50 protein-coding genes and 2 pseudogenes (1 of these 52 running past the window's edge) are annotated in these 57,671 nt (G+C 42.0%); 4 read left to right on the forward strand and 48 right to left on the reverse strand.

From position 1 onward, the window contains the following. The 41 genes and pseudogenes from A3I5_RS11550 to A3I5_RS0103515 all read right to left on the reverse strand — a co-directional run. The coding region (locus tag A3I5_RS11550) for a GAG-binding domain-containing protein (protein WP_156809064.1) at nt 1-2,693 on the reverse strand (2,693 nt) is incomplete at its 3' end. Between the two features lie 318 nt (nt 2,694-3,011). Further along, nucleotides 3,012-4,622 (reverse strand): C69 family dipeptidase, encoded by a 1,611-nt coding sequence (locus A3I5_RS0103325; RefSeq protein WP_018373210.1) that lies wholly within the window; start codon nt 4,620-4,622, stop codon nt 3,012-3,014. A 103-nt stretch (nt 4,623-4,725) separates the two neighbouring features. After that, the gene (locus A3I5_RS0103330) at nt 4,726-5,898 is read right to left on the reverse strand and encodes an MFS transporter (protein WP_018373211.1); all 1,173 of its coding nucleotides are present in this window, start codon (nt 5,896-5,898) and stop codon (nt 4,726-4,728) included. Between the two features lie 81 nt (nt 5,899-5,979). Next, nucleotides 5,980-6,849 carry an Rgg/GadR/MutR family transcriptional regulator gene (locus tag A3I5_RS0103335; protein WP_018373212.1) on the reverse strand — a complete coding sequence of 290 codons (870 nt, stop codon included), beginning with the start codon at nt 6,847-6,849 and terminating at the stop codon, nt 5,980-5,982. 37 nt (nt 6,850-6,886) lie between these two features. Next, nucleotides 6,887-8,806: an ABC-F family ATP-binding cassette domain-containing protein gene (locus A3I5_RS0103340; RefSeq protein ID WP_018373213.1), complete on the reverse strand. Its 1,920-nt coding sequence runs from the start codon at nt 8,804-8,806 to the stop codon at nt 6,887-6,889. Between the two features lie 558 nt (nt 8,807-9,364). After that, nucleotides 9,365-10,045, reverse strand: coding sequence for a helix-turn-helix transcriptional regulator (locus A3I5_RS0103345; protein WP_018373214.1), 681 nt, complete (start codon nt 10,043-10,045; stop codon nt 9,365-9,367). Between the two features lie 215 nt (nt 10,046-10,260). Continuing rightward, nucleotides 10,261-11,652, reverse strand: a complete 1,392-nt coding sequence (pepV, locus tag A3I5_RS0103350; RefSeq protein WP_018373215.1) for a dipeptidase PepV — start codon at nt 11,650-11,652, stop codon at nt 10,261-10,263. 114 nt (nt 11,653-11,766) lie between these two features. Then, entirely contained in the window at nt 11,767-12,906 is a 1,140-nt protein-coding gene (locus tag A3I5_RS0103355; protein WP_018373216.1) for a trans-sulfuration enzyme family protein, read from the reverse strand. After that, nucleotides 12,906-13,286 carry a RidA family protein gene (locus A3I5_RS0103360; protein WP_018373217.1) on the reverse strand — a complete coding sequence of 127 codons (381 nt, stop codon included), beginning with the start codon at nt 13,284-13,286 and terminating at the stop codon, nt 12,906-12,908. The genes A3I5_RS0103355 and A3I5_RS0103360 overlap by 1 nt, the downstream gene beginning before the upstream one ends. Before the next feature lie 35 nt (nt 13,287-13,321). After that, nucleotides 13,322-14,722: an APC family permease gene (locus A3I5_RS0103365; RefSeq protein WP_018373218.1), complete on the reverse strand. Its 1,401-nt coding sequence runs from the start codon at nt 14,720-14,722 to the stop codon at nt 13,322-13,324. 18 nt (nt 14,723-14,740) lie between these two features. Next, the gene (locus A3I5_RS0103370) at nt 14,741-15,517 is read right to left on the reverse strand and encodes a gamma-glutamyl-gamma-aminobutyrate hydrolase family protein (protein ID WP_018373219.1); all 777 of its coding nucleotides are present in this window, start codon (nt 15,515-15,517) and stop codon (nt 14,741-14,743) included. 828 nt (nt 15,518-16,345) lie between these two features. After that, complete coding sequence (locus A3I5_RS0103375; protein ID WP_018373220.1) at nt 16,346-16,702, reverse strand: hypothetical protein; 357 nt, start codon at nt 16,700-16,702, stop codon at nt 16,346-16,348. 33 nt (nt 16,703-16,735) lie between these two features. Continuing rightward, nucleotides 16,736-17,440 carry a M57 family metalloprotease gene (locus A3I5_RS0103380; protein ID WP_018373221.1) on the reverse strand — a complete coding sequence of 235 codons (705 nt, stop codon included), beginning with the start codon at nt 17,438-17,440 and terminating at the stop codon, nt 16,736-16,738. A 213-nt stretch (nt 17,441-17,653) separates the two neighbouring features. Then, a complete protein-coding gene (locus A3I5_RS0103385) occupies nt 17,654-18,427 on the reverse strand; it encodes an alpha/beta hydrolase (RefSeq protein ID WP_018373222.1) in 774 nt (257 codons plus the stop codon). Between the two features lie 288 nt (nt 18,428-18,715). Beyond that, nucleotides 18,716-20,377 (reverse strand): ribonuclease J, encoded by a 1,662-nt coding sequence (locus A3I5_RS0103390; protein WP_018373223.1) that lies wholly within the window; start codon nt 20,375-20,377, stop codon nt 18,716-18,718. 528 nt (nt 20,378-20,905) lie between these two features. After that, nucleotides 20,906-22,273: a PTS cellobiose transporter subunit IIC gene (gene celB / locus A3I5_RS0103395; RefSeq protein ID WP_018373224.1), complete on the reverse strand. Its 1,368-nt coding sequence runs from the start codon at nt 22,271-22,273 to the stop codon at nt 20,906-20,908. A 184-nt stretch (nt 22,274-22,457) separates the two neighbouring features. Continuing rightward, nucleotides 22,458-22,877 carry a hypothetical protein gene (locus A3I5_RS0103400; RefSeq protein ID WP_145955189.1) on the reverse strand — a complete coding sequence of 140 codons (420 nt, stop codon included), beginning with the start codon at nt 22,875-22,877 and terminating at the stop codon, nt 22,458-22,460. A gap of 107 nt (nt 22,878-22,984) precedes the next feature. After that, nucleotides 22,985-23,299 (reverse strand): PTS cellobiose transporter subunit IIA, encoded by a 315-nt coding sequence (locus A3I5_RS0103405; protein WP_018373226.1) that lies wholly within the window; start codon nt 23,297-23,299, stop codon nt 22,985-22,987. After that, the gene (locus A3I5_RS0103410) at nt 23,289-25,310 is read right to left on the reverse strand and encodes a BglG family transcription antiterminator (protein WP_018373227.1); all 2,022 of its coding nucleotides are present in this window, start codon (nt 25,308-25,310) and stop codon (nt 23,289-23,291) included. Before A3I5_RS0103410 ends, A3I5_RS0103405 begins: the two co-directional genes overlap by 11 nt. A 57-nt stretch (nt 25,311-25,367) precedes the next feature. After that, a complete protein-coding gene (locus A3I5_RS0103415; protein ID WP_018373228.1) occupies nt 25,368-25,682 on the reverse strand; it encodes a PTS cellobiose transporter subunit IIB in 315 nt (104 codons plus the stop codon). 278 nt (nt 25,683-25,960) lie between these two features. Continuing rightward, a pseudogene (locus A3I5_RS11555) lies at nt 25,961-27,380 on the reverse strand (6-phospho-beta-glucosidase). 332 nt (nt 27,381-27,712) lie between these two features. After that, nucleotides 27,713-28,039: a hypothetical protein gene (locus tag A3I5_RS0103425; RefSeq protein WP_145955190.1), complete on the reverse strand. Its 327-nt coding sequence runs from the start codon at nt 28,037-28,039 to the stop codon at nt 27,713-27,715. A gap of 211 nt (nt 28,040-28,250) precedes the next feature. Next, nucleotides 28,251-29,009, reverse strand: a complete 759-nt coding sequence (locus A3I5_RS0103430; RefSeq protein WP_018373231.1) for an ABC transporter ATP-binding protein — start codon at nt 29,007-29,009, stop codon at nt 28,251-28,253. Continuing rightward, the gene (locus A3I5_RS0103435) at nt 29,006-29,869 is read right to left on the reverse strand and encodes an ABC transporter permease (RefSeq protein ID WP_018373232.1); all 864 of its coding nucleotides are present in this window, start codon (nt 29,867-29,869) and stop codon (nt 29,006-29,008) included. The genes A3I5_RS0103430 and A3I5_RS0103435 overlap by 4 nt, the downstream gene beginning before the upstream one ends. A gap of 106 nt (nt 29,870-29,975) precedes the next feature. Continuing rightward, entirely contained in the window at nt 29,976-30,983 is a 1,008-nt protein-coding gene (gene trpX, locus A3I5_RS0103440) for a tryptophan ABC transporter substrate-binding protein (protein WP_018373233.1), read from the reverse strand. Nucleotides 30,984-31,641: 658 nt separating this feature from the next. Beyond that, a complete protein-coding gene (locus tag A3I5_RS0103445; RefSeq protein WP_018373234.1) occupies nt 31,642-33,603 on the reverse strand; it encodes a DUF2207 domain-containing protein in 1,962 nt (653 codons plus the stop codon). Between the two features lie 84 nt (nt 33,604-33,687). Next, the gene (locus A3I5_RS0103450; protein WP_018373235.1) at nt 33,688-34,104 is read right to left on the reverse strand and encodes a F0F1 ATP synthase subunit epsilon; all 417 of its coding nucleotides are present in this window, start codon (nt 34,102-34,104) and stop codon (nt 33,688-33,690) included. A gap of 10 nt (nt 34,105-34,114) precedes the next feature. Next, complete coding sequence (gene atpD / locus A3I5_RS0103455; protein ID WP_018373236.1) at nt 34,115-35,521, reverse strand: F0F1 ATP synthase subunit beta; 1,407 nt, start codon at nt 35,519-35,521, stop codon at nt 34,115-34,117. Between the two features lie 19 nt (nt 35,522-35,540). After that, nucleotides 35,541-36,416 (reverse strand): F0F1 ATP synthase subunit gamma, encoded by an 876-nt coding sequence (locus tag A3I5_RS0103460; protein ID WP_018373237.1) that lies wholly within the window; start codon nt 36,414-36,416, stop codon nt 35,541-35,543. A gap of 37 nt (nt 36,417-36,453) precedes the next feature. Further along, nucleotides 36,454-37,959: a F0F1 ATP synthase subunit alpha gene (gene atpA, locus A3I5_RS0103465; RefSeq protein WP_018373238.1), complete on the reverse strand. Its 1,506-nt coding sequence runs from the start codon at nt 37,957-37,959 to the stop codon at nt 36,454-36,456. A gap of 14 nt (nt 37,960-37,973) precedes the next feature. Beyond that, nucleotides 37,974-38,510, reverse strand: coding sequence for a F0F1 ATP synthase subunit delta (locus A3I5_RS12055; protein WP_018373239.1), 537 nt, complete (start codon nt 38,508-38,510; stop codon nt 37,974-37,976). Nucleotide 38,511: 1 nt separating this feature from the next. Next, nucleotides 38,512-39,012, reverse strand: coding sequence for a F0F1 ATP synthase subunit B (gene atpF / locus A3I5_RS0103475; RefSeq protein WP_018373240.1), 501 nt, complete (start codon nt 39,010-39,012; stop codon nt 38,512-38,514). A 294-nt stretch (nt 39,013-39,306) separates the two neighbouring features. Next, a complete protein-coding gene (atpB, locus tag A3I5_RS0103480; protein ID WP_018373241.1) occupies nt 39,307-40,029 on the reverse strand; it encodes a F0F1 ATP synthase subunit A in 723 nt (240 codons plus the stop codon). Between the two features lie 38 nt (nt 40,030-40,067). After that, nucleotides 40,068-40,268 carry an ATP synthase F0 subunit C gene (gene atpE / locus A3I5_RS0103485; RefSeq protein WP_018373242.1) on the reverse strand — a complete coding sequence of 67 codons (201 nt, stop codon included), beginning with the start codon at nt 40,266-40,268 and terminating at the stop codon, nt 40,068-40,070. A gap of 674 nt (nt 40,269-40,942) precedes the next feature. After that, complete coding sequence (serB, locus tag A3I5_RS12880) at nt 40,943-41,605, reverse strand: phosphoserine phosphatase SerB (RefSeq protein WP_026216903.1); 663 nt, start codon at nt 41,603-41,605, stop codon at nt 40,943-40,945. A gap of 102 nt (nt 41,606-41,707) precedes the next feature. Further along, nucleotides 41,708-42,526, reverse strand: a pseudogene (locus A3I5_RS12885) (YihY/virulence factor BrkB family protein); the annotation flags it as partial. A gap of 9 nt (nt 42,527-42,535) precedes the next feature. After that, entirely contained in the window at nt 42,536-43,396 is an 861-nt protein-coding gene (locus A3I5_RS0103495; protein ID WP_018373244.1) for a methionyl aminopeptidase, read from the reverse strand. A gap of 3 nt (nt 43,397-43,399) precedes the next feature. Next, nucleotides 43,400-43,963: a GNAT family N-acetyltransferase gene (locus A3I5_RS0103500; protein ID WP_018373245.1), complete on the reverse strand. Its 564-nt coding sequence runs from the start codon at nt 43,961-43,963 to the stop codon at nt 43,400-43,402. A 479-nt stretch (nt 43,964-44,442) separates the two neighbouring features. Beyond that, nucleotides 44,443-45,705 carry a UDP-N-acetylglucosamine 1-carboxyvinyltransferase gene (gene murA / locus A3I5_RS0103505; RefSeq protein WP_018373246.1) on the reverse strand — a complete coding sequence of 421 codons (1,263 nt, stop codon included), beginning with the start codon at nt 45,703-45,705 and terminating at the stop codon, nt 44,443-44,445. Between the two features lie 112 nt (nt 45,706-45,817). Continuing rightward, a complete protein-coding gene (locus tag A3I5_RS0103510) occupies nt 45,818-46,273 on the reverse strand; it encodes a SprT family protein (RefSeq protein ID WP_018373247.1) in 456 nt (151 codons plus the stop codon). Next, nucleotides 46,260-48,419, reverse strand: coding sequence for a Tex family protein (locus A3I5_RS0103515; RefSeq protein WP_026216905.1), 2,160 nt, complete (start codon nt 48,417-48,419; stop codon nt 46,260-46,262). Before A3I5_RS0103515 ends, A3I5_RS0103510 begins: the two co-directional genes overlap by 14 nt. 437 nt (nt 48,420-48,856) lie before the next feature. Between A3I5_RS0103515 and A3I5_RS12740 the strand changes: the two genes are divergently transcribed. Genes A3I5_RS12740 through A3I5_RS0103530 form a run of 3 tightly spaced genes read left to right on the forward strand, consistent with a single transcriptional unit; the run spans nt 48,857 to nt 50,712 of the window. Beyond that, nucleotides 48,857-48,997 carry an SPJ_0845 family protein gene (locus A3I5_RS12740; RefSeq protein WP_018373249.1) on the forward strand — a complete coding sequence of 47 codons (141 nt, stop codon included), beginning with the start codon at nt 48,857-48,859 and terminating at the stop codon, nt 48,995-48,997. Nucleotides 48,998-49,000: 3 nt separating this feature from the next. Then, nucleotides 49,001-49,897: a permease gene (locus tag A3I5_RS0103525; RefSeq protein ID WP_018373250.1), complete on the forward strand. Its 897-nt coding sequence runs from the start codon at nt 49,001-49,003 to the stop codon at nt 49,895-49,897. Continuing rightward, complete coding sequence (locus A3I5_RS0103530) at nt 49,897-50,712, forward strand: TIGR03943 family putative permease subunit (RefSeq protein WP_018373251.1); 816 nt, start codon at nt 49,897-49,899, stop codon at nt 50,710-50,712. Before A3I5_RS0103525 ends, A3I5_RS0103530 begins: the two co-directional genes overlap by 1 nt. A gap of 184 nt (nt 50,713-50,896) precedes the next feature. On the opposite strand, the gene A3I5_RS0103535 is transcribed toward A3I5_RS0103530, so the two are convergent. Genes A3I5_RS0103535 through rpe form a run of 4 tightly spaced genes read right to left on the reverse strand, consistent with a single transcriptional unit; the run spans nt 50,897 to nt 54,359 of the window. After that, nucleotides 50,897-51,832 carry a DUF7916 family protein gene (locus A3I5_RS0103535; RefSeq protein ID WP_018373252.1) on the reverse strand — a complete coding sequence of 312 codons (936 nt, stop codon included), beginning with the start codon at nt 51,830-51,832 and terminating at the stop codon, nt 50,897-50,899. Between the two features lie 11 nt (nt 51,833-51,843). Beyond that, complete coding sequence (locus A3I5_RS0103540; RefSeq protein ID WP_018373253.1) at nt 51,844-53,199, reverse strand: PTS transporter subunit EIIC; 1,356 nt, start codon at nt 53,197-53,199, stop codon at nt 51,844-51,846. Between the two features lie 20 nt (nt 53,200-53,219). Continuing rightward, nucleotides 53,220-53,690, reverse strand: coding sequence for a ribose 5-phosphate isomerase B (gene rpiB, locus A3I5_RS0103545; RefSeq protein ID WP_018373254.1), 471 nt, complete (start codon nt 53,688-53,690; stop codon nt 53,220-53,222). 18 nt (nt 53,691-53,708) lie between these two features. After that, a complete protein-coding gene (gene rpe / locus A3I5_RS0103550) occupies nt 53,709-54,359 on the reverse strand; it encodes a ribulose-phosphate 3-epimerase (protein ID WP_018373255.1) in 651 nt (216 codons plus the stop codon). 221 nt (nt 54,360-54,580) lie between these two features. On the opposite strand from rpe, the gene A3I5_RS0103555 reads away from it, so the two are divergent. Then, nucleotides 54,581-55,588 carry a LacI family DNA-binding transcriptional regulator gene (locus tag A3I5_RS0103555; RefSeq protein ID WP_018373256.1) on the forward strand — a complete coding sequence of 336 codons (1,008 nt, stop codon included), beginning with the start codon at nt 54,581-54,583 and terminating at the stop codon, nt 55,586-55,588. A gap of 445 nt (nt 55,589-56,033) precedes the next feature. On the opposite strand, the gene A3I5_RS0103560 is transcribed toward A3I5_RS0103555, so the two are convergent. The 3 genes in view from A3I5_RS0103560 to A3I5_RS0103570 are tightly spaced (at most 12 nt apart) and all read right to left on the reverse strand, a layout consistent with a single transcriptional unit that may run on beyond the window. Beyond that, nucleotides 56,034-56,642, reverse strand: a complete 609-nt coding sequence (locus tag A3I5_RS0103560; RefSeq protein ID WP_018373257.1) for an AAA family ATPase — start codon at nt 56,640-56,642, stop codon at nt 56,034-56,036. 4 nt (nt 56,643-56,646) lie between these two features. Further along, nucleotides 56,647-57,510 carry a class II fructose-bisphosphate aldolase gene (locus A3I5_RS0103565; RefSeq protein ID WP_018373258.1) on the reverse strand — a complete coding sequence of 288 codons (864 nt, stop codon included), beginning with the start codon at nt 57,508-57,510 and terminating at the stop codon, nt 56,647-56,649. Between the two features lie 12 nt (nt 57,511-57,522). Beyond that, on the reverse strand, nt 57,523-57,671 hold the end of the coding sequence (locus A3I5_RS0103570; protein WP_018373259.1) for a hypothetical protein. 247 nt of this gene lie beyond the right edge of the window; only the last 149 of its 396 coding nucleotides appear in the window; the start codon falls outside the window, past its right edge; the stop codon is at nt 57,523-57,525.

Genomic DNA, 57,671 nt, shown 5'->3' on the forward strand with positions numbered 1-57,671 from the left:
GCTTCTTTTTGGATCTCTGTTGTCTCTACAATCGCTGGTTCAAGTGGCGTGAGTGGACGATGTGTCCTTTCATATTCTGCGATGAAGTCATCAACTTGCTTTTTCACCTTGGCAACATTTTCAGGGATAAATGTTTTGTAGTCAAANNNGCCTNANAGTTCTGCGGTTGCGAGATAAGTAACTTCTCGTTCTAACTCATTAGCTAATTCTGTCGCTTTCTCATTTTTCAAGGCTCTCAGACGACCAATATCGGAACGCATAGCTTCTTGTCCTTTTTTGAGCACTTCTAAATACATCTGATACTCTTTGTTGTAAGTAGCGACAGCATCCTCTGCATCTTTGACATACTTATCTATTAACTTATCAAAACCACCTATTTCTTCATTGGCAACCTTTATAAGAGCTTCTCGCTCCTCCAATGCTTTCATCAACTCACGTGCCTTAGGTTTCTCAGCATACTCTGCAATCAGTTTTTCAAGTTTTTGAGCACCTTCTGCTTTTTTATCTAAGTTATTGACAAGCTGTTGAATTTTTTGGAAAGCAGGAGTTAATTCTTGTTCAAAATAAAACCGCAGGTCATGCCCAAACTGACTCCCATAGTTAGTGCTAGGTGTTTGTTTTATATGTTTTTTAAAGAGTTCTTCAATTTTTAGATGTCCTGAATATTTCTTCCGATACTCTGCTACTTGTCGTGTATAATCCTCTATTCTTAATTGATAACCAAAGTCAATTAAATCCTTATAAGTTTTTTCAATCTTAGCAAATATATCCAAGCTAGGCTTAACAGCAAATTGCTTAAAATTATTAATCTGATCTTTTCCAAGTTTTGAAAAGTATTCCCACAAGCCATGTTGCTCATTATAATCATCTGTATCAGGTGCTTTTGGAAGCTTTTCAACCTCAGCCAGTTCAGATTGCAATTCTTTAATCAATCCCTGACCAGCTTGTATCAGACCTTGGAGATTCTCGTTTTTCGCCCGTTCTAGTATCTTAGCTGCTTCTTCTTTGGTCTTTTCTTCCAATTCAGTAGAGTAACCATTTTTCTGCTCTTGTGTCAGATATTTAAAGTCTTTAATTTCTTTACGGACTTTCTCCGCAGCTTCAAAATCTGCTTTATCTTTTTTAGCGGCTTCTTCTACCTGTTTTAAGATATTTGTAATTTCATCTTTGGAAGATACTTTTTCAAGCTGACTTACATAAGAGTCCTTATTCTTCAAGTAGGCGGTTTGGTATACTTTTTGAGTTGCTTTCTCAATCTCTTTTTGTAATTCTGCTTTTTGTTCTTGAACTAAAGCCTTATCGAATTGCCCAGGGATTTCTTTATATGCTCTTGTGAGCTTCGTTTCTTTCTTTAGCAATTCATTGTATTTCTTTTTTAAGCCTTCCGAAGCACTGGACTTATTGATTTTATCTGTCTCTGCTTTAATTGCTTTTTGGAGTTCTGTTTGATAGTCCGTGGAAAGCTTCTGCTTAGCTTTTTCAACATCGGTTAATTGAGAGCCGTTATTCTCTTTATGACCATTAGCATAATTAATAAAGCTAAGGAAAGCTTCTGCTAATTCCATATCAGTCACTCCAGATTTGTCAAGAGTTTCCTCTAAACTAGTTCCTGGAGAGTCACCTAGAGCATTTTTATAGCTACCATCAACTTCTGCTAATTCTTTTGCCTGCTCAAATAACTTTTTATACTCAGCAATCTTATCTTGATCAGCTGGTTTCTCTTTTTGGGGTTGTTCTTCTTTGTCTGAACTTCCTGAATCATCGCCTTGTGGCTGCTCTTGGTCTGGATTGGCTGGTGCATCGCCTTGTGGTTGGTCTTTTTCTGATGGTACTGTTTCTTTCTTATCTTTTTCTAATTTTTGCTTCTCTACTTCTCTTTCAAACTCTTCTGGAATAGTCTTATAGAGCTCTACTAATGATGTTACCTTACCTATTCTATGAATGTATGTTTTCTTGAGTTCTTCACTGGCAGAAGAATGTCCATTAATTTTCTCCTCTAGTTCCTTTAATCCTTTTGAACTAGCTTCTCTATAATCTTTCTGTATATAATCACTGAAATTCTTTTTACCTTCTGATTCTTGTCCTCTAGCCTTGACGATAGAGTCAACATATCCAGCCATAGCAACAGATAAGTCAGTATTATCTTTGTTGCTTGAAGCAAAAACATTATCTAAGTTCTTTGATGAGTCTAAATTTTTTGTGGTACCATATTGCTCATAGTCCACATCGCGCAATTCCTGAACCCTCTGATACAAGTATTGAAGAAAAAGCTTTTGACTCTCTTCTCTCAGTTCCTTGTCTGTCTTTTCTCTCCCTGCTGATCTCGCCTCTGCCACTGGTAAAGGCTCTGCTGGCTCTTGAGTGAGTGTGACAGTCTCAGGCTCTTTCGGTAGGTCAGCTTCTTTAGGCTCTTGGTTTTCCGTTGTGGTCGGTTCTTCTACTGGGATGATTTCAGATGTTGGAGACAGCTCTTCTTTTACTGCTACCTCATCTGACAAAGTTGAATCCGCTTCCATTTTGTCACTTGAAGACATGACCACTTCACTTGCTGAGGGCTGTTCCATCGTCGTTGCAAGGGCGGTAGAATTAGCACTAAAAACGACCATAGCAACCGCTATCGAGCCAACACCGCACTTTAACTTTCTAATCGAGTATCTTAAATCTCTCTGGCTTTTCATGACTTTTTTCCTCATTTCATCGTACTGTATATCCCATAAATTTAGATTATGGAGCAAGCAAAAAAATCTCACATATATGAGTTCTTTTTCTATAATATCAGGTTACCACCGCAATCTTTTGTTAATCTGTGGTTTGTGTACATTTTTTATGTTTTTTTAGAAATTCATCTGATGATTAACGATAGATTGGCTCTTATCAGTGCATCACGCTTGATTCTCTCAATATAAATGATGGATTTTGCTACACCGATAGCTTTTCCAAAAAAGAACGCCATAGGGCAGAGCACTATGACGTTTAAGCTATAAAAAAGATAAAACTGCTTTCATTAAAAATTAGGCTTTTTTCTTTCTTAGAATCAGGAAACCTAAGCCCGCTGCGACAATGGCTATGAGACCAAGATAGAGCCCTATATTGTTTTGAGTTTTAGGGGTGGTAGATTTTTCTGATTCTGCACTTGTTTTAGAAGCTAATTTTTCTTGATCTGGAAGTCGTTTTTCCAAGTCCATCTCTATTTCTTTAAGACGGTTAAAAGTCTTTTCAGCTCGTTCAAGCGAGGTCTCATCAGCTTTTTTGACAGCTTCTTCTGTTGAAAGGCCAATGATTTCTCGATTGAGCACCTCTTGTTCGTTTCTCCAGGTACTTTCGAGTTTTTTCATTTCATCGATAACTTCTGTTCCAAACAAATCGGGATGTGCTGATACCATATCATTGATATGAGACACCGTCCAGTACCAAGAATCAGGATTGTACTTGGTACTAGTTTCTTGGTAAGCTTTATAGGTCTTACTGATATTGCCAAAGTAAGGCAAGTAAGGAGCATTTCTTGGACTACCCATAGCTAGCCACATTACACCACCACCCAGCTCAGCAGGAAGGTCACTCTTAAGCTGGAATATGTGAGCTTCCATGACGTTCGGATTTGAAATAGGATAAGCATAACCCTCCACGGCATCTTTGGACTTCGGTTTGCCTTTACCATCAAGCTCCATCTGATCCAGCGGCTTCAAATCAAGCCCTTCAAAACGGTTCCGTTGTAAGGCCATGGCGTCTTCCAAGGTCAATTTTTTATCCGTTGATTGCAAAAGCTCATAGTTCTCATCTTCATAAGTAACCTTGGAATCAGGATCTAAGGATTTGATGCCAGAATAAACGCGGGATCTATTGGCATCTGATAAGTCTGGATTGTAGGACAAGGCAATGTGGAACTTGCCATCGACTTCCTTGTAGGTTTTAGCTTCTTTGGCTAGCGCCTCAACCTTGCTTGAGGCAATGACATTGGTCGTATCTGAAAAGTCTACATGACCTAAAAAGAAAGTATTTGGAAAGACTGCAAATTTATCGTCTGGAAATTTGATGGCAACGTATTCGTGTCCAGACAAAATCTCCATATACCAGACACCATCTTTGTCAGCCAGAACTACAATATTTCCTTCGGCTGAGCCTTTTTCGGTCACAATTTTGGCTAGGAGTTCCACCCCTTCTTTAGCCGTTTTAACATGGGGCAAAATGACACTGGCCATGGAGGATTCTGCAAGCCCATCTTTAACATAGGGATCTCGTTTTAAAATGGCATCGTTAGCCGAAGCCGAAACGGTTGCAGAAATCGATACACCATGCTCATTGAAACCAGCTTCATCGTATACACCTTGCTCTGGCGTCACATCTGGCACAGCGGTATATTTGTAGGAGTGGGCAGGCAGAGGATACTCAAAGCCATTGGACTTGTCGACCCACTTAGCGCCCTCTTTGTTTTCCTTGGCCTCATAGACCACAAAGGTCTTATTGTGATTGGGTTCTAAGTCTTCCGTTCGTCCATAAAGGGTGGAGCCATCAGCAGTCAAATCCTTGCCGATAATAAACCCTGTACAGGCCAAAACTGGTGTTTGGAAGCTGATAGATAGTAAAACCCCCAGCAACCCAAGTGCTATTTTCTTAGATTTCATAATATCCTCCTTTTTGGATAGCGTTTTCAAGTTTATTATAACCCTTGAAGCTATTAAAAAACGAGAATTGCATCACAGAGCATTTGTGAAAACCATACCATTTCTAGCCATTCTTACTCAGATAAATCATACTTCCTAGGCTAAAAATCGCAATGCCTAAGCCAATCATTGCAAAACTGATGAGTTGGATCGTATTTGGCATAAGGGTCATAAAGAGAGTGCCAAAAGGCATGAAAAGAATGGCTAGAGTGAAGATGGTGCTAAAGACACGACCCAGATAGTCATTGGGTACACGCGTTTGAACCTGACTGAAAAAGTGGATATTAAAAATTGTCAGGAAAAGTTCAAAGAAGAAATGACCAGATTGGGCTAGAAAGACTGGTATAGGCAGAGCCAGTAAAATCAAACTCACTCCACAAAGACAAAGGCTCACTAAGAGAGCGTTCATGGTATTAGGAACTTTGCGCGCTATCAGCGCACCTGCTATAGCACCGCCAGCCCCAAGACTGAGTAAAGTCGCATAACTGCCTGCTTGAGCGTAAAGTTTATCTGTGAAAGGAAGCAGGTAGTTGAGAGCAGCCATAAAGGTATTGACTAGCGATGCGACCATGAGCAAGAAAAAGACTTCTTTTTCTCGAAAAATAAATCGCGCGCCGTCAACGATATCTCCTAAAATAGTTTGAAATGTCAAGCCAGCCTTTCCCTGATTGGGTTGTTCTTCTTCCACCTTCATGGCAAATACCAGTAAAAATGATAAGACAAAGCTAATGCCATCTAATACCAAAGTCGCTTGGAGACTGGCTAGTTTTAAAACAGCGTAAGACAAGATAGGGGCTGAGACGCTAATGATTTTTAAGGCAACTTCAAGGTTAGCGTTGAAAGTGACTAGCTCCTCCTTAGTCACAACTGCTGTGGTAAACGATTTATTGGCAGGACTGGAAAAAGCCGAAGAAATCGCCAAAACTGCATTGACCCCGATCAGGGCATAGAGCATGAGACGCTCCTGCGAGATGAAGGCAACACCAAAGCAAAGCATAGCGCAGAGGGCATCTGTCCACAGCAAAATTTTCCGTCGTTTGAAACGGTCAGCAATGGCACCACCAAAAGGATTAAGCATAATCGCAATCAGCAAATCTGTTAGCTGATAAAAACCTAGAAACTGCTGACCAAGCGTGCCAAGCGAGGCCATCCAAGCATTATTACCATAATCATAAAGGACATTTCCGATCTTATTAACCACACGGCTGCTGATTAGTTTAATGGCATTTGCATTCATAAAAAACCTCCTAGAATTTTCTTCTCTCTAGTATAGAGAAAATTCTTAGAAGGTCGAATTTATTTGCAAATAAGAGAATTTTTAGCTATTGGACTTGGTAACCCACTTCTCATAATGCTCTCGGTAGTTGTTGGCTAAATGCTTGGAATCAATAGCATCAAACATGGCAATGACTTGCTGCATTTGCGCAGTAGCCGAGAGATCTCCCTTGCTGTAGGCGTAAAAGCCATTCAGGTAGAGGAAAATCATGCGAGGATAGGTCTGAGTTTCATTGTCCAACAAGCTCTGTAACTCCTGACGGAAGCGCTCGGCTTGGCTAAACTCTCGTCGCTCAATGCTGGTCATATAAACATTGAGCAAGGTGAGGATAACTAAATTACGGTGGCGGCCGATGGCTTGATAGAAGGACTTATTTCTCAAAACTTCTGCGACCATGCGTGTGATTTGCTCCATATCATAATAGACATAGAGGTTTCCGACTAGGATAATCTCATACATGCCCCACTCTTCGGTGCAAAACAGGTAATCAGATACCAAGGCCAAGTCCTCTGGCATCATCTGCTCGGTCTCATCATACTGGCAAATAAAGCCCTGAACGAGGATCCGATTGAGCTTGGGATAGAGGGCATCTGGATTTTCTTCTAGTTTTTGCTGCTCCTGTTCTTGTAAGGCTTTGAAACCCTCAATATCACGTTCATAGTCATAAGGAATGAGCTTTGCCATGAATTCGACAAGGTCATTGTTTTTATTGTCATGGACGACTGCCATAAAATCTGCCACGGTCAGCTGAAGTTTAGAGAGGGCGTAGAAAAATTTGCCCAGTGAAATATCCGACTCACCACGCTCAAATCGTGACAGCTGGGCAAGTGAAAGCTCATCTCCTGCAATTTGCTTGAGGGAGTAATTGCGGTTCTGTCGCAAACGACGAAAAACAGCACCATAATGCGTCATAGAGTATCCTTTCTAGGCATGTTAACCTCTGTCGCTGCTAGTCCACCAATTGCTCGCTCAGCTCTTCCCACTCGGTCAAAAGGGTCTCGGATTGGTTAGAAAGGCTGTCCAGTTCTTGTTGGAGGTCGATGAGCTGGCTTGCATCGTTGGTCTGGGTCATCTGCTCTTCTAAGTCTGCCACTTTGGCGTCAAGTATTTCTAGTTCGGCTTCGATTTGCTCAATGCGTCGCGTCAGTTTACGCTGCTCTCTCTGGGCATCCTTGCTGGCCTGATAGGACTTGCTGACTGGAGCTTCCTGTGAAGAGGAATCTAGCTGGCTAGTGTTCTCTTGTGCGGCTGCTAGGCTGGCTGCCTGCTCTGCCTTTTTCCCGATATAATAATCATAGTCTCCCAGATAAAGAGTAGAGCCCGTCTCGGAGAGTTCCAAAACCTTAGTGGCTATGCGGTTGATGAAATAGCGGTCGTGGCTGACAAAGAGCAGGGTGCCGTCGTAGTCAATCAGGGCGTTTTCCAAGACTTCTTTGCTATCAATGTCTAGGTGATTGGTCGGCTCATCCAGAATCAGGAAATTCTTATCCTGCATGGACAATTTGGCTAGAAGCACCCGAGCACGCTCGCCACCAGACAGCATGCCGATTGATTTTTTGACATCATCGCCTGAGAAAAGAAAGGCACCGAGACGGTTTCGGATCTCAAGCTCAGGAGTGGTTCGAAAATCATTCCAGAGTTCATCAAGGACTGTGTTACTAGGTGTCAGGTCTGACTGGTTCTGGTCGTAGTAGCCGACATCAACGTTAGCACCCAATTTTGCCTCTCCCTTGATAAAGGGAATAGTGCCTAGCACGGACTTGAGAAAAGTAGTCTTGCCGATTCCATTTGGGCCAACGACAGCAATGGCCTCATACTTGCGCTGGTCGATATTGATTGGTGAAGCTAGGATTTCACCATCATAACCAATGGCCGCATCTTCAACAGTCAGAACGACATTGCCAGAAGTTTTGGCGGATTTGAAGGTCATATTGGCAGATTTTTGACCGATTTGAGGCTTGTCTAAGCGTTCCATCTTCTCTAGCTGTTTACGTCTAGCTTGCGCTCGTTTGGTAGTCGAAGCCCGTACGAGATTGCGCTGGACAAAGTCCTCTAACTTCGCGATTTCCTTTTGCTGCTTGTCGTAGTTCTGAGCTTCAGTGGCTAGTTTTTGTGCCTTTAATTCTATGAATTGAGAATAATTGCCCACATAACGATCCAAACTTCGAGGAGTTAAATCCATGGTCAAAGTAGCAACCTTATCTAAGAAGTAACGGTCGTGGCTGACGATGATGAGAGCACCGCTATAATTGATCAGGTAATTTTCCAGCCAAGAGATGGTCTCAATATCCAGATGGTTGGTCGGCTCGTCTAAAACCAAGAGTTCTGGCTTTTCGAGAAGCATCTTGGCCAGAGCCAAGCGGGTATTTTGCCCACCAGAGAGCTCAGCAATCGGCCTGTCCCACATGGATCGGTCAAATTTAAAACCATTAAGCATCGCCCTAATATCCGCTTCATAGGTAAATCCACCAGCGAGACGAAATTCCTCTGACAGACGGTCGTAATCGAGCATGAGACGGTCTAAATCTTGACCAGTCAGCTCCGACATCTGATCCTCCATCTGTCGAAGACGACCTTCTGTCTGACGAAGGTCGTCAAAGACCGCCAACATCTCCTCATAAATGGTCTTGCTAGACTCAAAACGGCTATCCTGAGCCAGATAACTGAGCGACAGATCCCGCTTTTTATTGAGACTTCCAGTGCTGGGTTCTTCTTCACCAACCAAAATTTTCAGCAAGGTGGACTTCCCTGCACCATTTCGGCCAACAAGAGCAATGCGGTCACGGTCATCCACTTGTAAATCAATATTTTCAAAGAGGACGTCGCCCGCAAAGCTCCGTCCGATTTTATTGGCTTGTAAAATAATCATGTGTTTATTATATCAGATTTCAAGCCAGAAAAAAACAGGTACAAGATCTGTAATCTCCTGTTGGATAGTCATTCTCTTAAAGTTCATCCTGTTTGTAATGTTAAGCCCAACTTCTCCATAATAATCTCCAAAAAGTACATAAAACTGTTGAGTATTAGAGGATTTTACATAGGTCTACCCAATATCATAATCAGTGTTCACACTCCTCCCTTTTAGGATATTTTTAGGAATAAAAGCAGGTATCGCTACTCGCCACTAAGTATCAATCCTCTTTTAATTACTTGCGTCCCTCTAAATCAAGGCCTCTACTGATAGTAAAAATCGTACATACTGATAACAACAGATATTTCCTAATGAGAAAAGGACTGAGCCCTGTACAATACAGAACTCAATCCTTAGCTTAAAATATAAGGTCCAACTTTTGGGGGTCAGATCAAAAAAGCACTCCGTCTCGTTTCTTTTCGTTTAGTCAAAGTTGCCATTCGCAGCGGTTTAAGCCTGAAAACAACAAAGCAAGAAAAACTATTTTTTAGCTGTAGGCATCTGTTCCACACTCTCTTATATTGTTTTTGATTGTTCCTCTTCTTGTTTAACTTGCTGAACATATTTATATATGCTTACTTCAGACATGTGGAAAACTTCTGCTATTCTTGAAACAGAATCCTTAAAATCAAAAAAGCCTTTTTGGTAGAGGGAACGAACAATCGCAACTTTTTCATCTTTTGTCATACGACTTTTACTAAGATCCTTACCTTGTGTTTCCTTAATAATTGTATCTTCTATCAAGCTATCGGCAGACGCATAGAAATTCTCTACTACATTGTCTCCATTGTCCTGTTCTTTAATATTGAGTTCTTCATTCAGAACACCCAAACTACTTTCAAATAAATGTTTTAAGGTAATCAGCTTGCTCTTGTCCGCATTGATACAAATCATGCCAATCAACTGCCCTTTATCTTTCACAAAAAAACTAGATGAATATAACTCTTTTCCTGTTATAGTCTTAGTTCGATAATTGACCAAAAAGTCTTTTTCTAGGTACACCTTAGATTTATAGACATCCAGTACAAAATCGGTAGCTGGTGCGCCAATTTCACGTCCAGATAAATTATTTTTTATATAAACCACGGAATTGTCTAAACCATTTGTAAAATCCTGCAAGACTAATTCAGTCTCTTTCCCGAATACAGTTGCCAAAAAATCTAGTAAAGGCAAATACTGTGTCAATCTCGAGTCCATCGTTTTCCTCTCCTCATTGAAAGATAGTTTCTATGAGTTGTTTTTATAATATTCTATAACACCATTCTACCACATTCCATACAAATAACAACTTTTTAAATCTCAAATTCCCGAACCTTTTAAAGTAACATTAAGAAATCAACTACGGTTTTCTCACAATAAATTGGTTACTAATTCGATGAAAAATATTTTATTTGTTAAAAACATTCGTTTTTTTAGCAAACAAGCTCTGCAATTGACTGAGCATAAATAGATGTTGCCCGTATAATATCTTCTACACGCATATGTTCGTCAACCTGATGCATGGTATCTTGAGCATCTGGAAACAGTGCTCCAAAGGCAACTCCTTTCTCTAATAAACGAGCATAGGTTGCACCACCAATAACCTGTTCATGTGCAGGAAAACCTGTCTGTGTGTGATAAATATTCAATAGGGTTTGGACTATAGGCTCTTCAGCTGCTACATAATGAGGGGCCTTACTATTGATGATTTCTATACCTACACCATATGAAGCCAACTCTTTTTTCAGGAACTTTTGTGTTTTTAGTGATAGTTCTACACCTTTTGGATAACGGATATTAGCACGAATAAAACCACCGCTTAGGGCATTAAAACTAACCAAACCTACATTGATCATCAAGGTACCCATCTTTTCATCCTGATGAAATAAGCCTAACTTTTCTGCATTATGATCCTCATGTAAAACTGTCCCCAACAACTCTAGCCAGCCTGGGCTTTCTACCCACGACGCTAAAAAACAAGCTAAAAAGGTAGCTGCATTCTTTCCTTTTTGAGGTGTTGATCCATGAGCTGAGACCCCTTTGACAATAAAGGTCACTGAGTTTTCCTCTTTTGTCCATAATCCATCCAACTCTTTCTCAGTCAAATAGCTTTCAAATGCGGAAATACATGCCTCTGGAACTGGACCGGTTAATGTAGCAACTGCCTGCTCTGGAACCATATTTTCTCGCAGGCCTGCTTCGAAACAAGTCAGTTTTAGCTCTTCTTTTTCAGTTTGAACGGGAAGATGAAATACAAGAGATGCAACACCCTTTTCACCATTGACAATCGGAAAATAAGCATCTGGTACAAAACCATAAGTTGGCAAAGTCTCTTTCTGGCAATAGGTGTCTATACATTTCCAGTCACTTTCCTCATCTGTACCAATAATAATTTGAAGATGCTTCTTCGGTACAAACCCCATTTCTTTCAGCATACGAGTTGCAAAAAAAGTGCAGAATAATGGGCCTTTATCATCTAAAACACCCCTAGCATACAACTTTCCATCTTGATAAGTTGGAGTAAAGGGCGGACTAGTCCAACCTTCCCCCGTTGGCACGACGTCAACATGCCCCAAAATACCAAACGGCTCTAACCCCGGCTCTCCCCAGTCAATTCGCCCAACAAGAGAGTCAATCATCTTTGTCTTAAAGCCTGCTTCATCTGCTAGTGATAATATATGCTCTAAAGCCTGTTTAGGTCCAGGTCCAACTGGACAATCACTAGTGGCCTTATCGTCTTCTCGGACTGAGGGAATCACAAGGAGTGTCTCTAACTCACTTAGCAATTGTTCCTTTCGTTTTGTTACTTCTTCTAACCAATTCATATAGTTTCCTTTTTCTAATCCTTTGTTTTTTCTAGCGAAAAACAGCATGTGCCTTGACGTTTCCATCACACATACTGCTTTTCAGCGTAAAATAATAAGGAGGTCGTAATAGATTTAATTACCTAATGCCTGTTCGAAATCATCAATAAGGTCTTCAATATTTTCAATCCCACAAGATAGACGTAGAAGTCCATCAACCACGCCTTGCTCAGCTCTTTCTTCTGGGCTGAGACAAGCATGAGACATAGTTGCAGGATGAGATAAGATAGACTCTACACCACCCAGACTGACCGCAAGAATCGGGATTCGAACCTTACTAGTGAAATCAAGTAACTCTTCTTTCGTAGCCAATTCGAAGGAGAGAACAGCTCCTCCATTTTTAGCCTGCGACTGATGAATCGCATGATTTGGGTGACTCTTTAATCCTGGATAATAGACCTTCTTAATTTTGGGATGAGCCTGTAGGTATTCTGCCATAGCTTGGGCATTAGAGACTGCATGAGCCATCCGAATCCCCATTGTTTTCATGCCACGCATGATTAGCCAGGCATCTTCCACCCCAAGAATTCCACCAAAGTTTTTCTGAAAAAGCTTAAGCTCGTTGTAGTAAAACTCATTATTTGTCGCAACAAGACCCGCTACCACATCACTGTGCCCATTGATGAATTTGGTGACGCTTTCCACCACAATATCAACACCTAACTCCAGCGGTTCCTGCGCTAGCGTTGTCATAAATGTATTATCGGCAACAGTAATCAGGTTATGCTCTTTTGCAATTGCAACGAGTCCTCTAATGTCGGTTACTTTTAACAACGGGTTGGATGGGGTTTCTAAATAAATCATCTTCGTATTAGAGCGAATGGCATTACGAACTTCATTCAAATCTGCCATATCAACAAAGGACACATCAATTTGATATCTGTACAAGATTTTTGTGACAAATTGACAGGTTCCCCCATAGACTTCCCTCGGCACAATCAAATGGTCTTTTGTCTTTAAAAGCATAATCACATTGGAAATCGCTGCCATGCCAGATGAAAAGCTGATGGCATACTTGGCATTTTCCAGAGTTCTAAAACCATCTTCTAGCGCGTCAATCGTAGGATTTGAAAAGCGAGTATAAAGATACTGTTGAGAATCGCTATAGAGTTGCTTGTTGTGAAAAGTTGAGGTTTGGTAAATAGGGATAGATGCAGCTCCCGTGTGTTCATCTAACACCTGGTACCCATGTAATAATTTGGTGTTCTCTTTCACTATTTAACCTCCGCAACAGCCTCAATTTCTACTAAAGCACCCATCGGTAGAGAACCGACTGCAAAAGCAGTGCGAGCTGGATAATCTTCCTCAAAAAACGCCTGATAGACTTTATCAAAAGCTGCAAAGTCTTCAATATTTTTTAGATAAACAGTCGTTTTGACAATACAACTCATAGAAGCACCATTGTCTTCTAAAATCGCTTTAATATTGTTCAAAGACTGTCCTACTTGCCATTCGATGTCTGCATGATCAATCTGACCAGTTTCAACATTAATCGGTAATTGACCCGATGTAAAAATCAAATTCCCTGTCCTACTTGCCGAAGAATAACTCCCAACCGCTGGTGGAATACGTTCACTTGTTAGACGTGTTACCATATCATGTTAACTCCTTTTAAATTTATTAATTAATTTTAATTTGCTTCAAGTTTGAAAGATTTTATACGATGTGCTTGCCAGAGCATCAAACCAAGTGGTAAAACAATATATCCAATTACCATGGCAATAATAGCAAATATGTTTGCGACAACAGTGCCATCTTCCGTAGTGATTGTGAATTGTGCTGACCAGCTAAATTTGTAAAGTAACAAGACAGTGAAAACAAGTGCCAGAGCTGGAGTTACAACATCTACAATAAAGCTCTTCTTAGCAGTAGACACTATATCTTCTTTTTGATATCCAAAGTAGAAGATCATTACTGCTGCCGGTACAATGATAAATTGAATAAAGCGGGAAATAGAACTGAGCACTATAATGTTTCCCATATCATAGCGGAAAGCCATTGGTAACAAAATAGCAATACCAATCGTGACGAAGAATGCACGAATTGGGAAACCTGTTTCCGTTCGTTGCGAGAAGTAATCTGGAATTTGTTTTTGTAAAGCCATTGCTTCCAAAATGCGTGGCGTATGAAAGGATGCTGCTACATTGATACCAAACATGGATACCAAAGCTCCGCCTAAGATAATCGCACGAATAATTGGGTTTTCAAAAACAGATGCAAGCGCAACAACTTCAGTTGTAGAAACGATAGCCGCAGGATTAATCATCATAGCCACACCGACAATCCCAATATAAACTGCTGCGACAATACCAATTGCTAAAGGAATAGCACGTGGAAGATTCTTTTCTGGCTCTTCCATATCTTGGGCACCACTTGCAACGCTTTCAAATCCTGTAAAAGCATAGAAAGCTGCAATAATCGCCATGACATAAGCTGGCATATCCATTTGAGAACCCAAAGCTTTACCAGTTGAGTCTGTCAGCGTTTTGATGGTTGAAAATTCATTGACACCTGTAAAGACAACTAAACCGATACCAACTAAAATAGTTGTGACCAAAGCACCTACTTTACAAATCGTAGACACATTATTGATAATGGTAAACAGGCGAGTTCCTAAGAGATTAATACCTAACAATACTGCCATCAAGATAACAAAACCAACTGTAACTAGCATTAAATTACCACTATCCATTTTGAAAATGCTCAGTACAGTTTTAACAACTGCTGTTCCCATCACACCCCATGCAATACTAGCTGCAATATAGCGGGTAATCCCAACATAAAATCCAATTTTTTCCCCAAAAGCAGCTTTTGCATAAGCATAAGAAGCCCCACCCTTGTCAACATACTTAGCGGCTGCAGCAAACGTGACAGCTAAAATGGAAGCAAAAATTGCTGCTAAAAAATAAATTAATAACGCCTTATCTCCACTGCTAGCAACAACACCTCCCGGGGATAAAAAAATCCCTGTTCCAATAATTGAGTTAATTGTCAATAAAACAATAGAATAAAATCCCAATTTTTTCTTCATGGTTCACTCCTTCGTATCCTATACAACTGCTTTAACATCATTGATTTCAGCAACGGTATCACCCCTTGCTTCATTAATCAGAGCTTTAAACAACCTATTCATTTCTTTCCTGCTAAGGTAGAGCATCTCAGGGTGCCACTGCACTCCCACTAAGAAACGATAATTGACATGTTCAATCGCTTCAATTGCTGTATCGGCTGCACGCGCTACCACACGGAATTCCTCTGGTACATGACGCATGACTTGATGATGGAAAGAGTTGACCATCATTTTTTCCTCACCAAAAATCTGGTACAAGAGTGAATCTCTCTCGATGCGGATGGAATGTGTTGGTAAATCTGGATAATGTTCCTGCCAATGTTTCAAAAATGGTTGATCAGCATAACTCAAATCCTGCCACAAGGTTCCCCCATGATAAACATTGATAATCTGCGCTCCACGACAAATTCCAAGAATAGGAATATTTTTCTCCTTAGCTTTTCTCAGTAAGGCAAAATCAAACTGGTCACGCGCTGGGAAAGTATCGCCTAATTTCGGACTTGGTTCTTCTCCATAGTTAAACGGACAAACATCATGTCCACCTGATAAAATCAAGGCATCGATACTATTGATATAACCATCTAATACCCTCTCTTCATCTGTGACGGGCAAAATCATTGGAATACCTCCGTTTTTGCTGACAGACAAAACATAGTCCTCATTTACGTAGCTGCGGTGATATCCTGGAAACATCCCGCCTTGGTCAATGATGATACTAGCCGAAATCCCAATTATCGGAACTTTAATGTGTGCCATCTCAAGACTCCTTTTATAATATTTTTTAATTGTTTTTATAAAATTATAATACACCATTTTGTATCCGTTTGCAACATTTTTTTATAAAAAAATATAACTTTTTATAAAACGAGCCTCTTTTTTAGATATTCGACAGAAAAAGCATAATATATAACTTATGTAGCAGGAAATTCTCTATACAACTTACTAAGAATTTTTGTAAGCACACAAAAACTCCAAGATGGTCTACGATAAAAAACCCAAAAACTCAGTCTAAGGATAGCTATGGAATCCTTTCATACAATCACTAATCTTACCAGATGCTAAACTAGAGCCTACTAACCCCATCATAAAATAGAATTTAGCGAAACTCTTCTGCTTTCATCAGTTTGAAGACTAAACACACGCATTTTGAGACCTAGTTTAAAGCAATAATCTCTCCAACATAAAACCTCAGAAGCTCTTATTAATTGAACTTCTGAGGTATTTTACACTTGATTAATCAAAAGAAGATAACTTCGTTTCAAAAAGAGATACTAAATAATCCTTTGTCTTTTAAAAGAAAAGTGTCTTAACTGTAAGTCATTTTATAAAGGCTACACAAAAAAACAACGGACAATTATACCGTTGCTTTTTCAAACTTGAAAGACTATTATTCCATGATTTATAAGCATTCCACTTTAAAATGGTTTATCAAATATTCTGTTCCGAAAATCTCTATGGAAATAGCACAATATACTTATTTAAACGTGCAAATAATCACAACGTTAGCTTTCTATCATCTATCCGCTACTACAATTGAAAAGGGGGGCAAAGTAAACACAGAACCTGTACCCTCCGATTAAAGCTCTAGGCTAGCCAGGCTTGATTTTGCCAGATGAACCAAAGAGCAAAAGCCAGAAGAGCTAGGAGAAATAGGGTGCGTAGAAGTCTAGATAGCCAACGCCAGACCATGATGAGGATAAGGCTAGCCACCAGCCAAGCCCAAGATGACGTTTCCATGAAGGCTAGAAATCTCTCAAAACTGTTGTCCGTCAAGCCTTGCAGCCATGTTGGGGCATAAAGCTGATAAAGATTATCAAGCCCCGTCTGATGCGACAGTTGTGCCAAGCTCACCCTGATCCAGATAAAAAGACTAGAGTTGAGTAAGAAGATAAGGACCTGTTGAGGATAGGTCAATATAAGAAATTTAATCGTTTTTAACAAGAAAGCTCCTTTGAATAGTTTCCAAAGCTGGTGTTACTGACTGTAGAGTGCCTGAACGGCTGTAATATCAGTTGGTTGAATGCCATGATAAGAACCCGCTGATGCCATAACAGAGGTTTCCGTATCTTGATGCCCAAGCCCAATGGCATGGCCTAGCTCATGCTCTGCTGTGTGCAAAATCCGCTCACTACTGTAACCATAGGCCTGATTTAACAGATAATAGCTATTTAGCTTAACGGTGACATTGACCATACGATGGGTAAGTGGGTTTACAGTAGACTCCGCCACACCCGCAGCTGGCGTGTCAGGGGCAGCGTAATCCGTCGCAATAATGTCTGCTTCCTCTGCTGTCGAAACTTGTACAAAAGTAAAAACACCTGTTGAAGTCCAATTGGCAATGGCTTGCTCATAAGCAGTGACAAAGGTCGGGTCTGAAGACGCGATGTAGACCGTCGCTTGATTGGTCTCCCAACGGGCGCCCTCTGTCGTGTAGACAACATCTGTGGATAGTTTGGACAATTCCTGACCAAAGGGTTCTGCTTTAAAGCGCTCAACTAAGCGAGTCAGGCCATGATTGACCTGCTGAGTTACTTCTGACTGGGCAAAGGCCTCTGTGTTTAAAACATAAACCACTGTGAGTAGGCTCAGAAAAGCCACTAGAACAGCGGTTGCTAGCTTGAAAGCAAAGCGAATCATTGCCCACAAGAGCCGAAAAGGCAATAGTAAAATCCGTCTCATCACAAAACCTCCTTTCAACACAGCTTCAAGGGGATTTCTTTAGCTAACTCCGTTTAAAAATCTGTATTCACATGACTCAGGAAATCGTTTTTTGAAAAAACACTGACTCTATTAAAAAACGAACGATGCATCTCGTCTTAATCAAAGTGTGAGCCATGAATACAGGTTCTAAAGGTCTAGCAAGTCAAAGCTCAAAATCTTTAGCATAACAGATTAGCTCAACCGCTCTTCTTCTTGAAAATCCACAGGCAACCATTTAAGAACGGACTCTATTTTCTTTTCCCAGTAGTACCAGTCATGCGTTCCAGGACTGGTGCTGTATTCCAAGTCAAAGCCCTTAGCCTTTAATGCTTTCACTGCTAAGTTATTTTGCTCAAAAATGTAATCCTGCTCTCCACACCAAGCCCAGAATTTAGTTTGTTTATCGGATAAAAGCGCTGAATCCAGCAAAGGGGTCGCTTGGTTTTGAAACTGCTCTATAGACCCAAAAATACCTTCCCAGTAGGCTTGATTCTCCAACCCTTCTGTCAGCATGCCATCAAAACTGAGAGCACCTGAAAGACTAGCTGCATGGCTGAAATGATTGGTTTCCAGTGCGATTTTAAAAGCGCCATAGCCACCCATGGAAAGGCCTGCGATAAAGGTTTTCTCACGTTTTTTGGTCATATTCGGGAAAAATCGCTGGAGTACCTTGGGTAATTCTGCTGTCAAGGCATCAAAGTAGCGATAACCATATTTGGTATTGGTGTACCAGCCGTTGTTGACGTTTGGAAGCACGATGATTAGATTGGTCGAACGTACCAGGCGTTCCAAACGCGTCCGTTTCAGCCAAGAATTGTGATTCCCACCCATGCCATGAAGCAGGTAGAGAACTGGGATGTCCTTGTCATCGGGATTGTCCACTCGAGACAGGTCTGGGTAGATGACATTGACAGGATATTCCAAATCCAAAATATCAGAACGGTATTCAATATTAAAAACTGCCATAAGTTTCCCTCCTAATGTCAGTAATTGTCCAAATCTTTCTTCTGCAGATACAAACTCGAATTATATAGGGGCCGAAAGCAAAATTTGTCAGTCATTTTCCATTTTGCTTTCTCATGTCTAGGTTCAGGTATTAACAGTCACTCCTCACAAGACTGACTAAGATTGTTAAGGGAGTTTGGGACAAACAACCATGAGAGAGTTCCCCATGGTTGTCTGTTTATCTCGCTCCCTGTCGGAGTTCTAAGTGGTGTAGCCACCACAATTAGTTTTTTTGAACTGCAAGGTGTATCAACGGACTTCCATCAAGACTGGCAGTACCGTAGGACGACGCTTGGTCTGGTCGAACAGGTATTTGCCCAAAGCATCTCGGACTTCGCCTTTGAGATCTCCCCAATCAAAGTCGTCTTGCGCCAAGTAATTCTCAACTGTCGTGTTGACCAAGTCAGCTGCTTCACTCAAGATATCTCTGCTCTTCTTGACATAGACAAAGCCACGCGTATGAACCCTAGCCTTGGCCACAATTTTCTTTTGCCTGCGGTTGATCGTCATAGCAACGATAAAAATTCCTTCTTCAGAAAGGAGCTTACGATCACGCAACACGACATTTCCCACATCACCAATGGCTTGGCCATCCAACAAGACATCGCCTGAGGCAACTGAACCTGTGTGAAGAAAAGCATCACCCTCATAAACCATGACATCTCCACGTTTCATGATATAGATATGCTCTGGCAAGATACCAACTTCTTGGGCAGCCTCAGCATGGGCGGCCAATTGACGGTACTCCCCTTGCGTTGGAAAGAGGTAGTTTGGGTTAAGAATGTTAATCATCATCTGGAGATCACGGAAATTCCCGTGACCAGACACGCGCAAGTTATTGGTGATTGATTTGACTTCACCACCAGCACGGTAAATCAGATTTTCCACTCGAGCAACCATCGCCTCTTTAGAAACAGTCGGTGTCGTCGCAATGAAAACCGTATCCCCATCCTTAATTTGGACATAGCGGTGACGGCCAATTGCCATCTTACGAAGGCCTTCTAATGGTTCTCCGATGCGGCCAGTCTCTAAAATGACTAGCTCATGATCTTCAAAACGCGGCAGATCTTTAGGCTTAATGATCAAACGTTCGTTGGAAACTTTCAGTTTTCCAAGCTTCATAGCTGTGCGCACAATGTTTTCCACATCGTATCCTGTCAAAAGGACATAGCGTCCTGTCTCATCAGCAGCATCGAAAACCTGCTGAATCCGAGACAAATTGCTGGCAACAGCTGCCACAATGACACGCCCGCTACAGTCTGACATGACGTGAGCGACCTCAGCTTCGACCTCTCTTTCGCTGGCAATCTGAATCTTGCTATCAGCGTTAGCTGAATCACTCAGAAGAGCCAAAACGCCCTCACGTCCGATTTCAGCTAAACGCGCAAAGTCTGTCTGGTAACCATCTTCTGCCGCCTGATCAAACTTGAAATCACCTGTGTAGACAATATTTCCTGCCTTAGTCTTAAGCACAACTCCCAAACTCTCTGGAATAGAGTGAGTCGTCTTGAAGAAAGACACTTCTGTCACACCAAAATCAATTTCGGTTTCGGCGTTAATGATATGAAAATCGTTAAACTTCTTGGTCAAATCGTAATTTTTCACGACCAATTTCGCCAATTCGATGGTTAACTCAGATCCAAAAACAGGCACTTTAACATTGGCCAAAAGATAGGGCAAAGCACCGATCGCATCAGCGTGTCCATGGGTCAGAAAAACCCCTGCTACTCGTTTTTTATTTTCAACCAGATAGTCCATATTAGGAATCACCAAGTCCACGCCAAGCTGGTCATTCTCAGGGTATTTCAACCCCGCATCCAAGACAAAAATCGTGTCTTCTATTTCAGCTAGGTAGAGATTTTTACCATTTTCACGAACCCCACCCAGAGCTATAATTTTTATGTTGTCCATCTACTTATCCGTCTCCTTTTTTCGCTGCCATCAGAGCGATTATTTCTATTTTATGCTTAATAAATACCAAAACTGACCTTTTGATAGTTTCTGAGATAGTGTCGATGCAGGTAACTTCTAATGGAGTGTGCATTTTCACAGTCTCACATCTTAATTCAGAAGTGTTATTACTAGGGCAAAATAATTGCTTATCAGCACGCTTTAGTCATAACGTTAATATTTCTCAATGTAGCTAAAACGCTATCTTAGATTGTTATTGTGTATTATCAGGACAAAGCTAGCAAAACCTTGTCTCTTTTCACATATGTTCCTCGGTCGCCAAACGGTTTGACCAAGTCGATTGACTGTTTTGAGAGTGGGACAGACAGCCATGATGGTCTGTCTCACTCCCCTATTATCCTTTATTATACCGTATTTCCCAAGGAAAAACAAAAATGGAGCTGCTGACAGCTGGTTTTAGAAGGAAAATAAAACCTCTCCTATTTTGATAAACAGGAAGAGGTTTTCTTATGACTTCTCAGAGATTATCTAAGAAATGGAAGTTTCCATTGCTGAGCCTTGTTCTTCAGCATAAAGTTTTTTATCGTAAGCACGGATAAATGGATAGTAGACCAAAAAGGCTGCAAGTGCTGTGACAAAGGCTACTGGAACAGCTTTTATATCAGCAGTACCAAGGAAAGCACCGATACCAAGTGGTGTTGGCCATGGCACTTGAGCAATAACTGGACGAATCAAGCCCATAGCATTGACAAAGTAGTAAATTGTCGCAGAAGTCATTGGTGCTAAGATAAATGGAATGGCTAATGATGGATTATAGATAATAGGAATACCAAAGATAAGGGGTTCATTGATATTGAAGATCCCTGGAACAAGAGATGCTTTACCGATAGCGCTTAATTGTTCTGACTTAGCACGCGTTGCCAACCAAATACAAAGTCCTAATGTCGCACCAGAACCACCAGCAATGACAAACATGTTTGACCACTCACCTGCAACAGCAAAGTTAGCACCAGCCGCATTTTCAGCCATATTAGCTAATGCGATTGGATTAACAAAAGCAAAGACAATGTTTGCACCGTGGATACCAACAACCCAAAGAAGTTGTGTCAAGAGATAGATAATCATGATACCAAGCCATGAGTTTGTCAATCCAGAGACAAAACTAAATGGAATCGCAATCACTTTAAAAATGTCTGTACCTAAGGCGATCAAAACACCATTGAGAATCAGCACAAAAAAAGCAATCACAAAACTTGGAATCAGAGCTGTAAAACCACGTGAAACGCCTTCTGGAACCGCATCTGGCATTTTGATAACCCAGTTGTTTTTCACACAGAGACGATAAAGCATTACCGCTACCACAGCCATGATAATAGCTGTAAAGATACCTGTCGTACCAAAGCGTGACACCCCATTGCTCATTGCCCAACCGTCAACAATAACTGCGCCTTCTTCTAGGTTTTGAACAGCTGTCATCACACCACCTTCAAAAACAAGTTGTGGAACAGTCATGATGAAGGCAAAGAGTGAAAGTAGGGCACCGTTAATCGGTGTCAAATTGAGGTCTTCTTCCTCTGCATAAATTTTAGTTAATTCATATCCTAGTGCCAAACAGAAATAAAGCGACAAAACACCCATCGTGGCATAGTTTGCAATCATGTAGAGAGATGTGAACTTATCAAAGGATGCTGCAAAGATATCGGCAACAAATGGCCAAAATGAGAATGCTAAAGGAATAATCGAGAATACCAAAAACATTGAACCAACAATGGTAAATGGTACCGCAGCCATACCTGCTGCTGTGATTGCACGAACTACCTTATACTGAGCCAATTTCCCCATTGGCCCCATAACGTGGTTCTCTAAAAAACCGAATAATCCACCTTGATTTTCCATGTGGATAACCTCCTCCAAAATTTTTTATTTTATGTAACTGAATTTGAGCTAAATGCTCGATTTCGTTTCGTCTAGCTAAGTTGATTTCATCGCAAAACTCCTAGCCGTTCTGGTCTAGGTACGTCAGTGTCATCAAAGATGACTGACCGCCATTTTCCAACACCTTTTTCAAGTCGCTCATGGCTTATACAAATTTTTCAAGTTGCTTGATGCGGTGGTAAGCCTTATCCTTATTATTCGCAATCAAGGCAATACGATGTAGGTTAGCATAGGCCAATACAATACCCACACTCCAAAGTCCAGTCAGGAATAACTTGGTTGCAATACTGTCTGAAAATACAGGAAACATCAGTCCCAACTGATCTGTCAGATAAATCCACCCTATCAGAACCATTTGCAAGACAAACGCTACTTGGAAAAAGACTTTCGTCCAACTTAGATAAACAGTATCTGTTCCGTACATTCTTAGCTGTTCAGCTGCTGCTAAGACACTAAGAATAAGCATCACTATAGGGATAAGTCCATAAAAGCTCCACTCTAGAATCTGTGCCACCAGCCAATAGAGATTAGCGAAGAAAAATCCTGCAATGGAATATCTCATCATTAGATATCGGCTAAATTTTGTACTTTTTAAAGCAGCCTGCTTGCGTGCATCATGTGATGCTTTTTTTCTTTGTGATAGCACTTGGCTTTGATTTCTCATGGGCACTCCTATCCTACTTTTTTATACAGCTCCAACATCTCTAAGGCCACTTCACGCAGGGTCATGGTGGTCATCAAATGGTCTTGAGCATGAACCATAATGATTTCAATTTTGATTTCAGTGCCGCCTGCGTACTCCTGTAAAAGGCGTGTTTGGGCTTGATGGGCTAGAAGAATTTCATCATTGGCTTCTTCTAATTTCTGCGCCGCATCTTCGTAGTTTCCCTCTCGCATAGCAGCGAAAGCTTCATGAATAACTGTTCGACCATTGCCGCTGTTTAAAATAATTTCAAATGCAGCAACTTGAACTTCTTCAGGATTCATCGTTTACTCCCCCTAATTCTGTTATAAAAATACGTTTAAACGTTTCAAAGTCTTGAGATTGACTCAAGGCTTCCACAAGCTCAGGCCGATCAACGAGGTCAACAATCGCATTGGTGATGACCTTAAGGCCGTCATTATTTCTCTTGCTAATGGACGGCAGAAAAACGAGCTTGACTGCGTCAGATTCATCTCCCCAGCTAAGACCATTTGGTATGAGCGCAACGGCCACTTTTAACTCATCCGAAACTGGCTTAATGGGATGCGGAACAGCAATCATCTCACTAAAGAGCACTGAGCTGAGGCGTTCCCGCTGGGACATCATTTCATGCAGACGCATTTGAAATTTGTCGTCCTCGCGGTCACTTAGCTGCTCAACCATCTGACGCAATAGCGATTCTTTGTTCGCTCTCTCCGAATATTCAATGTAAAAATAGTTCGGTGAGAAGAAAGACTCGAATAAAGTGGCTAAATTTTCTCCCGTTGTTCGCTGTTCATGCGATTGGTTTGCTTGCCGTGTTTTTTCAAACTGCTCAATTTTGTGTCTTATGTGGATCAGTTCATCTTCTTTCAGAAAGACTGACGTGGTAAAGACTGGAATGTTGAAAATAAGATTAGAAAGATCGATTGATGAGATGATAAAATCAATGCCTTTGAGTTTTTCATCTGTAATCTCATAGTAACCAATCACATCACTGATGGTCACGTATTGCCGCAGTTCATTTTCGATCCGACTTCTTAGCATTTGCGCCGAACCATAACCTGTCGCACAAATGACTAAAACGTTAAATTTGAGCTGCTCCTTGAAGCGTTCTTGTGCAGCCATAAAGTGAAGCGCCACATAGGCGATTTCATCTTCTGATAGCGTGAAATCAACAAAAGATGGCATCGCATTTAGGGTCTTTTCAGCCAATTCAAAGGCTTGAGGATAATTAGCCTTTATATCTTCTAGTAACGGATTATCCAAGGTAATGCCACTGCTACTTCTTAGATAAAGGGTCGCAAGATGGGTCAAAAGCCCTTCCATCAACTGAAAATCCTGTTGAACACTCAAGGCTTGGTCAGCAAAGATAAGCTCTAACGCTTGACTCAGTTCCTGCCGAATAGGTGACACCTGATCAGTATCATAGCTGTCACTTTCTAGCTTTCCTTTGGAAATCAGGTGAAGAGCGATGTAGGCTACTTCCTCTTCTGGAAAGTCTAGTTTTGTGGCCAGACTAATGCGATCCATGATCCTCCTTGCGACACGAATTTCTGTATCGTGCTCTGGACCAACGACGTCATCGATAGACGAGATGCGAAATCCTTCCGCCAAGCGTCGAATAGCAAGCGCTAAATGAACGACGAGATTTTGAATCACAAAATCTGATAGTTGTAAGCCTGCTTCTCGACACTCGTCCAAGACGATCACTGTCAAGGCTTCAAAATTGATTTTCCCATAAACCAGCTCTTCATCTACATAATGGTAAAGTGTCTGAAAAAAACCATTGCTGAAGAAATAATCCATGATAAAGCGCCGAATTTGTTGTTCTTCGCCTTTGACGTAGACGCCTTTATTGGCTTTGCTTTCGATTGTTAGCTGGTAAGGTTCAAGCACTTTTCTGATCCTTTTAAAATCACTAGAAAGTGTTGAGCGACTGACAAACAGCTCTTCTGCCAAATCATCAAAGTAGAGATTTTTTTGTTCCAATAAGAGTTTATTGAGAATGTAACTATGGCGATCGTTGATATCAGTCGTGTCCTGAGAGGCAAAGAGTGCATCTGCTGAGCTAAATTGCTTGGCCAGTTTTTTGATCGATTCCTCATCTTCAAACTGCAACTGATACCCTTGCCCCTGCTTAGACACTAATGTAACACCTGAAAAGTCCTCTAGTTCCTGAGAGATGTTGCGCATATAGGTTCTGATGGTCCGATCAGAACATCCTAAAAGCTCTGCTAGTTCTAGACTTGTCGTAAAATCTTCCTTGTGTTTCAGCAAATGCTGAACAAGTATTTTTTCCTTGTTTGTAAGCATATGATCTGCCTCCACTTCATTCAGTCAGATTTACAATACTATTTGTCAGGTCAAAACTTAAATGTTTTCCAAAATCAGATTAGCCATTTTTTCAATTCCCATTGGAATTGGGATATAGGCTTGCGGTGGAATTTGTGCAATTTTACGCCCCGCGCGCTCTGCCGCTTCTGAGAATTGTTTGTAGTACATTTTTGTCTGTGGGCTGACAAGGTAGAGGTCAAAATCTCCTTTTTCAATCGCCTTGCCACCCTCATTTGCGTTAATCGCATCGACTTCAATATCATGACCTTTTGTCTTGAAATACTCCGTTGTTTTTTTCGCCATAAGAGATGAAGACATGCCTGCTGCACAGATAATTAATGCTTTTGCCATAGTGATAGCTCCTTTTATTTATTTACTGATTCCAGTATAGGATAAAACGTTTTCATTGTGAAGTTAGCTTTTTTCCGTATTGATGCGGAAAAGTTTCCTTATTGATTTTTAGAAGCAAGTCAGTCACCGCTCTAATTCGCACATAAGCTGGTGCTAAAACCTGTAAAATTGTTTTTTCTACTAAGGCTAATTCTCAATCGTTTCAATACAGCCTAAATCGGCCTAATTATACTCAACTTCAAATGGTGAGACAAACATCTCTCCCTTAACAAGACAAATCAGATTTCCTCACCATTTGTGGCGATGACGTTTTTGTACCAAGCAAAGGATTTCTTAGGTGTCCGCTCATAAGTACCGTTACCATCATCATCCTTATCAACATAAATAAACCCATAACGCTTACGCATCTCACCCGTTCCAGCAGATACGAGGTCAATGCAGCCCCACGGAGTATACCACACCGTCTTCTGCGACTGCTTTTTTCATTTCTTTGATATGGGCTCCGAGGTAGTCAATTCGATAATCATCGTGAACCATACCGTCTTCTTCAACCTGGTCAATAGCTCCAAAACCATTTTCTACGATAAAAAGTGGCAGGTGGTACATATCGGTAAACCAGTTGAGAGCATATCGCAGACCTTCTGGATCAATCTGCCACTCCCATTCTGAAGCCTCGACATACTCATTTTTAACCAAATCTTCGGTTTCCAAATAGTCATAATGAGGATTGTCGCGGTGATAAGAAATGGCAAAGGACATGTAATAAGAAAAACCGATGTAATCGACGCGACCTTCTAACAACTGAGCCTTATCCTGATCAGTGATGTCGATGTTGAACCCTTTGCGCTCCCAGTATTTGAAAATATGCTCTGGATACTGGCCGTGAACGTGTACATCTGTGAAGTAATAACGTTTCTGCATGGCTTTTTGAGCCAGTAAAATATCCTTAGGATTGCAGGTAGCAGGGTAGATTGGACACATGGCAATCATACAGCCGATCTGAAAGTCAGGGTTGATCGCTTTACCAGTCTTGACCGCCTGAGCTGACGCTACCAATTCATAGTGGGCGGCTTGGTACATGATTTCTTCGCGGTTTTCACCCTCTTGGTAGACAATACCTGAGTTGGTGAATGGTGCAAAATCTTCTTGATAATTCGCTTGGTTATTGATCTCATTAAAGGTCATCCAGTACTTGACCTTGTCTTTATAACGCTTGAAGCAAACCGTTGCAAAACGAACAAAGAAATCAATGATCTTCCGATTGCGGAAACCTCCGTACTCAGTCACCAGATGATAAGGCAACTCAAAGTGAGATAAGGTTACGACAGGCTCAATGCCGTGTTTCAGACATTCATCAAAAAGATCGTCATAGAACTGCAAGCCTGCTTCATTGGGTTCTAACTCATCACCATTTGGGAAAATCCGTGTCCAAGCGATGGATGTGCGGAAGCACTTAAAGCCCATCTCCGCAAATAGGGCAATATCTTCTTTATAGCGATGGTAAAAATCAATCGCTTCGTGGTTAGGGTAGTATTTGCCTTCTACCACACCTGCTGTAATTTCACGAGGGACACCGTGACGACCAGAAGTCATGACATCAGCCACGCTAATGCCTTTTCCGCCCTCCTGCCAGCCACCTTCTAATTGGTGGGCAGCAACCGCACCACCCCAGAGAAAACCGTCTTTAAACCTTGCCATAAGGCACCTCCTAAGTTTTATTACTCTTCAAAAATCAAATTCAAACATCGTCAGCGTCGCCTTGGAGTGGGACGAAAAATTGACGAAGAGTCTTTGGACTCTAGGAAGATTTGTCCCTAAAGGGAGCCGCATCTGTATAGTGAGCAAAGTCCACAACAGCTGCATCTCTTTTTCACACAGTGCTTAGTCCGAATTCAATTAGTTTGCTTTTGATTTTGATTGAGTATTATCATCTTTATTATATCTCTTTGAAAGCGCAAACAACATGGACACTTTTTCCACAGCGATACGGAAAAAAAGAGGAGCGAGACTCTCTTGTCCGCTCCCATTTATCAAAAATTGAAAAACTTACGTGCTGACGACACGGAAAAATCTGCTGGTGCCAAACCGTAAACCTCTGTCATCAACTCTTTAATCCGTTTATCAGAAACCTGACTTTCAACGACTACTGTATTATCAACGCCTCCTGTCTTTTTGAAGGCTTCCTTGATCCGCGAGTCTTCAAAATCTGGAATACTCTGCCTATCTTTAAAAGAGATAACATAATCCCAAACACCTCCCACTGGGCGTGTTGAAAATAAATTCTTAAAAATCATATAGCCGAAAAAAGCAACAACAGCAACTACTAATAAACCAAACATGGCATCCATCTTAAACATCTCCTCTCAATCATATAACAGTTACACCATTTGTAAAAAAATCGGCGGATCCGTAAAGCAAGGATAGCCCGGTTGGAGACAAACGGATAAAACCATTTCACACCTCAACACAGTCTAACAAACTAATATATAAGAGTATCTTAACAAACTTATCAGCCATTGTCAATCGCAAAATTTTCCGCATCTCTTGACGCGGCAAGCCCTTCCTTTCTTACTCAAAAAACTGATAGTAATCCGCCAAGGTCATGCTGGCCTTCTCAGCAGTATTAAGGTCTTTGATAATCTGGCCGTCTTTCATCACAATCAGGCGATTACCATACTTGAGGGCATCTTCCATATGATGGGTTATCATCAGAGCTGTCAGCTGATCTTCTGTGACGAAATTTTCCGTCAATGCCATGAGGGACTGACTAGTCTTAGGGTCAAGGGCTGCGGTATGTTCATCCAGCAGCAAAAGCTCTGGTCGTTTGATAGTGGCCATCAGTAAGCTCAGGGCCTGTCGTTGTCCGCCAGACAAAAGCCCTGTCGGCGTTTCCAAATGCTTTTCCAGTCCATTGCCAGTCCTTGCAAGTAGAGCAAGAAAGGTATCGCTGTGAGCTGCTAATTGGCGGGAAATCAAGCCGCGTCTCTCGCCACGATATTTGGCAATCAGCAAGTTTTCGCCTACCGTCATCCGAGGGGCAGTCCCCATTTTAGGGTCTTGAAAGACGCGGGCCAGATGTTTAGCCCGTTTTTCCGCTGACCAATTGGTCACATTTTCACCCAAGATGCGGACCTGACCACTGGTTAAGCGCAGAGTCCCTGCAATGGCGTTAAAGAGGGTGGATTTTCCAGCACCATTGCCACCTAAAATAGTGATAAAATCATGCTCACGAATGGTCAAATTGACACCGTCAAGTATCACTTTTTGTTCATTAAAGCCATTCTGGACAATCTTAGTGGCATCTATTAATTCGATTACTGCTGTCATTTGCTCAAACTCACCCCCTTAAAGAATTTAGACTTCAACTCCGGAATCATAAGGCAAACAGCCAAGATCAAGGCTGAATAAATACGGAGGTAGCTCGTGTTAAAGCCGAGACTGATAACAGCCAAGATCAGAAACTGATAGGCAATCGCCCCTACCGCAATCGTTATCAAACGCTCCAGCATGGTCAAGTTGGAAAACATCACCTCACCGATGATAAGACTAGCTAGACCAATAACAATAACCCCAATTCCCCGAGACACGTCCGCATACCCCTCCTGCTGAGCAACAAGAGCGCCTGCCAAGGCTACGATACCATTTGATAAAACCAAACCCATCAGCTCCATCTTATCTGTATTGATCCCAAACGATTGAGCCATATCACGGTTATCACCTGTTGCAATGTAAGCTTGCCCTAGGCGAGTGCCTAAAAAAGTAATCATAAGCCCAATAACCAAAACAACAGCGATCAAACCGAGGACGAGTTCGTTAGTATCGGGTGCAAAGGGCAGATAATCCTGCGCTACCTTGTGGTTAAGCAGTCCAAGATTCGCCCGCCCCATCACCATGAGAATAATGGAGTGACATGAGGTCATAACTAAAATTCCTGAAAGGAGCGTGGGAATTTTTCCTTTGGTGTAAAGAAGCCCTGACACAAAGCCTGCCAAACAGCCTGCCAAAATAGCCACCAAAGTTGCTAGAAAAGGATTGACTCCTCTGGTAATTAAAGTTACAGCCACTGCACCCCCCAGAGGAAAGGAACCCTCGGTCGTCATATCTGGAAAATTCAAAATCCGAAAGGTCATAAAGATTCCCAGACCTAAAATAGTCCAGAGAAGACCTTGTGAAATAGTTGAGATCATGTCTTACTCCTCTTTATAGTGATTCCGTCTAAAAATGATGTAAGTCCTCAATATTGGTTAAACACTGTGACAAGTCAAAATACTGTTTATAAACTGAACCGCTATGCTATTCAATAATTGTCGTTGCTTTTTCCAGCAAGCTAGCTGGAATCGTCAAGCCAAGCTCTTCGGCTACTTTTTTGTTAACCACAATGGTTCCTTCGCTGAAGATTTCCACTGGTGTTTTCGCTGGGTCAGCTCCATTTAGAACTGCTGCGACCATTTTGCCAGTTGCCACCCCCAAATCAAATTGGCTGAGGGTGACAGAGGCGATCCCCCCTTCTTCTACCATGGTTTCAACACTGGTGTAGACTGGTTTTTTAGCCTCTTTGGCAGCTGATATTACCGTCGGAAAGGCTGATGCAATGGTGTTGTCCGTTGGTGTCCATACAGCATCTACTTTTGGCAACATAGCTGTGACCGTGGTCGCAATTTCATTGGTTGATGGCACAGCATAAGGGACTACAGTATAGTCAGCACGTTCTGCTGCTTCTGTGAAAGCCTCTACCTGAGACAGAGAATTATCTTCGCTGCTAGAGTAGAGCACACCGATTGTTTTGGCGTCTGGTGTGATGGCCTGAATGAGCTCTACCGTGTCCGCAACAGGTGTCGCGTCCGATACACCTGTGATATTGCCACCAGGTTTTTTCAAGTCAGTCACAAGGTTAGCACCGACTGGATCGGTTACCGCTCCCATGATAACTGGAATATCCTTGGTCGCATTGGCCAAACCTTGAGCTGCTGGCGTTGCAATTCCGATGAGAGCTGCATTTTTGTCAGCGACCAGTTTCTCGCTCATCTTTTGAATCTGGCTTTGGTCCGCTTCAGCGTTCATAAAGTTGATGGTTAAATTATCACCTTTTTGATACCCCTCATCTGCCAAACCCTGCTCAATACCACGGTAAATTTCATCTAAAGATTCGTGAGTGACAAATTGTAAAACACCGATAGTCTTGTGTTCTGAATTCGTCGCTTGGCTATTTCCCTTTGTTCCTGAAAGACTTGTAAAACCAAGATAGGCTACGACAAAAACCGCAAGTGCTGCTAGGACTGCCAATAATTTCTTGTTTTTCATAAGATTTTCCTCCAAATATGACTTGTTTTTTGAATTTTAACACCAGAAACATCGTTCTCACATACGTTCGAACTGCATTCACACGCTTAGCTTGACCATTTCTGGTCAAACTCGCAAGTCTTGATTGGACTTGCTAAGCGTCTGACTAACTCCCTTGAAAAATAATATCGATTTTTCAAGATCACGTCGCAATGCCTAAGCTCTACGACGTTACCAAGTAACGTGTAATCACTAAGCTAGTTTGGATCATAGGCTTTGCTTAGGCAAACCTATGTCAATGTTTCTAAGCTCCGCTCTAACGAGCTTATTTCGCTAAAAACCATAGAAAAAACCCTCACTTTCCTTAAGGAAAGTGAGGGCGATAGGACCGCGGTGCCACCTCATTTGATGGCTATATCTAGAATCAGCCATCATCTCAATCTTGTCAAACAACAAGTTGCACGGTAAGGGGTGCGCACCGAATTCCTATGTGTTAGAATTCATTATAAGTATCAGCCCAATTTTCATACACAAACGCTACTTGTTCACAATCACCACAAGCTCCCTGAAAACATTTCTGTATTACTTTTCTGATAGGGCTATTATAGGTTAGATTTTTATCTTTGTCAATCATTTTCTATTTATTTTTTTAAAAATAATCACTTTTTGCGAACGATGGCTAGAAGGAACCGCCACCACCGCCTCCTCCACCTCCAGAAAAGCCGCCTGATGAGAAACCACCACCACTTCCTCCACTGCCGCCAGAGGAAACATTGAAATTGCTAGCTGCACGTGCACTACTGATATCCTGTGTAAAGCCACCAGTTCGCGCACTTAGATGCGGCATATAGCCCCGATAGACATAGGCGTTGAGATCAGGATTTGGAATTTGAATGTTGTATTTCTTAAGAACGCGGCTAACTTCCTTGGCATAGCCAAACAAAGTAGCATAGACTAAAATACGATTCCACAGCACGATCGCTCCCAACTCTGTCTTGTCAAATCGGCCAATGTCGCGCAGCATGTTTTTAAAGGATTCCCAAAGTTGGTACTGTTCGAGACCTGCTTCCGTCAAGATGCCGTCGTGGATTAATTGGCTCTTACTACTGTAGAGACCAACTAGCACAACAAAGGACACCGCTAAAATCAGCACTAGCATCCAGACATGGGTTTCAAAGAAAAATAGGAGACCGAAATAGGCGAGTAAGGTTAGCATAAAGACAATCGCAGTGAATCTACCGATTGCTCCCATGTCCTTCTTCTTATTGGCCGTTAGATTGCGATAATAGGGTTTGAGCCCGAGTTCATTTTTCTCATTTTCCACGACTTGTCGCAATTTCTTAAAGGCTGTGTTATAGGTTTTGACCAGCTGACGCCCACTTTCACGAATAGCTTTTTCCTGACTCTTTCGTTTCGTTTGAATGACATTTTGCTCTGCAGAGAAATCTTTGAAAAGATGTTCCATTGGAAGGGTTCTTTCTTTTCCAAAAGCCATATCCAAAAAGACACGCTCGGATGGGCTGATGCCCCTGTCTGTTTTATAGGTCAATGTTGCTGAATTACCTTGCTCAGAAATACCGAGGTTTCCTCGGTCAATCAAATCAAGAATAGTTGCTTGCGAGATGTGGTCAAAATCAATCTTTGCCTTGTTAGATGATGCGGGGTTGACATCGCGTATATCAACATTATAAATGATTCTAGCGACTAACATTGGTCGCAAATCACTTGGAGCCTCATAGAGGCGCGTATCTTTGAGCATCTTCGTCCGAAGGTCGATCTTATTTCGAAACCTTATCCAGCGACTGCTATCAATGCCACAGGCAATCAGAGCAACCATAGGTAAAACTCCATAGACCGTGATTTTTACAAGATTCGAATAGCGTTTAATATTAGCTTCTGTTTGCTGGTAGCTGGCCAGATTATTTTCCGAATAAAAGGCTCCCGAATCTAGTCCAGATAAAATACCACTGTCCCAATACCCATGGAGTTCTAACCTTTTCTCGCTCCCCAATCGGTTAAGGGTGATCTGATAATCTTGACCGTATTTAGTGACAGCCGCTGCTTCCTTCAGATAACCTGTATGAACAGCCATTTGACTGTCTTGATAGTCTGGCGCTGTAATGCGGATGCTGATATTGTTTAAGGGCACTTCCCAATCACTGATAGGCACCCAGTTAAGCTCAGCAATGTCCTGATAAGGAAAGAGCATATTTTGAATCGGCCAGCTCACTTGAATTTTGACAACGTCACCATCTTTTACACGATTATAGATCTTCAGGCGGTAGCCATCACCTATATTTTCAAAAGTGACCTTTCCAGACTCTTCCAACTCATCTGGATAACTTGTGCTAACTAATTGACCGTTCTTATAGACCCGATACTGGAGCTGACCTTCTATACCAAATCCATCAGGCATGTTACCTGCGGTTCCCAAACTCACATACTGGCCGTTATAGGTGTCCTCATACTTATAAACCAGCTCTTGCTCAAAAGTTGCTGAGTTATCTTCCTTGATTGTCAAATGTCCCTTGTACTGAGTGACCTCATAGGCTCTCGCTGATTGGACACCGCAAAAAAGCAGCAAAAACGAGAAAGTCATAGCTAGTATCATCGGAAAGATGGTTTTGTTGTGAGAAGTCATTTAACACTTCCTCCGTCGGTCAAAAATATAGACTAATATAGCGGGACAGACAAGCATGATGGCTCACTTCATTTTTGGTTTATTCTAATGCTTGCTGACATGAATCCGATTGATGGCGCGTTGTAAAGCTACACGGGCACGACGGGCTTGGTCTGCTGAATGGGTTTCTTCAGCCTCCTGCAATTCCTGCTCAGCCACCATCTTAGCACGCTCAGCACGGCTAACATCAATGTCACGTTCGCGCTCAGCAGCATCCGACACAATGGTAATCAGATCATTAGATACTTCCATAACACCGCCATTAACTGCAATCCAGTCCACATGGTTGACGTCATCAATCCGACGGACCTTGATCTCAGCAATATCCAGCGGTGCAATGAGATTTGAATGCCCAGGGAAAATTCCCATCTCACCAACAGTTGTCTTACACTGGACATAGGTCGCATGGTGATCGTATCTGATGCCATCAGGAGTAACGATTTGAACGTTCATCTGCTTCATAGGTCACCTCTTAGAGTTGCATCTGCGCAGCTTTTTTCACGACATCATCAATTGATCCGACATTACGAAAGGCATCCTCAGGTAGACTGTCGTGCTTCCCTTCAAGGATCTCTTTAAAGCCACGAACGGTCTCCTCAACAGGAACATAAGAGCCTGGAACACCAGTAAATTGCTCGGCCACATTGAAGTTCTGAGACAGGAAGAATTGCACGCGACGCGCACGCGCCACCAAGGTTTTCTCCTCTTCGGACAGCTCATCCATTCCCAAAATGGCAATGATGTCCTGCAATTCATGATAGCGTTGCAAGATGTGTTGGACTTCTGTAGCAACCTCATAGTGCTCCTCGCCGACAATTTCAGGCGCTAAGGCACGAGAGCTTGAAGCCAACGGATCCACTGCTGGGTAAATCCCAAGCTGGGTCAGCTTCCGCTCAAGATTCGTTGTCGAATCCAGATGGGCAAAGGCTGTCGCTGGTGCTGGGTCCGTGTAGTCATCAGCTGGAACGTAGATGGCCTGAATAGAGGTAACAGATCCCTTGTTAGTCGAGGTGATCCGCTCCTGCAATTGCCCCATCTCTGTGGCCAAAGTTGGCTGATACCCTACTGCAGATGGCATGCGCCCAAGAAGGGCTGATACTTCAGATCCTGCTTGCGTGAAACGGAAAATATTGTCGATAAAAAGCAAAACATCTTGACCTTCCACATCACGGAAATACTCAGCCAGAGTCAAGCCTGTCAAGGCAACCCGCATCCGAGCGCCGGGTGGTTCGTTCATCTGACCAAAGACCATGGCTGTCTTTTCAATAACACCAGACTCTTTCATTTCCCAGTAAAGGTCGTTGCCCTCGCGTGTCCGCTCACCAACACCCGTAAATACCGAAATCCCGCCGTGTTCCTGAGCAATATTGTGAATCAACTCTTGAATCAAGACAGTCTTTCCAACACCCGCACCGCCAAAGAGACCGACTTTCCCACCTTTAAGGTAAGGAGCTAAGAGATCAATAACCTTGATCCCCGTCTCTAGGATTTCTGTTGAAGTTGAGAGCTGATCAAAGGTCGGAGCCTTTTTATGAATCGGTTCACGCTTGATGCTTGAGTCCATCTCGGTATCCAAGTCAATCGTGTCTCCTAAAACATTAAAAACACGCCCCAGCGTTTCTTTACCAACTGGCACAGAAATCGGACAGCCGGTATCCATAACCTCAAGTCCACGGGTCAAGCCTTCAGTCGCTGTCATAGCGATGGTTCTGACGACACCATCTCCCAGTTCTAATGCAACTTCCAGAACAACCTTTTGCTTGGAGCCATCATTTTTATAGACCACAAGGGCGTTGTTAATTTCAGGGATTTTGGCGTCTGGATCAAAACGGACATCCACGACTGGTCCAATGACCTGCGTAATTTTTCCTGAACTCATCTTCTTCCTCTTTCCAATTTTAGGAAATGGCGTTGGCACCGCCAACGATTTCCGTAATTTCTTGTGTAATGCCTGCCTGACGAGCACGGTTGTACTGAATGGTCAAATCAGAAATAATCTGTTTGGCATTGTCCGTAGCTGCCTGCATAGCGGTCATACTGGCTGCGCTCTCAGCTGTTTTAGCATCAATAATAGCTCCATATATCATGGATTCCGCGTACTGGGGCAGGAGTTGCTCTAAAATCGTATCTCGATCGGGTTCCAAATCAAAAGTCTTGGTGTAACCATCAGCCTCATTAGGATCCAGATGTGAAATAGGTAGCATCTGCTCTACCCGCACCTGACTAGTCAGGCTATTGATATGATGGGTATAGCAGACATAGAGCGCATCAAAGAGCTCATTTTGATACATATCCAAGGCTTTTGAAATGATCTTACGAACATCATCAAAGCTCGGATGATCTGACAAGCCTCGCATCTCAAAGATTGGTGTAATCCCACGCGCTTTGAGAAAGTCAGCACCAATCCCACCGAGACAAAGTACCACATACTCATCCGTCGTGTCATGGTCTTGATCAATCATCTCCATAACCGAGCGTAAAATGGTCGAATTGTAAGAACCAACCAGTCCCTTATCTGAGGTGATGACCAGATAAGCCGTCTTTTTGATTTCTCTTTCAATCAGCATAGGATTGGTTGAGCCCTTGACCAGCTCTGCCTGCATCAAGTCTGTTGTAATCTGCCGAATCTTTTGCGTGTAAATCTGAAAGGACTTGGCATGGGATTCTGAACGTGCGAGTCTCGACACAGCCACCATGTGCATGGCGCCCGTGATGTGACTAGTCTTCTTGGTAGATGCAATCCGCGTCTTGATTTCATTGAGAGAATTTCCCATCACTCACACTCCTTTCTCGTTTCATAACTATTTCTACTTAGTTGTAGGAAGATTCTTCCTTAAAGGTACGAATGGCCGCATCCAAAAGCGCTTCGTCTGGCAAATCCTTAGTCTGACGAATATGACTCAAAAGATCATCGTGACGCAGGTCAAAGTAGTCGTACAAGGCGCGCTCAAATTCTGCAATATCTTGTACCGGTACAGTGTCTAAGAAACCATGAGTCAAGCAATAGAGGATCAACACCTGCTTTTCTACAGGAATTGGCGCATGTAACGGCTGTTTGAGGACCTCGATCGTGCGGCGACCACGATTAAGCTTAGCCTGAGTTGCTGCGTCTAAGTCAGATCCGAACTGCGTAAAGGCTTCGAGTTCACGATAAGAAGCCAAGTCAATCCGCAAGGTCCCAGCAACTTTTTTCATGGCCTTAATCTGAGCCGATCCCCCAACACGAGACACCGAAGACCCTGCATCCACCGCAGGGCGTATACCAGAATTAAAGAGGTTGTCTTTAAGGAAAATTTGACCATCTGTAATGGATATCACATTGGTTGCGATATAGGCAGAGATGTCACCAGCCTGCGTTTCAATAAATGGCAAGGCCGTAATCGAGCCTCCGCCCAGTTCGTCTGAAACTTTGGCTGAACGCTCCAATAGACGACTATGAAGGTAAAAGACATCTCCGGGATAAGCCTCGCGTCCTGGTGGACGACGTAGCAAGAGAGACAACTCACGGTAGGCGACTGCCTGTTTGGATAAGTCATCATAAACGATGAGGACATGCTTGCCTTGATACATAAATTCCTCTGCCATAGCTACACCAGAATATGGAGCAAGGAAAAGCAAGGGCGAGGGTTGTGAAGCTGAAGCGGTCACAACAATCGTGTAATCCAAGGCTCCATAACGGCGCAAGGTTTCCACCTGAGTTCGAACAGTAGACTCTTTCTGACCGATCGCCACATAAATACAGATCATATTCTGATCTTTTTGGTTGAGAATCGCATCAATAGCAATAGAGGTCTTCCCAGTCTGGCGATCTCCAATAACCAACTCCCGCTGGCCACGACCAATCGGAACTAGAGCATCAATAGCCTTGATCCCTGTTTGAAGAGGCTCTTTAACAGACTTACGCTGCATAACACCAGGAGCCGGTGCTTCAATCGGACGCGTCCTCTTAGCCTTAATAGGCCCCAAACCATCAACTGGCTGGCCAAGAGGATTCACAACGCGGCCCACAAGGGCTTCACCGACAGGGACTTCCATGATTTTACCAGTTCTGGAAACAACATCCCCCTCACGAATACCAGCAAAATCACCGAGAATGATAATCCCGACATCATTACTTTCCAAGTTTTGAGCCATCCCAAAAGAGCCATTACTAAAACGCAAAAGCTCTCCACTCATAGCATTGTCAAGCCCCTGCGCACGCGCAATCCCGTCACCAACATAAGTAACGATACCTGTTTCAGTGACATTAAAACTTGGTGTAAATTGATCCAATTGCTGCTTGATCAAAGCAGAAATTTCTTGTGTGTTAATAGACAAAACGACACCACTTCCTATTTCATCTCATTTTGGACATTTTGCAATTGATGGCGAACGCTAGCATCAATCACCTTGTGATTGACCTCAACGATAAAACCACCCAAAATCTCCGGCTTGATCTCTTCAATCACACGGCGAACTTTCAAGCCTAAAAGCCCTTCCGTCTTAGCAATCAACTGCAACTTTTGACTAGAAGTCAAAGGAACGACTGTTGATACTTTCATGTCATATTGCCCCATCGCAGCCTGCGAATGGTGAACCACCTCAGCGAGACTGACATAGACCAAATCGTACTCCTTTTTTAAAATAATTTGGTCAAAAAAGGTTGCCAGGATTGGCGACACTTCCTGTTGAAACAGGTGCAAGATGTTTTCCTTATCCTTCTCAGGAATCGTGTTGTTGGCAAAGAATTTTTCCAGGTGTTGCTGATCAAAAACGCTTAAAACCTGACCAACCTCTTTGAAAAAGCTTGCCAGGTTCCCTGAAGTTCTTGCTTCGCGGACCAAACGTTGAGAATAGGACAAGGCCTGCTCATATCGGTTTGCTTCCATCTTATTCTCCTAATTTCGCAATGTAGCGGTCAATCAATTCGCTCTGACCAGCTGGGTCTAGCTCTTTCATCAAGATCTGCTGAGCCAACTCCAGTGACATTTCTGACACTTCGTCGCGCATAGAAGCCATTGCTTCTGCGCGGTTTCTGGCAGTATCACGTTCAGCTTTTGCTTTCATCTCATCAATCTGCTTTTCAGCATCAGAAACCATACGGTTTTTCATCGACTCGCCCGTTTGTTTAGCTTCTAGCAAAATCCCATCTGCTACTTTGCGGACTTCTGTTAGTGCTTCCTGACGCTGCTTGACCAAGTCTGTTGCTTCTGCCTTGGCTTTCTCAGCCCGTTCTATCTCACCAGTGATATAGGCTGCACGCTTTTCAAAAATACCTGTGATTTTTGACCAAGCAAAAAGGCGCAAAAGCACAAAAAGCAAGATGAAAGCCCCTGTCACAATGATAAAATGACCAAGCATATTACTCAATGCGGTTGCTCCAATAGTCATAGTTCTATTTCCTTTCAATTCAATCACATACGCTTCTCAAAAATCTGACCTTGAGAAGCTCTATTTACATCTCAACACCTTCATTCAAGACATTTTCGCTACTCATCTTCGTCTTTTAAAAATCCCCTCAGTATTCAAAGAAAATCAAAAATAGACTAGGCGACGATATGCAGACAGCACTGGCGTACGGCAAGCTGAAATCAACGACGTATAGGTTTGATTTTCAAAGAGTATTCATCTCGAAAACGTTCTCTTGAGTCAAGTATCTTATCTTATAGATGGAGGCTTTGCTTTTTAAGACTCTTTTTCTGAATGGTGTTTAATCTTTTTACCTAGATACATAGACGCCAAAAGGACAAAAACATAAGCCTGAAGGCAGGAGATAAAGACGGAGAAGGCAATCCACAAAAGACTTAGCAAGAAGCTAATCGGACCTGTCAAAACATTAACCTTAGACATCTGGATAATCAGGTCAATGACAACTTCACCCGCATAGATATTCCCAAATAAACGCAATCCCAATGATAAAAAGTTGGTAAATTCTTCCAGAACATTGAAGAAAGTCATGGCTGGCGGTGTGATGAATTCTTTAAAATACCCCTTAACCCCATTGATCTTGAGGGATTGGTAGTTGTTATAGAGCGTAATCATCAAGGACAAACCGAGAGCGTAGTACATATTAGCCGTCGGAGACATCCAGTAACTGAGCTCATGATGTCCTTCAATCTTAGCCACTAACCCTAAGTTATTAGCAACCAGCAAAAAGGTAAAGAGGGTAAAGTAAAAGAGCGAGTACTGTCTGGCGTAAGTTTGCCCTAAATTTGGTGCTGTGACACCAATGACAAAATCATAAACCCATTCAAGGACATTTTGTTTGCCTTTGGGTTTGAGTTGCATATCACGACTGGCCCAGAGCACCAAGAAAAACACCAAAAACACTGTCAAGAGTGTCATGGCCAAAATGGTCAGGTCAAAGGTGATTGGACCAAGTTCGAGCTGGGGAGTGTGTGATTCCAATGGAGACCTCCTTTTCTTCCAAATTGGGCTTCATCAACCTACTTGAGGACAAAGGCCATGGCTAAGGTGATAAAGTATGAACCCTCAATAAAGGCAACCCCAACGAAAAGTGTTGTGAAGAGCTTGTCATACATTTCAGGCTGACGTGCTGCTGCCGTGAAGAATCGACTCACCATGGTACCAACACCGATACCAACACCAAGTGTTGCTAGACCAAGCGCGAGAATTCCTAAGTTCATAATGTTTTCCTCCAAGTTTTAAAGTGATACTCAAAGAAGCTCAAAAGCAGACCACAAAATACGGTCTTAAAAGCTAAATTTAGCTTCGTCTGACTAGAACCGTAGACATCTGGGTTTCCTTCGATCTCATCTGTGAAAACCTAGTCGTCTTGGTTGGGGCGATGAGGCTGGGCCAAGCACACAATCTCATTTTTATGGATTGAATAGTTTGACGCAGCCATTTTTCATCGCTTTTCTAACGCTCTTAATATCTTGTGGGCTTAAAGTCCATCAAGAGGAGTTGAACGATCTGTCCTTTTGATGTTCAAAGAGTATTAAAGTTTTTACTTCCCTAGTGTAGTCCTATTTTTAATCAATGTCAACCAAAATAAAGCAGAAAGCGCTTTATAACGGATGAATGACTATTCTGAATTTAGGAATGGCAAAAAGCAAGGCACTGACAGTAATCGTTTAGTTATGGCCTGCGTTTCATTATGTGTGAAACCTCTATGAGCCGATAGAAATGATCATTTGTCAAGTGAAGATGCTTAAAAGGCAGACATATAAAAAGCCCTTTAGCAGCAGCTAAAAGACATGTTTTAAATCGTTTTTTATTTAGTTTCTTTTGAGTTATTTCATTCATTTACCAAGGTCAGGTCAGACTTTCATTTAACTGCAAAAGAGAAAATACCTTTTCACACATTTGCCTTAGCAGGCTTAATCTCATCCAGAAGTGTTATCACCTGATAAAGGTCGTATTCATTGATTTGATAGGGTGCTAGAGCGCGCACAATCGGCTTAGCATTGAAAGCGATTCCGATACCTGCTGCCTCAATCATAGGCAGGTCATTGGCCCCGTCACCCATGGCAATCGTCTCTGAAAGCTCAAGCTTATTCTCAGCTGCCCAAGCTTGCAACATGGCCACTTTAGTAGCTTTGGTCACCACTTCTCCCTCAGTTCGGCCAGTCAAAACACCGTCTCTCACTTCCAAACGGTTCGCCTTAACATAATCAATCCCTAACTCTTTGGCGATAGGGTCAATATTTTCATGAAAACCACCTGAAACCAAACCAATCTTGTAGCCTCTAGCATGTAACTCATCAATCAACTCCTTGGCCCCTCTAGTTAGGGTCATCTGCTTGACGACGGTATCAAAAATCGTCTCCGGAAGCCCCTTAAGCAGGGCAACTCGCTCCCTCAAGGCTTCCTCGTAATCCAAATCTCCCTGCATAGCAAGCTCAGTAATGGCCGCCATCTGCTCACCAACACCAGCTAAATCTCCCAGAATATCGATGGCCTCTTCCATCACCAAGGTACTGTCAACATCCATCACCAAAAGACCTTGAACACCACGCACTTTATTCCCACGTTTACGCCTAAATTTCTGGAACTTCTCAATGATTCCTGCAATCGTCCCGCGTCTTGGGGTAAATGTCGGCTCATCTAATTTCTGATAAGAAGCATTCAGAATAGCCCCGATAATCAAAATTTGAGCAATTAAGATAAACCAGACCATGACCAAAAGCAAAACGACATAAGACACCAGCTGGAAGTTTTCAAACTTATTCATGTACTGGCTCAAATAAAGAGAAACCAAGTTCGTTGTTGCTGTCAAAACAATCACTACAAAGAGCGTTCCCGGCAAGACATAACGGATTTTTTTGATTCTCACATTTGGCAAAATATAGTACAAAAGGAAGATGACAAAGATAAAACCAAGGTAAATCAGCGGTTGCGTCCAAGAAAGCATCCGTTGGAAAAAGTCTAAATCAATATCAATGTACCGGTGAATAAAATTGATAATCGTCTCACCAAAAAATCCAACTGAAATCAGTAAAAAGAGCATGACTTGAAGAACAAGACCAATCAAAATCCCAACTAATCGCCCAACAATCAGATCTCGGTGTTGCTCAACACCGTAAGCTTTGTTAAAGGCTTTTTGCAGGATAATCATGGACTGCGAAAAGGTCCACAAGGCTGTCGCAATGGAGATTCCCAACCATCCAGATGATGGATTGGTCAGGATACTCTCAACGATACCACTGATATTTTCAAAGACTTCTTTAGGTAAGGTTGTCTGTAAAAAACCGAGAACATCATTCACATTGATTTGTAAAAAGGGAAGAGCAGCACTGAGCAAAAACAACAATGGAAAAGCGGCAACCAAGAAATAGTAGGCGACTGCAATGCTAGACAAGTCAATATCTGCCCCTTGATAAAATCTGATAAAATACTGGACAAAGGGATAGTTGGTGATTTTCTGGACAAGTGCTTTCATGACAATCTCCTAGTAAGTACCTTCTTCTCCTTGGCTAGTCAAAATAATTGGGCCACCTTTAGTGATGACAAATTGGTGTTCATACTGGCAAGATAGGCCACCGTCAATGGTTTTATGAGCCCAGCCCGTTTCCATATCCGTATCAATTTCCCAAGTTCCTGTATTGATCATCGGCTCGATGGTCAAGACCATGCCCTCACGTAAACGCAGACCACGGCCTGCTTTGCCATAATGAGGTACCATCGGCTCCTCATGCATGGTTGGACCAACCCCGTGACCAACTAGATCACGAACGACACCGTAACCTTGTTTTTCTGCATGTTCCTGAATCGCTGCACCGATGTCCCCAATACGATTGCCAACAACGGCCTTTTCAATCCCGATATAGAGGCATTCTTTGGTCACCTGCATGAGGTTTTTTACCTCGTCAGAGACTTGACCAACCTCATAAGCCCAGCAAGAATCCGCTAAGCCGCCACTGTATGATTGGGTGTGTTGCTTCATGGCACTCACATTGTCAAAGTCAAGTTTAGAAACATCAAGAACAGCCTTATCTAAAGGTTCTGATAAGACCATATCCACCTTGAGCAAGTCACCATCTTGGAGAATGTAGTGACGCGGAAAGGCATGGGCGACCTCGTCATTAAGGCCACAACAAGTCGCATAAGGATAGTCCATCACTTGACCGTCTACACCGATTTGCAAAGGCAGAACATTTTCTTCCTTACAACGGCGACGAACGTACTCTTCTACCTCCCACAGGTCAAGCCCCGGTTTAATGAGGTCACGCAGACCAATATGAATGCTAGCAAGAAAGTCGCCAGCTCGGTCCATGGCTTCAATTTCACGCGCTGATTTAATGGTAATCATCCCTTATCCCTCTTTCTTTTTGATCAAATCGTAATCTGTTTTACTTAACACATAATCGTTAAACGTTCGTACACGGTGGGAATGCCGATCACTCCCCTTATACTGCCTGAGCAACTGAAAACCCAATTTTTGAGCTAAGGCCTGACTCGCTTTATTTTCCACATGCGTTTTAATGAAGAGCTGGCGCAGACCCAGCTGGTTAAAGGCTAAAAAGACCAAGCCCTCCAAAGCTTCCGTCCCCAGCCCCTGTTGCCAAAACTCACGGTGCAAGAAGTAACCAATCTCTGCTTGCCCTGATTTGGCCTTAATATTTTCCAAACGGATGGAGCCAATCATGCGCCCACAGTTCTTTTCTTCAATGGCCCAAATGCCAAGAGGCTGGCGCATGAACCCCTCAACCATGACCTGTCGGCAGAGTTCTAAGCAATCGATAGCTGGGTGCAAAAAGGTCGTGTTGTCCTCATCTGACATGATGTCAAAAAAATCTTTTCCATCCTGATAGACAAAGGGCCGTAAAATCAAGCGATTTGTCTCAAATCGGGCCCACTTGGCTAATTGTTCCCACATATCAATCTCCTATGATAATCTCTCACCAGCCTGTTTGACAGGAATGAAATCAGCTCCAACCAGCTAAAAAGCTGTGTTTTTTACTAATGGTTAACGTTGGAAAAGAGTAAAATTTCAGTGCTAAAGGCTGTCCAATCAGCCATCTGCAAAACGCATTAGCACAACAATTCAGCCTCTAACAAATCTTTCTGCTATAAATACAAGAGAAGAGACTGGGACAAGAGTCCTGTCTCCTCTTAACTATTTGAGATAGAACCATTTGACGCAGTAGTTAGGAATAAGGCTTGCTGGCTAAGTCGATCGGATTTTTCCCTGCACAGGCCATTAGGACAGTCTTTCCCACTTTCTCCCTTGTGTAATGGCTAGCATCTTTTAAACAAGTGAGCGAATCTCAACTTTTAAAACCTTATCCTAATTTTTAGAACCTGTGCTTACAAACAAGATGCTTAGAGCATAAGATTTCTTTTTTTGAACATCACCTAGTCTTCTTCAATCAACTGAATATCAGCACCCAAGGCGCTTAGTTTTTCAATGATATTAGAGTAGCCACGAAGGATAAACTCCACATTAGAGATGATAGTCTCTCCCTGAGCCATCAAGCCCGCGATGACAAGCGCTGCTCCAGCACGGAGATCCGTTGCCTTAACCTCAGCCCCTTCAAGGCGCTTTCCACCTTGATAGGCAATGCGGTCGCCCTTAACCTCAATATCAGCTGACATGCGAGCTAATTCAGCCACATGGCCAATACGCTTTTCGTAAATGGTATCTTTGATCGTCGCTTGACCGTGTGCCTTTAACAAGAGTGGGGTCAAAGGCTGTTGCAAATCGGTTGCAAATCCTGGGTAGGGCGAGGTTTGGACATTGACCGCCTTGAGCGTTCCTTGTTCTTCCACAAAGATGCTATCCTCAGAAACGGTCATACGAACTCCCATTTCCTCTAATTTAGCAATGAATGATTCCAAATGCTCGTAGAGGACATTCGTCACCCTGACCCCTTGGCCAACTGCCGCTGCCAGGGCAACATAGGTCCCAGCTTCAATGCGGTCTGGAATGACCTGATGGCGTGTTCCTGACAGACTTTCTACCCCTTCAATGGTAATCACATCGGTACCTGCTCCACGGATACGAGCTCCCATATTATTGAGCAAAGTCGCGACATCAATGATTTCTGGTTCGCGGGCCGCATTTTCAATAACCGTCCGACCTTTAGCCTTTACTGCCGCCAAAATCGTATTAATGGTCGCTCCCACAGATACTGTATCCATGTAAATAGTTGCTCCGTACAGTTGACCATCTATAGCCTTCAAAGTCATGGTATCACCTTCATAGCTGATTTCTGCCCCCATAGCTTCAAAGGCCTTGAGGTGAAGGTCAATCGGACGAGGCCCCAAATCACAGCCGCCAGGTAATCCAACCGTTGCCGTACCAAAACGTCCTAGCAAGGAACCGTAAAAATAATAGGAGGCGCGCAAACTATTGATTTTACCGTAAGGCATGGGCATAGACTTAAGACCACTCGGATCAATGGTCAGCGTCTCACCGTCTCTAGTCACGCTAACACCCATAATCTCAAGAATGGCAATCAAACTATCAACATCAGAAATATTGGGTACACCATCCAAAGTCACAATACCATCTGCCAAAATTGCCGCTGGCATCAGGGCAACGACCGAATTTTTAGCACCAGAAATGGTAATTTCTCCGCTCAACGGACGATTCCCAGTTATCTTAATTTTCTTCATACAAAAAACAATTCACTTTCACTACTGGATTAAAATACAGCACCCACTATTATACCATATTTCGTTAAATTATCCAGCAACACTTTTTATTTTGAATTTTCGTAACCTTTTTCTAATCGTTGACATCTTTTGTCATTTCACCGTCAAAGACCAGCAATCCTCGACATTTCCCGCAACGATAATTAGCCGTGTTGATCCGCCGTTTTCTGAAATACTGCATACCACAAGTTTGACAATGGTAGCGCTTATAAATCTGACGATTAGGAAGCGCAGGTGCATAGCGAAGACCGTCTACTTGAGTTAGCAGCTGTTTGAAATCTTGATCTGTGTGACGATAGCCTTTTTTCTCAAAATAGAGATGGTAATGACAGAGCTCGTGGCGAACAATCTGGCGAAAGATCGCCAGACCATGCTCCTCATAGATTTTAGGATTAAAGTCCAGATGCCCATCTTTCGGAAAAAAGCGCCCGCCTGTTGAGCGAAGACGCTTATTCCAATGGGCTGTATGCTTGAAAGCCTTGCCGAAGTCTTCTAAAGAGACCTGCTTCACATAATCAGTCAAGTTCACGAGGCTTCACCAAACTAAGGCCGATACGACTGCGCTTGATATCGACCTCAGTCACCCAAACCGTTACAATATCCCCAACCGCTAAGATAGTGCTTGGGTGTGGCAATTGAGGCAGGCGCCCTGTTTTCTTATCACGCTTGCGCTCAACCATGCGAGAGATATGGATAAGTCCATCTTCGTGGACACCGATATCGACAAAAGCTCCAAAATCAACAATATTACGGACAACGCCTTCTAGTTCCTGACCGATTTTAAGATCTTTCATATCCAAAACGTCCTGACGCAGGGCTGGCGCTGCAAAATCATCACGCAGATCACGTCCCGGCTTGAGCAGATCAGCCACAATATCCTTTAACGTAGCCTGACCAAGCCCCAAACTATCAGCTGTCACCGCTAAATCAAGGGCTTGTAGTTTGGCTTGAGCGGACTCATCTAACTCTGTAATCTCTAGTTGCTCGAGAAGGGCTTGAACAGCTGGGTAAGACTCTGGGTGAACACCTGTATTATCCAAGAAGTTCTCCGCATTTGGAAGACGAAGAAAGCCAGCTGCCTGCTCAAAGGCCTTATCTCCTAGACGCGGCACTTTTTTCAGCTCCTGACGGCTCCTAATCTCGCCATTCTCCTCGCGGTAGGCCACGATATTTTCTGAAATGGTCTTGTTAAGCCCAGCCACGTGAGACAAAAGTGCTGGACTTGCAGTATTGACATTGACACCAACTTGGTTAACCACAGTCTCAACGACAAAGTCTAGTTGCTCACTCAATTTCTTCTGGCTAACATCATGCTGGTACTGACCAACACCAATGGATTTAGGATCGATTTTGACCAACTCAGCCAGCGGGTCTTGGAGACGACGGGCGATTGAAATAGCTGAGCGTTTCTCAACGGTTAATTCTGGAAATTCATGACGAGCCAGTTCAGAGGCAGAGTAGACTGATGCGCCGCTCTCATTGACAATGACATAAGAGACACCGGGATGATTCGGTAAGACTTCGGCCACAAAGGCTTCACTTTCACGACTGGCTGTCCCGTTACCAATGGCTATAATTTCCACCGCATATTGGTCAATCAGGAGTGATAACTCTTTCTTAGCTTCCTCAATCTGACTTGCTGAGGCCGGTTTGACCGGGTGGATAACCTGAGTGGTCAAGAGTTTTCCCGTCGCATCAACAACAGCTAGCTTGGCTCCTGTCCGAAAAGCTGGGTCAAAGCCAAGCACAGTTTTGCCCTTGAGCGGTGGCACCAGAAGTAGATTGCGCAAGTTTGTTGAAAAAAGCTGAATAGCACCATCTTCAGCAGTTTCCGTCAATTCAGACCGTACTCGGCGCTCCATGGCAGGGACGATTTTCTTTTTGATAGCATCTGTGACAGCGTCTTCGATATAGTGATTGACCGCTTTGAAGCGAGCAAGGAAGAATCGCTGCATCTTGTCAAAATTGTGGCTAAAGCTAACTTTCAAGATTCCTAAACTCTCACCACGGTTAATCGCTAGAACGCGATACCCTTGGAGTTTGCTGACAGGCTCTGAAAAATCATAGTAAAGCTGGAAAACTTCCTTTTCGTCAGCTTTCTGATCTTTAACGCTAGCGTTTAGGCTTGAATTGGTCCAGATTTCATTATAAGTCCAAGCACGGAGCTTGGTGTCTTCTGCTAGACTTTCCGCCAAAATATCAACAGCACCTGACAAGGCTTTTTCAACAGTTGGAAAGGCTTCTGAAATAAACTTTTCCGCTTGAGTTGAAAGGTCAGCCACATTTTGCAGGATCAAACGGGTCAAGTCCAAAAGACCTGCTTCACGCGCAATAGTCGCCTTAGTGCGGCGTTTTTCCTTATAGGGCAAGTAGAGTTCTTCGACATCAGCTAATTTTTCCGCTGCCTCAATGTTCGCACGGAGCTGGTCGGTCAGTTTCCCCAAAGATGCGATCTTAGCAAGAACGACTTCCTTTCGCTCTGCTAAAGCCGTCAGGCTCTTGTCCATGTCAATAATAGCCTTGATAGCCACCTCATCGAGATCACCAGTCGCTTCCTTACGGTAGCGGGCAATAAAGGGAATGGTGTTTCCCTCAGCAGTCAAAGTCAACACCGTATCAATCTGTTTGAGGCTCAAACCAAGCGCCTCGGTCATTTGTAAATATTTCTTATCCATAAAGTTTATTATACCATGATTCCGCTCGATATAGTGTGTTTAGTTTATCTTTTATCACGACAAACGCATGAAGAAATCATTTGTTGAAAAGTTGTGAAAATGATAAGCACCTACTTCATGGCAATCTATGAGAAAACTGATGGAAGTTTATCTGAAATCCTTTAGTTTCGCATTTTCCAGTAACCGTATGAAGAAATTATTTTCTGCAATTATAGGCTTGAATTTACAGTATTTCAGAAATAATTTAGAAGAATTTTCTTTATGCCTTTCCTCACCAACGAAAAGTAACAGCTCCCGCTATTTTTCCTCAAATCTGGAGTGACAAAAGACTCCCATCCAAAATTCTTGTCAAGACCTTCTTAGAACGTTTATTCGAAAAATTTTAAGCCATTTAAGGTATAATGGACTTAAAATAACAGAAAGTAGGAGAAAAGACGATGCCTGTAACCTATAAAAAACAAGATGAGTGGGACAAGCTCTTTGAACAATTTGCTTCCTTTGATGACTTAGAAAGCGTTCATTTTCCAGAGCCAGAGCCAAAGTCTAATTCTGATTCAAACTTCAGTGAGGAAGACTAAGCTATGTTTTCCAATCTCCCTCCCAGCGTTCTTCAGACTGGCGCTATCTTCATGTCCATCATGATTGAAGCGCTCCCCTTTGTCCTTCTTGGAAGTCTGATTTCTGGTGCCATTGAGGTCTATGTGACTCCCGATCGTGTCCATCACTACCTGCCTAAGAACCGATTTCTGCGCATTCTCTTTGGAACCTTTATCGGCTTCTTCTTTCCATCTTGCGAGTGTGGCATCGTACCGATTGTCAACCGCTTTTTGGAGAAAAAAGTCCCTGCCTACACGGCTATCCCTTTCTTGGCAACAGCACCTGTCATTAACCCTATTGTCCTTTTGGCGACTTTTACAGCCTTCGGCAATAGCTGGCGCTTCACTCTATTGCGAGCCTTGGGAGCAATCTTGGTTGCTTTGACATTAGGCCTCCTTCTTGGCTTTGTCAAGCATGACAGCATCATGCGTCCTGACCGAAAAACCGTCCACGAACATGACTTTTCTCAGTTGCATGGTTGGCGCAAGGTCTTTCAAAGTCTTATCCAAGCCATTGATGAGTTCTTCAATACAGGACGCTACCTCGTCTTTGGCTGTCTCTTTGCCAGTATTGTCCAAGTCTACGTACCAACTCGTGTCCTCCTTAGCATCTCCACCAACCCGCTCATGGGGATTCTCCTTATGATGCTTCTAGCTTTCTTGCTGTCCTTGTGTAGCGAGGCAGATGCCTTTATCGCTGCTTCTTTGCTCTCTAGCTTTGGTATGGCGCCAGTCATGGCATTCTTGGTTATTGGTCCCATCATTGATGTGAAAAACCTGATTATGATGACCAGCTACTTCAAGACCAAAGCCATTGCGCAGTTTATTGGCATTTCAAGTTTGGTGGTCATTCTTTACACACTCATGATTGGAGTTCTCTAATGTTACGCTTTTTGATTTTGTTCGGCTATTTCCAGCTCGGCATCTACCTCTACCTGTCTGGCAAATTAGATCAGTATATCAATTTGAAATACTCCTACTTGACCTATATTTCCATGGTGATTTCGCTGATTTTAGCTATCGTCCAGCTCATCGTCTGGGTGAAAAAGATGAAGACGCACAGCCATTTAACCAAATGGTCCGATAAGGTAGAAAGCTATGGTCTTCTCATCATTCCGCTCATTGTCGGCACCTTATTTCCAACAGTCACTCTAGATGCCAATACCGTGTCTGCTAAGGGCTACTCCTTCCCACTGGCCGTGGAGAATGACCCTGCCACTCAGGAGCAAGAAGGTACGACCACCCAATACCTGCGCCCAGATACCTCGTCCTTCTTTACCAAATCCGCCTACACCGAGGAAATGCAAAAGGCCTTGGACAAGTATGTTAGCCAAGACCATATCGAGGTGACTCGTGAAAATTACATGGAAGTCATGGAGATTATCTACGACTACCCTGATCAATTTGTCGGCAAGACCATCACCTTCACAGGCTTTGCCTATCAGGATCCCGACAACGCCAGTAATCTCTTTCTGTTTCGCTTTGGGATTATTCACTGTATCGCCGACTCAGGTGTCTTTGGGCTCCTGCTGACCAATGTGCCTAAACAATATGACAATGACACTTGGCTCTCAGCCACTGGAAAAATCACGATCACTTACCACCAAAAGCTTAACCAATCCTTACCAACAGTAGAGATAGAAACCCTCACACCTATTGAAAAACCTGATAACCAATATGTTTATCGAGTGTTTTAAAAGCAAAGAGAGTGAATGACACACCTTAAATGATCAAACAACGCTCTCCTTATCTCACTTGTAAATACAACTACTAAAAACTGCATGAAAGCAACGTTAGGTAAACGCCGCTTTCTTGCAGTTTTGTTGTTTTTAGAGTTTTTATTGTCTGAAACAGGTGAGTAAAAGCCAATCAGCTACCTTTTTACTTGTTTACACTAGCCATTCTAAAATAGGTATAGGGCTTTCCTTTTATACTAATGCTCATTTGGTGTATATTTTCAGGTGTTGCGCACCCTGAAAAACCTCCGTCTCCAATTGCATGGATATCAGCACCAGTTTCTTTCATCATTAAGCTAATCATTCTAATAGTATCCATATCAGCACCTTCAACTGAACTATTCAAAAAAGTCATCGCTAACGTACCTGGTTTGTAACTATGAATATATTGAACTAACTCTTGGATCATTGAAACACTAATACCATGCCTAGAACCTGGAGCAGGTAAATCAATACAATCTGCACCTGCATCTATCAATTCTTTTATGATAGCTTTATCATCTCGGTTTGCAATAGGATCTCCTAAAACAGGCTCTGTAATGCCATCCTCCCATTTACCTGCAAAAACAAATAACCGATCTCCATACTTCTCTTTAATCCACCTAGTTGCATTAATGACATCTCTTAAAGAAGTACCACTTCCTGGATTGCCACCAAGTACAATGAAATCCACTCCCATTTCATAGCATAGTTGAACATGTTCAGGAGTGCAGAGCATTCCTTCCCGTCTATAAATTTGTTTTTTTCCAACATCTGCCAAGTCATTCGTTAAACAGCCTAAATAGACTCCTATTGGTCTTTTACATCTTTCCTTAAGTTCTTTGTAAGAAAGCCCCTGCATCCCAATATTATTGTCTAAAACGTCTAAGTCAAAGGTATTGAGCATAACCATATCTGCTCCGAAAGAAAACATCAACTCAGAATTTGTGACTCCTCTGACGAGTCCCTCACTTGCAAATAACAAATGTTGTCCCATAATGACTCTACCTTCTGACTTTAAAATAGATTCTTTGAGCATCATGGGAGTCATTCCTTCAAAGTCGCTTGCAGACGCATTAATTAATCGTACCACTTCACTCATTTAATTTCTCCTTAATCTTTATACCCAAATAAGAAGGTCAATATTGCTGAACCTACAAAAGCTACTACCATAGAGACAATAAATGCTACAAAGCCTTCACCTACAAAAAGTGGAAATGACAATATGCCGACAGGTCCCCCAGCGATTGCGGCTGCATTAGCAGATCCAGCAATTCCACCTGATAGAGCTCCCATCATTACCGCTATATAAAAAGGTTTTTTGTATTTTAGATTTATACCATAGATTGCTGGCTCAGTAATTGAGAAAAATCCTGTTACTGCAGCAGAAAATGCAGTCTCTCTAATATCCTTATCTTTTGATCTTAGAGCAACACCTAATGCAGATCCAGCTTGAGCCCAGTTACTTGGGCCTGTAATTGCATTAATTGTATTTCTCCCATAAAGTGCGAGATTGATTTGCCCCAAGGGAATAATCCCCCAATGAAGCCCAAAAACAACCAATACTTGCCAAAGACCCCCTAATACTATTCCAGAGATTAATGGACTTAACTCATATAACCAAGAGTAGGCTTCCCCAAGAATATTTTGAAGTGTATTGGCAATAGGACCAATAACTATGAACATCAAGGGAACCGTGATAAAAAGTACGAGCAAAGGGGTTAAAATATTTTTCACAACGGGATGGATATATTTTTCACATATAAATTCCACTTTTGCCATAAAATAAACTGTTAGGATAATAGGTATAACCGAAGAGCCATACCCTTGCGCAGGAAATAGCATTTTTATTCCTAAAAATTCTAATCCCTCTTCACTTTGAACACTAGATTGAATAACAGGGCTGACCATTGCCACAGCTGCAACGACAGCTATAAAAGGATTACATTTAAATTTTTTTGCAGATGTATAGGCTAAATAAATCGGAAGGAACGAGTATACCGCATTATAAATCTCATTTAACACGATATAAAAACCATCCGTTGATTTCAATCCTAAAAAGGTAGTTCCAATCATTAATAGAGCACGTATCATCCCACCTCCAATTAAAATTGGTAGTACCGGAGTAAATATACCTGTTACCAGATCTACAATACTATCTATAAATCTTCCTCTAACTTTTAAATCATCTTTTTCGACAGTATCAATTTTTTGACCTGAAATGCCGTAAAGTTCTTGAATGGCATTAAACACATTACCGACTTCATTTCCAATGACAACTTGATATTGTCCGCCACTCTCAACAACGTTCAACACCCCTTTGAGATTTAACAAGGATTCCTTATCAGCTTTTTCTATATCAATCAGACGGAAACGCAAACGTGTAGCGCAATGTGCTAAGGATTTTATATTTCCTTCCCCGCCCACATAACTAACGATTTCTTTTGCTAGAGTATTATACTTAGACATCTCAGCCTCCTTAAAATTTTTTATTTTGCTAATTTCTCAAATACTTCTAAATTTTGCTCTTCAATAGCCTTAATTTCGTTCACTCTCCGTTCGTGTCTGCCACCTTCAAAGGAAGCGCTAAGCCATTCCTTTACTATCATTTTAGCCAATTCCGAACCGATAACTCTAGAGCCAAATGCTAAAATATTCGTATTATTATGTTCTCTAGATAATTTAGCTGAGTATGGTTCACTGCAAACAACTGCACGTATACCTTTTACTTTATTAGCTGCAATAGATATGCCAACACCAGTACCACAAATTAAAATCCCAAGATCATTCGAACCGCTTGAAACACTCTGTGCAACAAGCTTCCCATATTTAGGATAGTCAGTCCGCTCAGCAGAGAATGGTCCAAAATCATCAACTTCATAGCCCAATTCCTTTAGAAACTCAGCTATAGTCAGTTTTAGTTCTAATCCTACATGGTCACTTCCAATTGCAATTTTCATTATTAGTTTCCTCCAATGCTATAAATTTTTTAAATTATTGTATATTTCCCTATAGCTCCTCTCTTTGCCAAACAGTGCTGAAGTCCCAAGGACAAAGCCAGTAACCCCCTTTCGACTTAACTTTTCAATTTTCTCAGGAGAGATGGCACCATCAACCATCAACTGATAACCGTATTGGGTGGATAATGTTAGCAATTCATCCATTTTCGTATCAACGAAATCGAGATATTTTTGACCAGCAAATCCCGGATTAACCGTCATTACCATAATATAATCCACTAGAGGTAGTAATACTTTAATAGATTCCACAGAGGTTCCAGGATTGATTGCAATACCAACCTTTTTCCCTTTTTCTCTGATACGACCCAATGTCCGCGTGATTTGTTGGTCTGCTTCGACATGGACATAAATGATATCTGCTCCTAAATCAGCAAACTGATCAACATATCTTCCAGGATCTTGAATCATCAAATGAACATCAACTAATTTTTTGGTTGATTTCCTAACCAATTCAAAGTCCTGTAACCCCATTCCAAAATTTGGAACAAAGTGCCCATCCATAATATCCATATGGAAAATTTCAAAACCTGCCTCATCAAGATTATGAACCTCTTGTTCTAAATTAGAAAAATCGGCACACATCATAGATGGACAAAGTAATTTTTGCATAAAGACCTCCTTGTTGAGTAATCGTTTACTCATTCTTGAAAAATTTTTTCGCCTAAAAATTAGGCGATATTTGCGACGAGTAATCGTTTACTCATTCTTGAAAAAAATTTGAGGAAACGATATAATTAAGTATAAACTTGGGTAATCGTTTACCTGATGTATCAATGATAACACTTTCATAAAAGATTGTCAATAAAAAATTTTTTTGAGGGGGATATTTTTTGAAAACGTATTCTATAAAAGATATTGCTAAGATGGCAGGGGTTTCTGTCGCGACCGTTTCAAGAGTGATTAATGACAATGGTCGATTTTCCGAAGAAACCCGCAAAAAGGTATTAAAAACGATTGAAGAGACTGGTTATCAGGTCGATTCACGTGCTCAAACTCTAAGAACCAATCGGTCTTACACTATCGGAATTATAGTGCCCGATATTACAAATTATTTTTTCGCGAAATTAATTGAAATCATTGAGGGACTACTCTATGAGCTAAATTATTCAACTATTATTTGTAACACTGCTCGTGACTTTCAAAAAGAACAATCTTACTTAAAAACGCTTAGTAGAAAGGGTGTTGATGGTCTAATTATTATTTCAGGTGCTGATAAATTTAATAGTGATATCATTGAATTAAAGGAAATACCTTATATCTGTATTGATAGAGAACCACAAAATCCGAAAGAAACTGTTTTTATTGGTAGCAATCATTTTCAAGGGGCATACGATGCTACTTTAAAATTGGTATCAGCTGGTTCTAAACACCCAATATTCTTAACACATACCCATAGCTCTACCTCATCTAGTAGGCGTTTTGAAGGATTTAAAGCAGCTTTGAGAGACACGGGAATATCCTATCAAAAATACAATCATTATTTTGAATTTAATGATAATCAAAATCATTATGAAAAAAATTTAAAAGACTTTTTAAGAGCAAATTCTAAAATTGATGCTATTTTTGCGTTAAATGATCATATTGCGGCTCTTACTTATAATGTTATTAAACAATTAAATATTCGGATTCCAGATGATATCATGATTATAGGCTTTGATGATATACCAAGTAATATCTTCTTGACTCCTCCACTCGCTTCTGTCGTTCAGGATATTCCCGAAATAGCTAAGATTAGTGTTGAAAAATTAAAAAGTCTCCTAAACAGCCCTAAGGAATTGGGTAAACATTATAAAATCCAGACGACCCTTGCAATAAGAGAGTCAATAAGAAAAGATTAAGTTATAGCAAAAACACGTCATACTGAATCTTTTATTCTATTCCTCAAACCCACTTGATAAATCGCTAAGTAGTCTTCAGGCTATTCATCTCGGCAAATAAGGTTGAAGTCCCGTGACCCTACCCTACTAAAAACTGCAAGAAAGCAACGTTAGGTAAACGCCGCTTTCATGCAGCTTTGTTGTTTAGAGATTTTGCCATCTTATCCGTAAGACTAAAACCTATATAATAGGTAACTAAAAGCCAGTCAGCTACTGTAATTGAAAAGCTTTCGGTTACAAACTCTCTTTAATATTTACTTTGCAAGCTGGATTTCTAACTTTTATCCAATCCCTTTTGTAGACGAAAGTGCTCACCTATTCTCTCGGTTGAGAGTTATTGGCCTTGCTAAATGGCAAAAACAGCCCTAAATCTCTCGAATTGGATCCAAAAGGTTTTCAGGAATAATTAGTCAGCTAAGCTTCTAAGAGCCTTCATAAGAGGTGTATAATCAACTTTATCATAATCTGTGACGTCCAATGTGTATAGTTTTCCTAGAGAAAAATGATTATACCGCCTGGCTTCGATAATATTATAAAAATCACCTTTACTGATGTGATTATCAGCAAGTTCACGATTATCTAAAACATCTCCATAATGGTAGTGTGTCATGATAAAACTCAGGTGCCTATCTTTAGCAAGATCGCGCGCACGACGTCTGTTCCAAAGCGTTTCAAAATCAGCCGTCAAACGGATCGTAATTATTTCATAATTATGCTGTTCCGCTAATCCCTTTAGTTTTCCTTTTTGTTTAATGGAAAAGGGATATTCAGTCAAAATGAATTGCTTACCAACTGTCATATAAATATTCAAAGCTTGGTAGTAATAGAACCAGACTTTTTCCTCTAATAAAGCTTTTTCTTCCAAGCTATTAAAACCCACACTTTCAGCCATGTCTTCCTTAAATTCGTCAGGAGACACGACATACATTTTTGGTAGTACCTCTCTAATGAGATTGACTAAATAGGTCTTTCCTGTTGCAGGAGGCCCTGCCAGAAGAATTAGATATTTTTTCATAGTTTTATTTGTTATTCAAAGACTCTTGTGTATTCATAAAGAGGCTAATTTTGTTTTTAACAATCTCTTTGACCTTCTGATTAGCTGGGATAACGTTGTATCGTAAGGATTTATTAACAGCTGTTTCAGTAAAAGCATTCTTTGCTTCTTGTGTCCAGTTGACTAACAATTCCGTACCGACATTAAACTTACGGATACCGTTGTTAATGAGTTCTGGATAATCTTCTTCCTTAACACCTGTACCACCGTGGATAACCAACGGGACGTCAACAGCACTATGAATTTCTTTCAATAAAGGTACCTGAACATCTGTTTTCGATTTAAACTGACCGTGATTCGTCCCGATTCCAACCGCCAAAGCATCTACGCCGGTTTCACGAACAAAGACGATAGCATCTTCTGGGCGCGTGTAGACTTTATCGCCTTCATCTACAGAAATCCCTTCTTCGGTACCACCGATCGTTCCTAATTCACCTTCAACCGACACCCCACGTGCATGCGCATATTCCACTACTAAGCGTGTTTTTTCAATATTTTCTTTAAAAGGAAGGTTAGAACCGTCAAACATGATACTGGAGTAGCCTGCTGCAATGGCGTCCTTGATAGCTCCAAAGTCCCTAGCGTGATCCAAGTGAAGTGCTACATCAACCAAACTATTATTGGCCAACTCTTTGACAACAGCCACAACTACAGAGTAGCCGATATACTTAGCGGTATCAATACTGGTCTGAATTATAATGGGAGCTCCCATCTCCTCAGCTGCTCGAATCATATCTGGCAACATCTCTAAATTGTGCATATTGAAGGCACCAATTGTCATGTTTAATCTTTCTGCAATATCGGTAACTTCTTTCATGGTTTTATACATGGTATTAACTCCTTATCTAGACAATGTTAGTTTCTTGGCTATATTACGCATATCATCCATCTTATTCATATAGTGTTCAATAGCGCTGTTATCTCTATCTTTAGCAGCTTGAGCTCTTTTTTGATTGTAAAGACTCATCAATTTTTTATAACCGTCACCCA

Source organism: Streptococcus merionis DSM 19192 (assembly GCF_000380085.1).
Lineage (GTDB): Bacteria > Bacillota > Bacilli > Lactobacillales > Streptococcaceae > Streptococcus > Streptococcus merionis.

What these genes read in the sequence shown, in the direction of transcription:
- A3I5_RS0103325 (WP_018373210.1), bottom strand. Translation starts at nt 4,622, where the DNA reads ATGAAATCTAAGAAAATAGCACTTGGGTTGCTGGGGGTTTTACTATCT.
- A3I5_RS0103330 (WP_018373211.1), bottom strand. Translation starts at nt 5,898, where the DNA reads ATGAATGCAAATGCCATTAAACTAATCAGCAGCCGTGTGGTTAATAAG.
- A3I5_RS0103335 (WP_018373212.1), bottom strand. Translation starts at nt 6,849, where the DNA reads ATGACGCATTATGGTGCTGTTTTTCGTCGTTTGCGACAGAACCGCAAT.
- A3I5_RS0103340 (WP_018373213.1), bottom strand. Translation starts at nt 8,806, where the DNA reads ATGATTATTTTACAAGCCAATAAAATCGGACGGAGCTTTGCGGGCGAC.
- A3I5_RS0103345 (WP_018373214.1), bottom strand. Translation starts at nt 10,045, where the DNA reads ATGGACTCGAGATTGACACAGTATTTGCCTTTACTAGATTTTTTGGCA.
- pepV (WP_018373215.1), bottom strand. Translation starts at nt 11,652, where the DNA reads ATGAATTGGTTAGAAGAAGTAACAAAACGAAAGGAACAATTGCTAAGT.
- A3I5_RS0103360 (WP_018373217.1), bottom strand. Translation starts at nt 13,286, where the DNA reads ATGGTAACACGTCTAACAAGTGAACGTATTCCACCAGCGGTTGGGAGT.
- A3I5_RS0103365 (WP_018373218.1), bottom strand. Translation starts at nt 14,722, where the DNA reads ATGAAGAAAAAATTGGGATTTTATTCTATTGTTTTATTGACAATTAAC.
- A3I5_RS0103370 (WP_018373219.1), bottom strand. Translation starts at nt 15,517, where the DNA reads ATGGCACACATTAAAGTTCCGATAATTGGGATTTCGGCTAGTATCATC.
- A3I5_RS0103380 (WP_018373221.1), bottom strand. Translation starts at nt 17,440, where the DNA reads ATGAGACGGATTTTACTATTGCCTTTTCGGCTCTTGTGGGCAATGATT.
- A3I5_RS0103385 (WP_018373222.1), bottom strand. Translation starts at nt 18,427, where the DNA reads ATGGCAGTTTTTAATATTGAATACCGTTCTGATATTTTGGATTTGGAA.
- A3I5_RS0103390 (WP_018373223.1), bottom strand. Translation starts at nt 20,377, where the DNA reads ATGGACAACATAAAAATTATAGCTCTGGGTGGGGTTCGTGAAAATGGT.
- celB (WP_018373224.1), bottom strand. Translation starts at nt 22,273, where the DNA reads ATGGAAAATCAAGGTGGATTATTCGGTTTTTTAGAGAACCACGTTATG.
- A3I5_RS0103400 (WP_145955189.1), bottom strand. Translation starts at nt 22,877, where the DNA reads ATGATGAGATATTCCATTGCAGGATTTTTCTTCGCTAATCTCTATTGG.
- A3I5_RS0103405 (WP_018373226.1), bottom strand. Translation starts at nt 23,299, where the DNA reads ATGAATCCTGAAGAAGTTCAAGTTGCTGCATTTGAAATTATTTTAAAC.
- A3I5_RS0103410 (WP_018373227.1), bottom strand. Translation starts at nt 25,310, where the DNA reads ATGCTTACAAACAAGGAAAAAATACTTGTTCAGCATTTGCTGAAACAC.
- A3I5_RS0103415 (WP_018373228.1), bottom strand. Translation starts at nt 25,682, where the DNA reads ATGGCAAAAGCATTAATTATCTGTGCAGCAGGCATGTCTTCATCTCTT.
- A3I5_RS0103425 (WP_145955190.1), bottom strand. Translation starts at nt 28,039, where the DNA reads ATGTTTAAGATGGATGCCATGTTTGGTTTATTAGTAGTTGCTGTTGTT.
- A3I5_RS0103430 (WP_018373231.1), bottom strand. Translation starts at nt 29,009, where the DNA reads ATGACAGCAGTAATCGAATTAATAGATGCCACTAAGATTGTCCAGAAT.
- A3I5_RS0103435 (WP_018373232.1), bottom strand. Translation starts at nt 29,869, where the DNA reads ATGATCTCAACTATTTCACAAGGTCTTCTCTGGACTATTTTAGGTCTG.
- trpX (WP_018373233.1), bottom strand. Translation starts at nt 30,983, where the DNA reads ATGAAAAACAAGAAATTATTGGCAGTCCTAGCAGCACTTGCGGTTTTT.
- A3I5_RS0103445 (WP_018373234.1), bottom strand. Translation starts at nt 33,603, where the DNA reads ATGACTTCTCACAACAAAACCATCTTTCCGATGATACTAGCTATGACT.
- A3I5_RS0103450 (WP_018373235.1), bottom strand. Translation starts at nt 34,104, where the DNA reads ATGAAGCAGATGAACGTTCAAATCGTTACTCCTGATGGCATCAGATAC.
- atpD (WP_018373236.1), bottom strand. Translation starts at nt 35,521, where the DNA reads ATGAGTTCAGGAAAAATTACGCAGGTCATTGGACCAGTCGTGGATGTC.
- A3I5_RS0103460 (WP_018373237.1), bottom strand. Translation starts at nt 36,416, where the DNA reads ATGGGAAATTCTCTCAATGAAATCAAGACGCGGATTGCATCTACCAAG.
- A3I5_RS12055 (WP_018373239.1), bottom strand. Translation starts at nt 38,510, where the DNA reads ATGGAAGCAAACCGATATGAGCAGGCCTTGTCCTATTCTCAACGTTTG.
- atpF (WP_018373240.1), bottom strand. Translation starts at nt 39,012, where the DNA reads ATGACTATTGGAGCAACCGCATTGAGTAATATGCTTGGTCATTTTATC.
- atpE (WP_018373242.1), bottom strand. Translation starts at nt 40,268, where the DNA reads ATGAACTTAGGAATTCTCGCGCTTGGTCTAGCAACACTTGGTGTTGGT.
- A3I5_RS0103495 (WP_018373244.1), bottom strand. Translation starts at nt 43,396, where the DNA reads ATGATTACCATTAAATCAGCGCGTGAAATTGAAGCCATGGACCGAGCT.
- A3I5_RS0103500 (WP_018373245.1), bottom strand. Translation starts at nt 43,963, where the DNA reads ATGTGGGAACAATTAGCCAAGTGGGCCCGATTTGAGACAAATCGCTTG.
- murA (WP_018373246.1), bottom strand. Translation starts at nt 45,705, where the DNA reads ATGAAGAAAATTAAGATAACTGGGAATCGTCCGTTGAGCGGAGAAATT.
- A3I5_RS0103515 (WP_026216905.1), bottom strand. Translation starts at nt 48,419, where the DNA reads ATGGATAAGAAATATTTACAAATGACCGAGGCGCTTGGTTTGAGCCTC.
- A3I5_RS12740 (WP_018373249.1), top strand. Translation starts at nt 48,857, where the DNA reads ATGCCTGTAACCTATAAAAAACAAGATGAGTGGGACAAGCTCTTTGAA.
- A3I5_RS0103525 (WP_018373250.1), top strand. Translation starts at nt 49,001, where the DNA reads ATGTTTTCCAATCTCCCTCCCAGCGTTCTTCAGACTGGCGCTATCTTC.
- A3I5_RS0103530 (WP_018373251.1), top strand. Translation starts at nt 49,897, where the DNA reads ATGTTACGCTTTTTGATTTTGTTCGGCTATTTCCAGCTCGGCATCTAC.
- A3I5_RS0103535 (WP_018373252.1), bottom strand. Translation starts at nt 51,832, where the DNA reads ATGAGTGAAGTGGTACGATTAATTAATGCGTCTGCAAGCGACTTTGAA.
- A3I5_RS0103540 (WP_018373253.1), bottom strand. Translation starts at nt 53,199, where the DNA reads ATGTCTAAGTATAATACTCTAGCAAAAGAAATCGTTAGTTATGTGGGC.
- rpiB (WP_018373254.1), bottom strand. Translation starts at nt 53,690, where the DNA reads ATGAAAATTGCAATTGGAAGTGACCATGTAGGATTAGAACTAAAACTG.
- rpe (WP_018373255.1), bottom strand. Translation starts at nt 54,359, where the DNA reads ATGCAAAAATTACTTTGTCCATCTATGATGTGTGCCGATTTTTCTAAT.
- A3I5_RS0103560 (WP_018373257.1), bottom strand. Translation starts at nt 56,642, where the DNA reads ATGAAAAAATATCTAATTCTTCTGGCAGGGCCTCCTGCAACAGGAAAG.
- A3I5_RS0103565 (WP_018373258.1), bottom strand. Translation starts at nt 57,510, where the DNA reads ATGTATAAAACCATGAAAGAAGTTACCGATATTGCAGAAAGATTAAAC.